Raw genomic sequence first — 52,236 nt, forward strand, 5'->3', positions numbered from 1 at the left:
CGCAGCGCCGCCTCCAGGCGTGGCGCGGGCAGTTCGTCGAGGCCGTCGATGACGGGCACCACCCGGTGCGCCGCCAGCAGGTCCTCGGCGGCCCGCGGCCCGAAGCGCTCAGCGTCGGCCAGTAGGGGGTAGTCGCGCCGCAGCCGACGGGCCAGCCATTCCGCCGGCGTCTCGCTCTCGGGCCGGAACCCGGTGGCGGACACCAGGACCGGCACCTGCGTCACCCGCTCGTCGTCGAGCAGCGCCAGAGTGAGCTGAAGCGCGCAGGCGCTCTTCCCGGCGCCCGCCTCGCCGAGGAGGACCAGGCGCCGGGTCGGCGAGCCCGCCCAAGCCGCCGCGACCGCCTCGGCACCCTCATACCTGACACCCTCCGCGATGCCCGTGACCTGTGCGGAGCCGACGTCCTGACGGGCCGTCCAGACGATGGGCAGCGGCCAGGGCTCGAACAGCCGGCGCAGGGTCGCCTCCCGGCTCCACTGCTCACCGACGAGATGAGCCAGCGCCTCGGCCGCGGCATCGAGCTGCGCGGCGCTCGCCGTGACCGGTGCCGCGGGCCGACGCCACGCCCAGGGCGCCCCGAGGGCCAGGACGGCCACGGCCAGCCCGAGCACCGCGACCACCCGCTCGCCCGCATCTCCACCGAGCGTCACCGAGGCCAGAACGCCGGCACCCGCGACGACGGCCACGCCCAGCCACGTCACCGCCCACCGCGCCCGGCGGCCGCCACGCATGCCGTCTCCCATGCAGCCACCCCTGGTGCACTGTAGGCAGCGGTGGCGGTGACGTAAAGGGGTCGAGAGAATACTGTCTGTTATGTTCCGCTATGGCGGGGAGCATGGACCGTTCGTGCTTATATCTGGCTGAGCGCGTGATGGCGTTAGTTAAAACTTCCAAAGGATGGCGTATTGCCGCTGATGCGATGCAGCTGTGAGCAGGGTCTGCGAAATCCGATTCAATGAGAACGAACTTCAGCCCTTGGCAACGTGCGTAGGAGCGCGGCCCCACGCGCTGCGACGTGATACGCCATGATGGATCGGTGATCATCGCCCCGGCTCCGTCGCCCAGCAACGGCGATATTTTCGAAGCCCCCTTCCCCGAATCAACATTTCCATTCCCGGCCCATTCGTCGGATGTCGGCCTGTTCTCTGAGTGGGCGTGGCCGCCTTTTCTGGTTGGTGTGATCACAGGGACACTCGTTGCCGCGCTGGCCGCCGTGATCATCATCAGGGTGCAACGTAATCGCCACCGATCCCGCGACGACTACAGTCGCGCACCACGGCCCGAAGCGGACGGCTGACCCTCCCTATCCATGGCGCGGAGGAACTCCACTGCCGTGCGTATCGGGACGCGGTCCACCGCCGCGCGTAGAGCCGGACTCGGGAACTCTTCGGTAGGACAGCGCGGTCCGTTCAGGACTGATCGTGTCGTCGCAGGGCGGTGGTGGCGAGGATGACGATGACGGCCAGGTCGAGGGTCATGCGTGCCAGGTCGAGGTTGAGCCAGAGCCCGACCTGGGGCAGCGGTACGGCGTCGCTGGTCGTGGTCCAGCCCAGGACGGTCGGAGCGAAGTACAGGTAGGTGGTCAGGCGCTGGAGGTAGTACACGGTGGCGCCGATCAGGAGCAGACGGCGTTGCCTGGAGCGACGCCAGGCCAAGGTGAGTGCGGCGGGGATGAGCAGCCATTCGAGGAGCGGGTTGATCATCATGTACAGGCCGGTGGCGCCGCCGGAGGCCGGGGAGCGCATCAGCGCCAGGTAGGCCTCGGGGGTGGGATACATCAGGTGCTGAACGAGTCCGGCGCCGAGGGTGAGCGTGGTGATGAACGCGGCGGCGAGTGCGACGGCGGCGGGCAGCACCGTGGATCGGTCGCGCAGTCGCAACAAGGGGCCCGCCAACAGCGCGGCCAAGGCGGTCCACACCAGTCCTCCGGCGGCTCCGGCCAGCGCGAAGACCGATGAGGAGGCGGCAAGGCCGCCCAATGCGCCCAGCGCCGCCGCCAGTGGCGCGATGACCAACAGCGGTCTGATTCGACGGGTGGCTGGACGGGAGTGGGCGCGGGTGTGGGTGGGAGTCGTCATGGTGGTCCTCCGTTAGGGCGTTCAGCCAGGACCGGGGAAGCCGGTCGGCAGTTCGGTCAGGAAGCGACGGATCGCCGCGAGGTCGGCCTGCCTGGTGCCGGTGCGTCTGATGCGGACGGTGCAGTAGCGGATCTGGCCGGTCAGGCGGATATGTCCGCCGGCGGCATGGGCCCGTTCCGGTTCCAGGTCCGGGGTCATCTGCTGCCCGGACATCAGGACGGGTGGCGGAGGCCCAGCGTTGTGGCGCCGCGACGGCCCCGCAGCTCGATCCGTTCGGCGTCAGTCCAGTGGCCATGTTTGGTGAGGGCCCTGTGGGAGTTGTCGAGACGCTCGACGTACGTGGTCTTCATCGCGATCCTCGCGGTCATCATTTATCTTGGCCTTCAAGATGAATTTAGTTTGATAGTCGAGAAGCTTGAATGTCAAGAGAGTCTCGGGATGAAGTCCGCCAAGCGATCGCTCGACCCGTTCCCCCGGCTCCACCGACCGCCGTAAGGTCCGGGTGCAACTCACTGACGTCGCCCGCGACAAGACCTGGGAGCCTCGCGACTGCGAGTAGCTTTCGTCGGGGGCCGGAGCATTGTCGCGTCATTCGGGCAGATCCGACAGTGTCGGTGATCCGCCGCCAGGCCATCCTCAGCCGCTACCGGCGGAGCGGTCGTTGCGGTGATCCCGAGTACGCCGCGTAGACGGGATCAGCCTGCATGATCAGACCTGAATGGGTCACACTGAAAGTATGAATGGCAGAGGGTACGGAGTGCTCCGTCCTTACGTCGTGCCCGCAACACTGGACGAGCTCACCGGGCCGGTGAAGGGTGTTCTCACCTTGCCCAGACATATCGACTGGGGGCCGGAGCGCCAGTACGACCTGGACCAGATCGCCGATGCACGCCTGCTGTACATGCGAGTCATCCGGGAAAGCAGTACGCCTGACGACCTGCGCCGCTTCCTCAACGCCTCGGTCCTGCGCAAGCTCTGGCCCGAATTGGTCCTGCCCCCACGCGTCCGCGCTTTGTGGCTCGACCGCTTCCCCGAACTCCATCGTCACGCTGCGTAATGGACGACTTCCACCACCGCCTTGCCCGCATCGCTCTGGCCGTGGCCGCCGATCATGGATTCGCCTTGGCGGGCGGCTACGCCGTACAGGCTTACGGCGTGCTCCAGCGGCCCAGCGAGGACATCGACCTGTTCACCTCCAGCGTTCGCGACGATTTTTCCGTGGGGGTGGCCAAGATCTGCACCTCCTACGTCGAACGTGGTGTGCGAGACCTGGAAGCGTTCGGCGGCTCGCCGCAGTGGCCATCCCTCATCCACGACACGGCGAGCCGGACGAAGACGTCCCCGTTCGGTCAGCAGGGCGTTACGGTGCGGTTGGCCCGGCCTGCTTCACCGCGGGCGTAGGTCACGACACTTCGACGAGTTGCCACTGCTGATCGAGCGCGCCCGTGTCGCTCCACTGGACGACCCGGGCGCCGTCCGCCGTCGAGGACTGCCACACCCCCAGGACCTTGCCCGCGTGGCGGTTCACGATCTTGTAGTAGGAGCCGACCGGCACGAGTTGCCACTGCTGGTCGCCGCCGTTGTTCTCGACCCACTGCACCGCGTTCGCCCCGTCCTCGGTGCTGGTGGCCCAGATCGACAGCACGCGGCCACTGTTGCGGTTGAACAGGGTCCGGTAGCCGCCGCCGACGTCGGTCACGTGCCAGTGCTGGTTGTGCCCGGCGTTGTCAGCCCATAGGACGGCCTGCGCCCCGTCTTGGAGATTGGCCTGGTAGACGTCGAGTGCCTTGCCGCTCAAGCGGTTGATGAGCTTGTAGTAGGGGCCGGCGGAGTGGCCGAGATCCACGTCCCCGTAGTAGACGCTGTTGCGGGTGCCGAGCCAGAAACCCTCGACCGACAGGATGAGCACGCGGGCGGATCCGCGGACGTACTGCAGCATCCGGCTGTAGCCGCGAGGCATGGTGGTGTGCACCGGCGTCCACGCGCCGGCGCCGTTGTTCGTGTTGATCCGGATGTCGCCCGAGCCGTAGGAGTTGTAGGCGAGCCGGCCGTTCGGCAGCGTCATGATGAACGGGCTGCCGCCGAGGTCGATCGTCGTTCCCCCGTTCGGGGCGTTCCACGACTCCGGATTCGACGAGATCTTGAAGTTGTTGGGCGTTCCTGACTGCCCGACCATCTCGAACACCATGATGTACTGCCCGTTCGCCATCCTCGTCACGACCGGCATGCCGGGGCGTAGCGTGCGGTCGGCCATCGCGACGTCCTCGACCACCCCGCCCCAGCCGACGCCGTTCGCCGACGCCTGGTGGACGATCTTCTGGTCGTGGGCGGCCTTGTCGCGCTCGTCGGAGTAGTACGCGATGAGCCTGTTGTTCGCGACGATGAGGTACGGCTCCCAGATCGGTGTGGGGTTCGCGCTGCCCCACTCGCCGCCGCCGACGGCGACCTCGCTGACCCAGGTCCAGTGGAAACCGTCGTCGTTGCTCTTGTAGAGCTGGATCGACGTCGCCGAGCGGTCCGGCGGCGAGACGATGCCGGCCAGCAGGATGGTGCCGGCCGGCATGCTGCCGATCGCCTGCGGCAGGACGTAGAGGAACGGGTTGGTCCAGTTGCTGCCCCAGTGCCTCGGTGACGTGTCCGCCACCGAGGCGATCTTCGTCCAGGATCGTCCGTCGTTCGTGCTGCTGAAGATCGGGAACGTCTGCCCCTGCGCCGGCTGGTTGTCGTCCTCGAAGCTGGCGAGAATACGCCCGCTGGTGGTCTGCGCCGACTTGGCGTACGTCGTGCAGTAGGCGCGGTTGCAGTCGCCTGACGGCGAGAACAGCACCGACGGCCCGAACGCGTTGGCGGGCGCCGGCAGCGTGAGTGCACCGACCGCGAGCACCAGCACGAGCAGTGCCGACCACGGTCTGCGTAACAACCTCATGTGATCTCTCCTCAACTAGATCGAGATAGCGGGACTCCTGTCGTGACGAGCACCCGCACGTCCCACGCGCCGAGGTCGAGCGCGGTGCCTGCGGGGACTGAGGTGCCGTCCACGACGTCGGACAGGTCGGCCGGGGCCTCGACGCGGGCGGGGTCCCAGCTCCAGTTGTGCGCCACGTGGACGCGGCGCCCGTCCGGGGACGCCCCGGTCGTCGCGGTGACGGACGCGGGCAGGCCCCGCCAGCCGCTGACCGCGGCGGGCGCCAGCCAGACGGCGAGCATTCAGATAGTCGTACAGCTCCGGATCGGTCGGCTCGGCGCCGAGCGTGAAGCGGGTGGCTCGCAGTTCGCCGTCCTCGACGAGCTCCAGCACGCCGACCCAGAACGGCCCGTCGAGATAGACGGACAGCGTCACCATGGTTGCCCTCCAGCGGGAATGCCGAACGACGGCCTGACGAGGCCGCTGCCGGCACACCGGACATCCCTGGAAGGGCGGATACGGGAAGCGTCGCCCGGGCTACCGAACCGGGCCGCGTTTTCGTGTGCGTCACCAGACTAGCGCCCAACGCCGACTAGGATCCTGTGCCATGACCCAGCTTCCACTGCGGGCTCTGCTCGCGAGCGCCCTGGGCCGCAGTGCCGCCACGCTGTCGAGGATGACCGGGCGCGGCGACGGCTCGGTGATCGGCGGTCGGGTCGGCCTGATGCTCGAGCCCGATCTGCTCCGGCAGCTCGCCCGTGACCGCAGGCTGGCCTTGGTCAGCGCCACGAACGGCAAGACCACCACGACCCGGCTGATCACCTCGGCGTTGCTGGAGCTCGGCGAGGTGGCCACCAACGCGTTCGGCGCCAACATGCCCGCGGGTCACGTCTCGGCGCTCTCCCTGCACAAGGACGCCCCCTACGGTGTGCTGGAGGTCGACGAGAAATACCTGCCCGAGGTGCTCGACACCACCGGCGCTGGCGTCGTCTGCCTGATGAACCTCAGCCGCGACCAGATGGACCGCGCCGCCGAGATCTGGCTGCTCGCGCAGAAATGGCGCAGGGCGCTGTCCGGCAAGCCGACGCACGTCATCGCCAACTGCGACGACCCGCTCGTCACCTGGGGCGCCTCGACGGCGGCCAAGGTGACCTGGGTCGCGGGTGGCCAGCGCTGGAAGGAAGACTCCTGGTGCTGCCCCGAGTGCGGGGGGCCGCTCGACCGCAAGGACGCCGACTGGGCGTGCCGGGAGTGCACGTTCCACCGGCCTGAGCCGCAGTGGGTCCTCGACGACGACGCGGTGATCGATCCGCGCGGGCAGCGGTGGGTGCTCGACATCCAGCTGCCCGGCCTGGCCAACCGGTCCAACGCCGCGATGGCGCTGGCGGTGGGTGAGGCGTTCGGGCTGTCGGTCGAGCGGGCGCTGCCCCGGCTGCGCGAGGTCACCTCGGTCGCGGGCCGCTACACCACGGTCGAGCGGGACGGCCGCTACGCGCGGCTGCTGCTGGCCAAGAACCCGGCGGGCTGGCTGGAGGCGTTCGACGTCTCCGATCCGCAGCAGCCGATCATCCTCTCGGTCAACGCGCAGGGGCCCGACGGGCGTGACACGTCCTGGCTGTGGGACGTCGACTATCGCATCCTGCGCGGCCGCCCGGTGTTCGTCACCGGCGAGCGGCGGCTGGACCTGGCGCTCCGGCTCGACGTGGCCGAGGTGCCGTTCGCGCTCTGTGCCACGTTCACCGAGGCGCTGGCCATGCAGCCGCCGGGCCGCGTCGACGTGATCGCCAACTACACCGCCTTCCAGCAGATCCGATCGGAGTTCGGTCGTGCCGTCTGACAGCGCCCTTCGCATTGTCTGGATCTATCCTGACCTGCTGAGCACGTACGGCGACCAGGGCAACGTGCTCGTCCTGGAGCAGCGGGCTCAGCGCAGGGGCATCGAGACCGAGACCGTCTACGTACGGTCGGCCGACCCGGTGCCGGAGACCGGCGACATCTACCTCATCGGCGGCGGCGAGGACCGCCCGCAGATCCTCGCGGCGGCGCGGCTGCGCAAGGACGGTGGGCTGCACCGCGCGATCGCGCGGGGCGCGGCGATGCTCGCGGTCTGCGCGGGCTACCAGATCATGGGCAGTACGTTCGGCGGCGAGGAGGGCCAGCCGGTCGACGGCATCGGCCTGCTCGACATCGCCAGCTCCCGCGGCCCCTCGCGGGCGGTCGGCGAGCTGGTGGCCGAGGTGGACGCCGAGCTGGGGCTGCCGACGCTGACCGGCTTCGAGAACCACATGGGCGTCACCCGTCTCGGCCCGGGCGTCAAGGCGCTCTCCCGGACGAGCGTGGGGGTCGGCAACGGAGACGGGTTCGAGGGGTGCTACGCGGGGCACGTCGTCGGGACCTACCTGCACGGGCCCGCGCTGGCCCGCAACCCGGCGCTCGCCGACCTGCTGCTCTCGTGGCGCGCGGGCGACCTGGCCCCGCTCGACGACACCCGCTATGAGCAGCTCCGCCGGGAGCGTCTCGCCGCCGTTCGGGCCAACTGATCTAGAGTTACGGCACAGCCCGGCCGGCCCCAGTCGCCGACCATGGCCGGGCGCCTCCAGGGATACGGCCGCTGATCCCGCACAGGGCCGGGCGCCGTTACGAGGTGTTCTCGGCCGCCCGCGTGGTCAGCGCGCCGGCCTTGGCGTGCAGGTAGCGCTGCTGCTGGAGACTGCTCGTTCGCCGCGCGGCCGCCTCGTACGCCGCACGGGCCGCCCGGTGGTCCCCGGACATCTCCTGCAGGTGCGCCCGGACCGCGTGCAGGCGGTGGTCCTCGGCTATCCGGGCGTCCTTCTCCAGTTCGTCGAGCAGGGCGAGACCCGCTGCCGGGCCTTCGACCATGGCGGCCGCGACGGTGTGGTTGAGCGTGACCACCGGGTTGTCGGAGAGCCGCATCAGGAGCTCGTACAGCGCCTTTATCTGCGGCCAGTCGGTCGCCGCCGCGGTGGGGGCCTCGTCGTGCAGGGCGGCGATCGCCGCCTGGAGCTGGTAGGGGCCGGTCGGGCCGCGGGGGAGGGCGTTGGTGATGAGGGCGATGCCTTCGGTGATGTAGGACGTGTGCCAGAGGGTTCGGTCTTGTTCGGCCATGGGGATCAGGGAGCCGTCCGGGCCCGTACGCGCCGGTCTGCGGGCGTCGGTCAGGAGCATGAGGGACAGCAGGCCCGCCACCTCGGCGTCGTCCGGCAGCAGGCGGTTGACCAGGCGGGTCAGGCGGATCGCCTCGGTGGTCAGCTCGGTGCGCTGGAGGGCCGGGCCGGAGGTGCTGGCGTAGCCCTCGTTGAAGATCAGGTAGAGGACGTGCAGCACCGCGGCGAGCCGTTCCGCGCGATCCTCGCCGGAGGGCATGCCGAAGGGGAGGCCGCTGTCCTTGATGCGGTGTTTGGCGCGGGTGATGCGCCGGGTCATGGTCGCCTCCGGGACCAGGAACGCCCTGGCGATCTCCGCGGTCGTCAGGCCGCCGACGGCCCGCAGGGTGAGCGCGATCTGCGACGCGGGCGACAGCGACGGGTGGCAGCACATGAACAGCAGGATGAGCGTGTCGTCGGACTCCGCCGCCGGCCGGTCCGCGGCGGGCGCCAGCCACTGGTCGGGCAGGGTCCAGCGTGAGACGGTGTCCTCGCGCTGCCGGCGGGCCTGCTCGCTGCGTAGCAGGTCGGTCAGCCGACGCGAGGCGACCGTGATCAGCCAGCCGCGCGGGTTGTCCGGAAGGCCCTCTTCGGGCCACTGCAGGGCGGCCGCGAGCAGCGCCTCCTGCGTCGCGTCCTCGGCCGTGGCGAAGTGCCCGTAACGCCGTACCAGCGCGCCGAGAACCTGCGGCGCCAGCCCGCGCAGCAGGTCCTCGACCTCGCCGCCGGTCACAGCTCCTCGAAGCTCCCGGCGATCGGCCGCACGTCCACGTGCCATTCGTGGGTCAGGGTCGCGTTCGCGGGGTGGGGAGTGCCGGCCAGTCGCGCGGCGATCTCGGTCGCCCGGTCGAAGCTCGCGCACTCGACGATCGTGTAACCGGCCAGGACCTCCTGCGTTTCGGAGTAGGGGCCGTCGGTCACGACCGGCACCCCGTCCTTCAGCTGGACCCTCCTGGCGTGCACGGGCGCGCTCAGGCCCTGCGCGTCCACGAACTCCCCGGACTCGACCAGGGCGTTGTTCCAGGACTCCATGAAGGCGTGCATCGCCGCGACGTCCTCCCCGGACCAGACCGGGTTGTCGGGCTTTCCGGCCAGGTTGTCGTAGTCGCGCTGGCTGCCGAACATCATGATCATGTACTTCACGATCTCTCCTCTCGGTCGGCACCACCGCGGTGCCTCACATCAGAGACGTCGGAACCAACGGACCGCTCCGGACAGCTAGTACACGAGAGCCTGGGCGCCCTCTGCCACGGCCTCCTCCACGAAGGTGGAGGCGCCGGCGATGCGGATGCCGGGGATGAGGTCGTCGGCCGTGATCTCCCGCCGGGCCGCACACTGGGTGCAGACCGTCACCCGGCCGCCCGCCAGCACGGCGTCCAGCAGGTCCGTGAGCGGAGCGGCATGGGCCAGGTTGAACTCCTTGGCCCTCCCCGGCAGCCCGAACCATGCGGACTCCCCGGTCAGCCAGAGAGAGACCGGAACACCGCTCGCGAGCGCGGCGGCCGCGACCGTGAACGCCTGGTTGCAGCGCTCAGGGGCGTCGGCCCCGGCGGTCACCTTGATCACCAGTGATCGTGCCATGTTCGTCACCCTAACGCCCCTACCCGCCGGCCGCCTTCGGGCGGGGCGGCCAGGTCCGTGGGCCAGTACAGTTTGATGCCATGGAAGATGCTGATGTCCAGGTGCCGGTGCATCCCGATCTGGAGCCGATCGCGTTCCTGATCGGCCGCTGGGAGGGCGCCGGTGTCGGGGGTTATCCGACGATCGAGAGCTTCAACTTCGGTCAGGAGATCGAGTTCGGCCACAACGGCAAGCCGTTCCTGTCGTACGTGAGCCGCACCTGGCTGCTCGACGACGACGGCAACCGGGTCAGACCCCTCGCCACCGAGTCCGGATACTGGCGGCCGCAGCCCGACCGGCAGATCGAGGTGCTGCTGGCGCATCCGACCGGCATCGTGGAGATCTACATCGGCGAGGTCGTCTTCCACAAGATCGAGCTGCGCACCGACGTGGTGGCGCGCACCGCCTCGGCCAAGGAATACACCGCGGGCACCCGCCTGTACGGGCTGGTCAAGGGCAACCTCATGTGGGCCTATGACATGGCCGCGGTCGGGCACCCGCTCACATCGCACATGTCGGCGGAGCTCAAGAAGGTAGCTTGATCCATATGAGCACCCCTTTCACCGCTGAGGCGGTCGAGGCGATCAAGCGGCACATGAACGACGACCACGCAGGCGACGCGCTGATCATCGTGCGCGGGCTGGGCGGGCGGCCCGACGCGACGACCGCGGTCACCAGCGGGGTCGACGGCGAGGCGATCGAGTTCACGATCGACGGCGGCGAGCGGGTCAGGGTGTCGTGGGGGGAGACGCTGACCGAGCGCCCGCAGGTGCGGATGGCGGTCGTCCGCCTCTACCGCGAAGCCTGCGACAAACTCGGCATCCCGGCCCGGGGCGAGCACTGACACAGGGCATGAAGAAGGGCCCCAGGCGGCGTTCCACTCGTGATTGAGCGGGCCGGATGGACCACGGACGGGACAGGAATCCCGCCCTCCGGCTGCCGGGGGCCCCGGTGGTTGTCTCGAATTCGCCCAACAGACGAGACATCAGTCCGCGTCGTTAGCGGACAACCACCTCGCTAGTCCAACTATGAATCACCATTGTTTGGACCACCTCCTTTCCGCGTACCCAAGAAGCTATGCGCTCGGTCGCGGAGGGGGCAAGCGATTAATACTCAGCCGTAGACTCGGAGGCATGACGGAGACGCAGTGGCACGAAGAACTCCGCGCCAAGGGCTACCGGGTGACCCCTCAGCGACAGCTCGTGCTCGAGGCGGTCAAGGCGCTCGAACACGCCACGCCCGAAGAGATCTCCGTCAAGGTGCGCGAGACGGCGCGCGGCGTCAACATCTCGACCGTCTACCGCACGCTGGAGCTGCTCGAAGAGCTCGGCATGGTCACCCACACCCACCTCAGCCACGGCGCCCCCACCTACCACCTGGCGGCCGACGCCGACCACCTGCATCTGGTCTGCCGGGGTTGCGGCGCGGTCAGCGAGATACGCCCGGAGATCGCCGACGGGCTGGTCAAGGGCCTGGACGAGGAGCTCGGCTTCGTGGCCGACGTACGCCACCTGACCGTCTTCGGCCGCTGCCGCGACTGCCGATAACCTGGAAGGCATGCGTAGCCCTCTGCTCGATCTCCCCGGTGCCGTCGCCGCCGACGGCCCCGACTCCGACGTAGCCGCCCACTACGGTGACCTGTTCGCCGAGCAGCGGGCGCTGGTCAAGGGCGAGGCGGTGGTCGACCGCAGCAACCGCGAGGTGATCCGCGTCTCCGGGGCGGATCGGCTGAAATGGCTCAACGACCTGACCTCGCAGAAACTCGACACGCTGGCTCCCGGCGAGTGGACACAGACGCTCGACCTCGACCTCCAGGGCCGCGTCCTGCACCACCTGACGCTGGTCGACGACGGCGAGACCGTGCTGGCGCACGTCGAGCCCGGCACCGCCGACAGCCTGGTGGCCTACCTCGACCGGATGCGGTTCATGCTCCGCGTCGAGGTGTCGCGCGCCGACGACCTGGCCGTGCTCTCGTCCGCGACCGAGGACTTCCTGGTGCCGCGCGCCGAGCTGCCCGACCACCTGGGCAGGCCGCTGGCCGGGCTCTGGGCGTACGAGGCGCTGCGCATCGAGCAGCACCGCCCTCGGCTCGGCTTCGACACCGACCACAAGACGATTCCGCACGAAGTGGGCTGGATCGGCACCGCCCTCCACCTCAGCAAGGGCTGCTACCGGGGCCAGGAGACGGTCGCCCGGGTCCACAATCTGGGGCATCCGCCGCGGCGGCTGGTCTTCCTGCACCTCGACGGCAGCGTTGACACGCTGCCGTCGCACGGTGCGCCGGTGATCTTCGAGAGCCAGGAGGTGGGGGTGGTCGGTTCCGCCGCCCGCCACCACGAGCTGGGCCCGATCGCGCTGGCCATGGTCAAGCGGACGGTGCCGGTGGACGCGCCCCTGCTCGCGGGTGGCGTCGCCGCCGCCCAGGAGGTCATCGTCCCACCCGACGCGGGCCGCAACGTCGCCATCGACCCGGCCATGCGCCGCCGCCTCCGATAACTCGATCCCCCGCGCGGTGCGGCCAGTTCGCCCCTCGCGGGGCGGCCCGTTTTTACCACCCCAACCATCCTGTACGGCAAGCATGGGGCACCCGCCACCCGCCGACCATGGCCGGGGGCCTCCAGGAATACGCCCGCTGATCCCGCACGTGGCCGGCCGCCGCTACGCGCGCGGGTAATGGGCCCAATACCCCTGCCAGGAGCCATACCGCCCGGCCAGGCCACGGAGCTCTCTGGCCGCCGGCGCGCAGGGCCTTCGACTGCGCAGATCATCTGCGCGCAGACTATATGTCGAGCACCAGCGTGATCGGTCCGTCGTTGACCAGGGACACCTTCATGTTCGCGCCGAACCTGCCCGTCTCCACCTGGGCCCCGAGTGCCCTCAGCTCCTCCACCACGGCGTCCACCAGCGGCTCGGCGACCGGTCCAGGGGCGGCGGCCTGCCAGGTGGGCCGCCGGCCCTTGCGGGCGTCGCCGTACAGGGTGAACTGGCTGATCACCAGGAGCGGCGCCGACACGTCGGAGCAGGACTTCTCGCCGTCCAGGATGCGCAGGCCCCAGAGCTTGGCGGCGAGCTTGCGCGCCTCGGCGCGCGTGTCGGTGTGCGTGACGCCGACCAGCACGAGCAGCCCCGGCTCGGCGATCGCGCCGACGGTCTCCCCGTCGACTGCCACGGACGCGGTGCTCACTCGCTGCACGACTGCTCGCATGGGAACCCATTCTGGCCCAGGACAAAAGCTTCGTAGACTGCGTGCCGAAAGGGGGCGAAATGTCGCTGGTTGTGGAGGTCGTTCGGTCCGGGTTCGTGGAGTCGACTCATCAGGTGCGCATGCTCACCATGGACGCGGCAGGCGAGCCGGTCGAGGCGCACGGCGCGGTGCACGTGCCGGCCTCGCCGCGGTCGGCGATGAAGCCGCTCCAGGCCGTCGGCATGCTCCGCGCCGGGCTCGCGCTCGATGGCGAACTCCTCGCGCTGGCCTGCGCGTCCCATTCCGGCGAGCCCTACCACGTGGACGGCGTACGGAAGATCCTGGCGGGGGCCGGGCTGGCCGAGTCGGCGCTGCTCTGCCCGGAGGACTACCCCGCCGACCGGGCGGCGACCGACTACGGCCGCGTCTACATGAACTGCTCGGGCAAGCACGCCGCCATGCTCGCCACCTGCGTGCTGAACGACTGGCCGCTCGCCACATACCTGGAGCCGGCGCACCCGCTGCAGCGGACGATCCGCCGCACGGTGGAGGAGCTGACGGGGGAGCGGGTCGCGGCCTCGGGTGTGGACGGGTGTGGCGCGCCGCTGTTCTTCGTCTCGATGGTGGGTGTGACGCGGGCCTTCCGCGCGCTGCCTCTGGGGGAGGCGGGCTCGTACGAGCGGCGGATCTTCGACGTCATGCGCGCGCATCCGGAGTGGACGTCCGGCACCATCCGGGCGGAGGCCGAGCTGATGCGGGCCCTGCCGGGGCTGATGGTCAAGGTGGGCGCGGAGGGGTTCGACGCGTTCGTGTTCGAGGACGGGCGGGCGGGTGCCGTCAAGGTCGAGGACGGCGCCCAGCGGGCCCGCATGCCCGTCACGGTGGCCGCCCTGCGCTCGCTCGGCCTGGACTCCCCGGAGCTGGACCCGATGGCCCGCCCGCCGCTGATGGGCGGCGGGCGCGCCGTGGGCGAACTACGCGTCCGCTGAGCGGCCTCTAGAGGGTGCGGAACTGGCGGCTGGCCGAGATCGCGCCCGAGGTCGTCGTGGTGAACGTCCGCATCGACCCGGCGAACTTGGACAGATCCCACTCTGCCGGGCCGTGATACCAGTACAGATTGTCGGAGTTGTGGCCATTGCCGGTGACCGAGGCGACGACCCGCGACCAGTGCTCCACGCCGTCGAAGATCACGGCGTACGGGAGATAGCGCGAGAACAGCTCCACCCGGTGCTGCTCGGGCACCTCCCCGAGGTCGCCGGAGAACAGGTACTCGCGGAAGCCCAGCGTGTGCGCCAGCGCGGCCGAGCCCTTGGCGGTCTTGGCGGGCATGTACTGCCCGCCGACCGCCAGGGCGCCGCCCGCGATGACCAGCGCCAGGCCCAGCAGGCCGTACGTGGTGAACCAGGCGAGCGCGACCGTGGCCAGCAGGCCCAGGCCGATGAGCGCCACGCCGATGATGGTCCAGCGCGTGCGCTCGGTGTCGGGACGGCGGGCGAACCACCCCTGCGTCACCACGTCGGTGTAGAGGGCGTCGCGGACCTTGCCCAGATGGCTGGCGAACGAGCCGGACAACTGGGACAGCAGCACCATGTCGCGCCCGTCGAAGATGGCGTCGTAGAGCGCCCGCTCGTACGGCAGCAACGTGTTGACCGGCGCGTTCGGCAGCCTGACCAGCGTCCAGTCGGGCGCGTCGTAGGCCTGCCGCGGCTGCTCGTCGATCCGCAGGTAGCCGCGGACCGCGAAGTCCACGATCGTCGCGGTGACGTCGACCACGTCGGCCTGTTCGTCGACGAGCGTGCCGATCTGGCCGGGCCGTACCCCGTCGGGCGGGGAGAAGTGCCCGTTCTGCACGGGGGCGACCGTGTTTCGCTCGTTTCCGGCGGCCCTGGAGTCGCGTCCGCGCGTCCAGTAGAGCAACCCGACGCCGCCGAGCAGGAGCACCAGCAGGGCGGCGAGCGCGCCGCCGGTGACGGTGTTCAGCGTGAAGGCGCCGGCCAGCGAGAAGCGCCGCTCCAGGATCGGCACGCCGCTGGTGGAGCCCTTGGTATAGCCGACGACCACGGTCAGCGCCTGGCCGGGGCCCACGTTCTGCTGCTCGAAGGCGGCCTCGGTGGCGCCGTGGTCCATGGAGGCGGACGTGCAGCCGATGGCCGAGGTCAGCTCGCCGGCGAAGCACGACAGGTTCTGTACCTGGCCGGGGCCGCTCACCTTGACCGTCGCCTTGGCGACCGGCGTGCTCCAGCCGTTCACCGCGAACCAGCGCAGCTCCTCGATGGCGCCCGCGGGCGTCACGGCCCCCTTGACGTCGTACTCGACGGTGCCCGGCGCCTTCATGGTCAGCACGTCGCCGGCGAGCGTGCCGCCCTTGACGTTGGAGATCTGGTACAGCCGGTCGTTGTCGTCGTCGAAGCGGGTCCTGGTGAGGAAGGTCCGCTTGAGCTCCCCCGAGCCGTTGCTGATCTTCTCCACCACATGTAGCGTGCCGTTCTTGGCGAGGCTCATGGTCACCTCGTCGGTGATCCCGGCCGCCGCCGTGGCGGGGACGGCGGTCAGCGATAGAGCGACGGCCCCCAGTATGGCCAGCGTGCGCCTGATACCCGTCATGGCGGCAAATCGTAGCGGTTCGTACACCTGGCAGGGGCAGGTGGGATCAATCGAGCGTGATGCCGTTGGCGGCCCGCTGGACGTTCTCCGGAGCCGCGCCCTGGCCCGGGTTCTCCAGGGCGAGCGCCTGGTTGAGCTCGACGAACGGCCGCATCCGCCGCTCGTAGCGGTCGAACGCCTGGTCTGTGTCCCTGGCCAGCTCCTGAGCCAGTACGTACGCGCCGACCATGGCCAGGCTGGTGCCCTGACCGGACAGCGGTGAGGCGCAGTAGCCCGCGTCGCCGACCAGTGTGACCCGGCCCTCGGACCAGCGGTCCATCCGGATCTGCGCCATGGCGTCGAAGTAGAAGTCGTCGGCTTCCCACATCGCCTTCAGCAGCCGGGGCGTCTCCCAGCGCAGCTCCGAGCAGCGCTCCTCGATGAGCCGCTTCTGCTGTTCGATGTCGCGGTAGTCGTAGGCGACGGGCTCGGAGCCGAAGCCGATGTTGACCCGCATTGAGGCGTTGCCCGGGACGGTGTAGAGACCGAACCCGGCCTCGCCCTCCCGGTGCCACACCTGCCAGCGGTCCAGGTCGAGGAAGTTGTCGGCGCTGTAGATGGCCACGTACATGCCGAGGTGGTTGATGAACCGCGACTCCTCGCCGAACACCAGCCCGCGCACGTTCGAGTGCAGCCCGTCGGCGCCGACCACATAGTCGAAACGCCGCCGTACGCCGCTCTCGAACGTCACCTGGACACCCTGGTCGTCCTGGTCGATCGTCGCGATCGAGTCGCCGTAGAGGTATTCGGCGCCTCCGGCCGAGGCGGCGATGACGAGCGCGGTCAGGTCGTCGCGCATGATCTCGATGTCGGGGCTGTCCAGCCGGCCGCCGCTGATCGTCTCCTCGGTGCTGCGCATCAGCTCGTTGCCGTCGCCGTCGACCATCGACATGCCGCGCATGTCGGTCTTCAGGGCTCGTGCCTGCTCCAGGATGCCCATGCGCTCGGCCACCTCCAGCGCGGCTCCCCGGATGTCGATCGCCTGGCCGCCCCGGCGGGGCTCGGGGGCGCGTTCGACGACGGTCACGTCGAAGCCGTGCTCGCGCAGCCAGTAGGCCAGGACGGGGCCGCCGATGCTGGCGCCGGAAATGAGGACGTTCATGGCAGGGTCTCCCTTGTCTGCTGTTGACGCTGTACGGAGTGAATGTACGGCGTACAGACAGGCTTCGCAACAGGGATTCTGCTAATCTCTGTACTAGTACAGGGTTGAGGGAGGTCGGTGGTGGTGGAAGCCGCGCCGCCGTACGTGCGGATCGTCGACGACATCAAGCGCCGCATAGCGGACGGCGAGTTGCGGGCCGGGGATCGGGTGCCCTCCACCCGGCAACTGGCCAGGGACTGGGACGTCGCGCTGGCCACCGCCGCCAAGGCGCTGGCCAGGCTCGGGCAGCAGGGCGTGGTCGTGGCCGAGCCGCGCGTCGGTACGGTCGTCGCCGGGCCCCCGGGCCGGTCACCACGACACCCGCACGGCGACCCCGACAACCCAAGCCGCGACGCGAGCCACAGCGCCGCGCACGGCCCCGCGCATGACTCCGTGCATGACCCAGCGCGAGACCCGGCGCGAGATGCGGTGCGTGAGTCCGGGCGTGATCGGGCGCGAGACTCCGGGCGGGATGCGGCGCGTGATTTGACGCGTGATCGGGTCGTGCGGATCGCCGTCGAGATGGCCGACGCCGAGGGGTTGCCCGCGCTGTCCATGCGCGGTGTCGCGGGCCGGCTCGGCGTGGCCACCATGTCGCTCTACCGCCACGTGGGCAGCAAGGACGACCTGGTCGAGCTGATGATCGAGCAGGTGTTCGGCGAGTTCCCGCTGCCCGACGAGCCGCCGCACGGCTGGCGGGCCCGGCTGGAGGTGGCGGCCCGCGTGCAGTGGGCGGCCTATCGGCGGCACCCGTGGATGGCCGGGATCACCTCGCTGACCCGGCCGCTGCCGTCACCGAGCCTGCTCAGGCACACCGAATGGGCGCTGGCGGCGATCGACGGCCACGGCCTCGACCCGGTGACCATGATGGACGTGCACATCCTGCTGTACAGCCACGTTCAGGGGATCGCCGCCAACTTCGAGCTGGAGGTCCAGGCGCGGGCCATGACCGGCCTCACCGACGACGAATGGATGCGGGACCAGGACGAGCAGCTGGCGGCCATCGTCACGTCGGGGCCCTATCCCACGTTCGTCGACGTCATCGCGCGGATGGGGGGCGACTTCGAGTTCGACTTCGACCGGCTCTTCGAGCTCGGTCTGCGAGCGCTGCTCGACGGCCTGGCCGGGATCATCGAGAGGCAGCCAGGCAGGGACTAGTCGGAGATCGCGATGCGGAGGCGGCGAAAGCCGCGTCCCTTGCTCTCGATCTTGGCCACCCTGATGTGCCCGATCTGCTTCGTCGAGGCGACGTGCGTGCCGCCGTCGGCCTGGGTGTCCAGCCCGACGATGTCGATGATCCGGACGTCGGCCACGTGCTCCGGCACCAGGTTCGTCGCCGTCCGGATGATGTCCGGGATCTCGAAGGCCTCCTCGCGCGGCAGGACCCGTACGTCGATGCGCCGGTCCGCGACGATCTCGGCGTTGCACGCGTCCTCGACCGTCTCCTTGAAGCCCGGCGGCACCTCCGGCAGGTTGAAGTCCATCCGCGCGCTCAGCACGTCCATGTTGCCGCCCGTCACCAGCGACCCGTAGTCGCGGAACACCACGCCGCACAGAACGTGGAGCCCCGAGTGGGTACGCATGAGGGCCGAGCGGCGTTCGTCGGCCACCGCCCCCTGAACGACCGTGCCGGCCGGCGGGATCGGGTCGCCCTCTGCCGGAATCAAGTGCAGATCATCGGCTTTGCGCACCCCGACGATCCGCGTTTCCACTCCCTGCCAGAGCAGAACTCCGTGATCTGCCGGCTGGCCGCCTCCGCCCGGATAGAATGCCGACTTGCTCAGAACGATCCCGTCGGGTGTGGAATCCAGGACGACGGCTTCGAAGTCGCGCAGATTCTGATCCGACAATTCGAGCCGATGTGTCCGCCCGTGGAGGTCATGAGTCATGTCGGCAGCTTAAAGCCCCGAGGTGGATATGCGCGGCCTGCTGGATCGAGCCCTGATCGCACCGGCTGTCGCGATACTGGGGATTTGTTGCGTGATATCGGGATGCGGTGGTGGAGCAGGTGAAGCGTGGCCAAGCCCGGCACGGCTCCGCTCCGAAACGCCCGCGCCGATGCATGGCTGGCTGTCGGGGCCGGAGAGCGGATCGGCCGCGCCCGTCGTGATGTTCGTCGGCGACAGCTTCACGGTCGGCTCCGGTCCGGTGCCCACCTGGCGGACCTACGCCGCCGAGTCGGCCCGGCTGCTGGGCTGGCAACCGGTCATCGCGGGCGCGGGAGGCACCGGCTATCTCAACAAGGGCCGTGTCGGCCGTACGTTCCAGCAGTCGTTCGAGGCCGAACTGGCCTGGCGCCCCGCCCCCGACCTGCTGGTCATCTCAGGCGGCCACAACGACTGCCGCTGGTCCGCGGAGAGCGTGCGGCGAGCGGCGGAGAGCCTCATCTCCGAGGTGCGGACCCATTGGCCGCGAACCCGCATCCTCATGATCGGCCCCATCTGGCTGCGCGACACCCCGCGCAGGGCTTTTCGGGTGCGTGACGCCTTGTCGAGCCTGGCCGGGCAGGAAACCATTCCCTTCCTGGACCCGCTCGACGAACCCCGGATCACCGGCACTCCACCGGGCCAACTGCTCCCCGACGGTATCCATCCCACCGCCGAAGGCCATGCCCACCTGGCCAGCTGGCTGACAGACGCCATCGGCCGGCTAGCGAAGGGGGAGGATCACCAAGGTCCGTAAGGGCCGTTGTTGCCGCCGCGCCCGCCCATGCCCTTGACGGCGGGCTTGACGTCGACGATGTAGACCGTCGCCGCGATGACGGCGATGATCGAGAAGAACCCCAGCCCGATCCCGATGAACTGTGTGCCACCCACAGCCATGAAGGCGTTGTAGTAGTCCCACGCGCCCGCGGCGGCGAACAGCGTGGCGAGGACCAGGATGATCAGCCAGAGATTCTTCTGCAGCTTGCCGGCCGACACGAACGCGTTGGTCGGCACCCGCGCGGCGTGCACCAGCGCATAGATCGACATGCCGAGGATGCCGACCGCGAGCAGCAGAAAGAGAAGATTCAGGCCGCCGTTGATGATTTCCATGTGAGTCCGCCCAACGCTCGCGATGAAACGGCCCCAGCCTAGTAGGGACCCCTGACAAACGGGCACCTGTCAACGCGGAAAGGCCCGCCTCGTGGAGGCGGGCCCGCGCTGACAGGTCAGGCCTTGGGCGTGGTGGCCTTGGTGGTGCGGGGCTTCTTGACGGTGACGGGGGTGGCGACGGGCGGCTCGGCGGCCTCCGACACCTCCTCCAGCTCCAGTGCGGCCTCGCCGCTCGCCTTGCTGACGACCTTGCGCCCACGGGTGGCGAAGTCCTCGTAGACCTCGGTGGCGAGGACGGTCAGCTGGTCGGCGTAGGTGCGCGCCTTCTCGGGGAACTCCTTGGCGAAGCCCTCGGCCTTGTCGGCGTAGGTGCGGGCCTTCTCCGGCAGGTCCTTGGCGATCTCGGCGCGGCGGGACTGCAGCTTCAGCAACTGCTCGGGCAGCTCGCGCAGCTTCTCCACGGCGTAGTCGCCCACGCCCGCGACGGCGTAGAAAGGCTTGGAGTCGGTGAGCTTCTTGACCTCGGTGGCCAGAGTCATGGGTTAACCTTCCTTGGTTTCCTGGTTGGCGGTGCCGTTGCCGGTGGACGCCGCGAAAGGCTCAAGCGCGGCGAGATATTCATCGGGCAGCGGCTCGTCGTCCGATTCGGAGTCGTGCCGGAGATGAGCGTTCTGGGAGGTCTGCTCGTCTTCGGCGCGCTTCTCTTTGCGAAACGACTCATAAATGTCGATCAGCACCTGGCGTTGCCGCCCGCTCAGGAGCGGGTCGGCGCGGATCGCCGTGATCACGTCACTCGGCGGCTCGCGATCCTCGATGAGGCCCGCCTGCACGTAGAGCGCCTGCGAAGAGATGTGCAGGCCTTTGGCGATCTGGTTGAGAATTTCCGCGCTCGGCTTCCGCAGACCGCGCTCGATCTGGCTGAGGTAGGGGTTGGACACCCCCGCGGCCGTCGCGAGCTGGCGCAGGGAGATCTTCGCCTGCTGCCGCTGCTCGCGGATGTATTCGCCGATCGAGCCGACCTTCGGTAGTGCCATACCGATATTCTGCCGCAGAGTGCTTGCAATTGCAAACGCGAAGGTAACACCTGCAAGCGCTAGAGCTGGATGGTCCACAGGAACGGCGTGGCTGTGACCAACGTCACGGAGAGCGCGATGATCCCGTAGCGCGCCGTGGCGGGCAGCGAAGGACCCGGCTTGATCAGGCGGTCCACCCTGGCCATGACGTTCTTGGCGTGCACGCCGAGCATGCCCTGCGGGGTCGGCATGGCACCCGCCGTACCGAACCTGAGCAGGGCGGTGGCCAGCCTGCGCGGCGAGCAGTAGCGGCGCGCGCGGTCGTCGGCGGCCATCTCGATGAGCAGCTCGACCTGCCCCTGCGCGTCGAAGGCCACCTTGGACCAGGGCAGTGCCCGGCGCAGCGCGGCGAACGGCAGCAGCACCAGGTCGTGGCGCTCCCGTACGTGCGCGGCCTCGTGCGCGAGCACGGCCGTGAGCTCGTCGTGGGACAGCAGCTTGAGCGCGCCCTCGCTGACCACCACCTGCGAACGCAGTCCTGGCACGCAGTAGGCCGCCGCGCTCGGATGGTCGAGCACCCGCACGCCGGGCACGCCCGGGTCGTCGCGGGCGATCAGGGCGAGCAGCACGCGGTGGCGCCGGCGGGCCCGCAGGGCCTGCACGCCCGCGGTGATCAGCACCACGACGAGCACGGCCAGCGCGGCCAGTCCGGCGATCATCGCCGCCACGTGCAGCGGATCCCAGCTCTGGCGCGGAGGCTCACCGCTCGCGAAGGCGATCAGGCTCTGCAGCACGCCCAGCTCGTACGGCTGGACGGCGTAGGCCAGCATGGCGCCCGTCGTGGCCAGCCCCCAGGCCACGCCCAGGGACTGCCAGAGGATGATGGCGATCCGAGGGGCCCGGGACGTCCAGCGGGCGGTCGTGAGACGCCAGGAGCCGAGCCCGCACGCCATGGCGAGCGCTGCCAGCGTCGCTGCCGTGATCACTCTTCCTCCAGCTCCGTGAGAGCTCTCCGCAGGATCTCCGCCTCCGAGCCCGACACGGCCTGGGCGAAGCGGGTGAGGGCGGCCGAGCGGTCGCCCGTCAGGTCCAGAGCTTCCAGCATAAGCTCGGCGATGTACGCGTCGCGGCTCGCCGCCGGTTCGTAGCGCCAGGCGCGGCCGTCGCGGGTCCGCTGGAGGAACCCCTTGCGGGTCAGACGGTCGAGGACGGTCATGACGGTGGTCGGGGCCAGGTCGCGGTCGGCTATGAGACGCCCGACTTCGCGGGCCGTCAGCGCGCTGCTCTCCGCCCAGATGATGTCCATGATGCTGCGTTCGAGCTCGCCAAGACCCTTCACACGCATCAGCGTAGTACTACAAAGCGTCGAGCAGCCATCCGGGATGCTGGTGAGATGCACGTCACGCTGGTCCAGGGGGACATCACCGCGCAGACAGTCGACGCGATCGTCAATGCCGCCAATTCGTCGCTGCTGGGCGGGGGCGGGGTCGACGGCGCGATCCACCGGCGGGGCGGCCCGGAGATCCTCGCCGAGTGCCGGGCGCTGCGGGCCTCCCACTACGGAAAGGGATTGCCGGCGGGACAGGCCGTGGCCACGACCGCCGGACGGCTCGACGCGACCTGGGTGATCCACACCGTCGGGCCGGTCTATTCGCCGACGGATGATCGATCCGACGTTCTGGCCTCGTGCTATCGCGAGTCGCTCCGGGTGGCCGACTCGCTGGGGGCTCGGTCGGTGGCCTTTCCGGCGATCTCGACCGGCATCTACGGGTGGCCGCTGGACGACGGCGCCCGCATCGCGCTGCGTACCGTGCGGGAGTTTTCCACAGCTGTGGACGAGGTGCGGTTCGTGCTGTTCGACGCGGTGGCTTACGCCGCCTTCTCGGGGGCTCTCTAGCGCGGCGCGACCGCCTCCCAGGGGAGGGTCAGTTCTCCGAGGCGCCACCTGGCCGTGCCGCCGAGCGGCGGAGTCCGATGGATGGGCCAGGTGGTCGCCAGGACGTCCACCGCGGCCAGCCAGCGCTGCCTGCGGCCGTGGGCGCCATAGGGGGCGGTTCTCGCCCATGCGCGGTCGAAGTCGCTCAGGAACGCATGGATGCGCTCGCCTGGGACGTTCCGGTGGATGAGCGTCTTCGGCAGGCGGTCGGCCAGGTCCGAAGGGCGGTCGAAGGCGTCGAACCTGGCCGACAGGGTGAGCGTGCGCGGGCCGGTCCGATCCACCCCGGCCCAGATCGCCCGGTGGCCGGTCTCCGAGCAGGTGCCCTCCACCAGCACGCCGCCGGGGGCCAGCTTGCCGCGCAGTGCCTCCCAGTAGCGCCAGGCGTCCGCCTCGCCGTACTGCCTGAGCACGTTGAAGGCCCGGATCAGCAGCGGGGGACGCGAGACCGGCAGCTCGAAGCCGCCCAGCGCGAAGCTCAGGCCCGGGCGCTCGTACGGCTTGGCCAGGGCGACCCGCGCGGGGTCGATCTCGATGCCCACCACCTCGACGTCGGAGCTGATCCGGCGCAGCCGGGTGAAGAGCTCCAGCGTGGTGGTGTGGGAGGCGCCGTAGCCGAGGTCCACGGCCAGCGGCCGGGCGGTGGCGCGCAGCACGCGGCCGTGCGCGGCGGCGATCCACCGGTCGGCGCGCCGCAGCCGGTTGTGCCCGGTCGTCCCTCGGGTGATGGAGCCGACCGGCCTAGCCACCGACGCGGTGCACCTTGTGCTGGGCGGCCTGGGCGCGCGGGCGCATGATCAAGCGGTCGATGTTGACGTGCGCGGGCCTGGTGACGCACCACACGATCGCGTCGGCCACGTCGTCGGAGGACAGCGGGTCCGGCACGCCCTGGTAGACGCGGGCGGCGGCGGCCTCGTCGCCGCGGAAGCGGGTGACCGCGAAGCCCTCGCTCTGGACCATGCCCGGCGCGATCTCCACGACGCGCACCGGCTGCCCGACCAGTTCGAGCCTGAGCGTCTCGGCCATCGAGCGCTGTGCCTGCTTGGCCGCCACGTAGCCGCCGCCGCCCTCGTACGCCACCAGCGCCGCGGTCGAGGTGAGCATCACCAGCACCCCGTCGCCCGACTCGACGAGCTTGGGCAGCAGGGCCTGCGTCATGCGCAGCGACCCGAGGACGTTCGTGTCGTACATCCGCTGCCAGTCGTCGAGCAGCCCCTCGGCCACCGTCTCCGCGCCGAGCGCGCCGCCGGCGTTGTTGACCAGCACGTCACAGCGGTCGAGCGAGGCCGCCAGCGCGTCCACCGACTCCTGAGAGGTCACGTCCAGGGACACGGGACGGATCCCGGGCACTTCGGCGGCCAGCTTGTCCAGCCGGTCCTGCCGCCTCGCGCCCGCCACCACGTCATAGCCTTCGGCGGCCAGCCGCCTGGCCGTCGCCTCGCCGATGCCGCTGCTCGCGCCTGTCACCACTGCCGTCTTTTTCATGGCACACATCTTGCCAGCCCTGCTCATGACACCCCGCTTGTCGGGAATGTCGGAATGTTCGGCATAGTTGTACTCCTTCTGGAGGTGGTGTCGGGTGAGGCGACAACGGGTCAACCGGGTCGCGACCATCAGCATGCACACGTCTCCCTTGGAACAGCCCGGCACGGGCGACGCCGGCGGGATGAACGTGTACATCGTCGAATCGGCCAAACGGCTGGCCGAGTCCGGCGTCGAGGTGGAGATCTTCACCCGGGCCACCGGCCGAGACCAGCCACCGGTGGCCGAACTCGCCCCCGGTGTCCTGGTGCGCCACCTGACCGCCGGCCCGTACGAGGAGCTGACCAGGGCCGACATGCCCGCTCAGCTCTGCGCGTTCCTGTCGGGCGTGCTGCGGACCGAGGCGATGTACGACCCGGGTCGCTATGACGTCATCCACTCGCACTACTGGCTGTCCGGACAGGTTGGCTGGCTGGCCAAGGAGCGCTGGGGCGTGCCGCTCGTGCACACCATGCACACCATGGCCAAGGTGAAGAACCGGCTGCTGGCCGCGGACGACCAGCCCGAGCCGCAGGCCCGCGTGGTGGGCGAGGAGCAGGTCGTGGAGATCGCCGACCGGCTCGTGGCCAACACCGGTGACGAGGCGAGCGAGCTCATCGAGCTGTACGGCGCACAGGAGGAACGCGTCGCGGTCGTGAACCCGGGTGTCAACCTCACCGTCTTCCAGCCCGCTTCACAGGGCGCCGCCCGGCGCCGGCTCGGACTGCCGCAGAACGCGCACGTGCTGCTGTTCGTGGGCCGGATCCAGCCGCTGAAGGCCCCCGACGTGCTGCTGCGCGCCGCCTCGCGGATGCTCATCGACGACCCCTCGCTGCGCGGCCGCCTGGTCGTGGCGTGCGTGGGCGGCCCGTCGGGCAACGGCCTGGCCAGGCCGTCCATCCTCGTCGAACTCGCCGCCGAGCTGGGCATCTCCGACGTCGTCCGGCTGGTGCCGCCGGCGCCGCAGCACGAACTGGCCGACTGGTACCGCGCGGCCGACGTGACCGTCGTGCCGTCGTACAGCGAGTCGTTCGGCCTCGTCGCCCTGGAGTCACAGGCCTGCGGCACCCCTGTCGCCGCGGCCGCCGTGGGCGGGCTGCGCACGGCCGTACGGGATGGCGTGTCGGGTGTGCTCGTGGACGGTCACGACTCGCACGAGTGGGCGCGCGCGCTGCGCCGCTTCGTCACCGCGCCGGCCTGGCGCGACGGCCTGTCGGCCGGCGCCCGCGCGCACGCGGCGGCGTTCGGCTGGCAGGCCACGTCGTCTCAGCTGATGGAGGTCTACGCGGGCGCCGTCGCCGACCTGAACAGGTTGCCGGTTGCCGTCATTTCGTAGGCTGTACGACATGCGCGATGTCGTAGAAACCGCGCTCAAGGCCGCGGACGTCTCCTTTGACGAGCCGCGACCAGGAGCGTTCCTGGTGAAGCTACCCGGGCAGCACAAGCTCGCCACGATGACGTGGTTGATCATCGGCGATCAGGCACTGCACGTCGAGGCGTTCTTCTGCCGCCAGCCCGACGAGAACCACACCGAGTTCTACAAGTGGCTGCTCGCCAAGAACGGCGGCATGTACGGCGTGCACTTCTCCATCGACACCGTCGGCGACGTCTATCTCGTCGGCCGGGTGCCGCTCACGGCGATCACCGAGGAGGAGATCGACCGGCTGCTCGGCTGCGTGCTGACCTACTCCGACGACTGGTTCGACCGGGCGCTGGAACTCGGCTTCGCCTCGTCGATCAGGCGCGAGTGGGAATGGCGCGCCAAACGCGGCGAGTCGCTGGCCAACCTCCAGGCGTTCGCCCGTTTCGCGGATCCGGCGCGGACCGGCGACTGACGCCCGCCATAGGATTACCGCATGGCGACTTTGGTGCTGCTACGGCACGGCGAGAGTGACTGGAACGCGAAAGGCCTGTTCACCGGGTGGGTGGACGTGAGCCTCTCGGCCAAGGGCGAGGACGAGGCCCGCCGGGGCGGCAAGCTCCTGGTGGAGGCCGGCGTACGGCCCGATGTGGTCCACACCAGCCTGCTGACCAGGGCCATCCAGACGGCCCAGCTCGCCCTGGGCGAGGCCGACCTGCTCTGGCTGCCGGTCAAGCGCTCGTGGCGGCTCAACGAGCGCCACTACGGCGCGCTCCAGGGCAAGGACAAGGCGCAGACGCGGCAGGAGTTCGGCGACGAGCAGTTCATGCTCTGGAGGCGCTCCTTCGACGTCCCGCCGCCCCCGATCGCCGACGGCGACGAGTACTCCCAGGCGGGCGACCCGCGCTACGCCCTGCTGCCGCCCGAGCTCATGCCGCGCACCGAGTGCCTCAAGGACGTCGTCGACCGCATGCTGCCCTACTGGTACGACGAGATCGTCCCGGATCTCGCGGCCGGGCGCACCGTGCTGGTGGCGGCGCACGGCAACTCGCTGCGCGCGCTGGTCAAGCATCTCGACGGCATCCCCGACGAGGAGATCGCCGGACTCAACATCCCCACGGGCATCCCGCTGCGCTACGAGCTGGACGCCGAGTTCCGGCCGCTCCGGCGCGGCGGCGAATACCTCGACCCCGAGGCGGCGAAGGCGGCGATCGAGGCGGTCGCCAACCAGGGCCGCTGACGCCTTGGGGTGGGGCGCTTACCGGCGCCCCACCACCGGGTGTCAGGCCGGGCGGGCGCCCGTCACCAGGTAGACGACGTCACCGGCCACGCGGACCGCGTGGTCGGCGTAACGCTCGTAGTAGCGGCCGATCAGCGTGATGTCGATGGCCGGCTCCACGCCGTGGGGCCAGTCCTTGGACAGGATGTTCCTGAACAACCGCCGGTGCAGTTTGTCCATGGCGTCGTCGTCGGATTCGAGCTCCATCGCCGACTCCACGTCCTGCGAGGCGATGCAGCTACCCGCCTTGGTGACCAGGGTCTCGGCGATCTGGCCCATCTGCAGGATCGTGGGCCGCACCTCCGGCGGGATCGCCGTCTCGGGATGGCGCAGCCGCGCGACCTTGGCCACGTGGACCGCCAGGTCGCCCATGCGCTCCAGGTCCGTGCCCATCCGCAGAGCCGTGATCACCATCCGCAGGTCCACGGCCACCGGCTGCTGCCTGGCCATCAGCTCGAAGATGGACGTCTCGATCTCCTCGAACGTCGCGTTCACCTCCGCATCCCTGGAGATCACGCTCTCCGCGAGCTGGAGGTCGGAGTCGAGCAGAGCGGTGGTGGCCCTGGAAATGGCCGAGCGGACCAGCCTGGTCATCTCGACCAGCTTGGCAGTCAGGGAATCGAGTTCTTCATGGTACGCGTCGCGCATGCCGTCACCGTACGTGGCTCTCGATGAACGAACTCCTACCGCCAGATGAACTTTCCTGGAAAGAGACGTTCATCCCCAGGTGAGAGGGGTGTCCCTCGGAGAAGGCCGCCTACCATCGGAGACATGAGTGAGATGGCCATGAGCTTGACGGCCCTGGCGGGGTTCGTCGTGGGAGCGCTGGCGGTCCTGTTCTACCGCAACCAGATCGAGGCCCAGAACAGGACCGCGACGGCCGGCGACCAGGAGCTCGGCGCCCTCCCGCAGGGCGTGGCCTCGGTGCTGGCCGTGCTGCCCTCGTCCGCGGTCGTGCTCGACGCGCATGACCGCGTGCTGCGGGCCAGCTCGGCCGCACGCGCGTTCGGGCTGGTCAAGGGCGACCGGCTGATGGCCGCCGAACTGCTCGCCCTGGCCAGGCAGGTACGACGGGACGGCGAGATCCGGGAGAGCGAGATCGACGTCGCCGGGCACAAGTTCGGCCAGGAGATCACGAACTTCGCGGTCCGCGTGGCCCCGCTCGGCTCGTACGGCCAGGTCCTGGTGCTCGCCGAGGACCAGACCGAGCGGCGCAGGGTGGAGGCCGTCCGCCGTGACTTCGTGGCGAACGTCAGCCACGAGCTCAAGACCCCCGTCGGCGCTCTGAGCCTGCTCGCCGAGACCATCCAGGACGCCGCCGACGATCCCGAAGCCGTCACCCGGTTCGCCGGGCGCATGCAGCACGAGGCCGCCAGGCTCAACTACCTGGTGCAGGACCTGATCACGCTGAGCCGGATCCAGGGCGCCGAGCCCATCCCCACCCCCGGCCAGGTATCGATCGACGAATCCATCAACGATGCCATCGACCACTGCAACACCAGGGCGATCGCCAAGGACATCACGCTCGTCACCGGCGGCACGGAGGGCCTGCGCATCTGGGGGGACGACGAACTGCTCGTCACCGCCCTGCGCAACCTCATCGACAACGCCGTCGCCTACAGTCCCGAACACACCCGGGTCGTCGTCAGTGTCAGACCGGCGGGCGACTCCGTCGAGATCAGCGTCAGCGACCAGGGCATCGGCATTCCAGAGGAATCGCTGGAACGCATCTTCGAACGCTTCTTCCGCGTCGACGCGGCCAGGTCCCGGGCGACCGGCGGCACCGGTCTCGGCCTCGCGATCGTCAAGCACGTCGCCGCGGCGCACGCCGGCGAGGTCTCCGTCTGGAGCAAGGAAGGCTCCGGCTCCACATTCACGCTGCGGCTGCCCGCTTTCGGCGGCACCGCGGTGGTCGTTCCACCCCCGAACACCCTGGAGGCCGCAAAATGACCCGAGTTCTCGTGGTTGAGGACGAGGAGTCGTTCTCCGACGCCTTGTCGTACATGCTCCGTAAGGAAGGCTTTGAGGTCTCCGTCGCGGCGACCGGGCCAGAGGCGCTCGACACATTCGACCGGAGCGGTGCCGATCTGGTGCTGCTCGACCTGATGCTGCCCGGCCTGCCGGGCACCGAGGTGTGCCGCTCGCTGCGGCAGCGTTCCAAGGTGCCGGTCATCATGCTGACCGCCAAGGACAGCGAGATCGACAAGGTCGTGGGCCTGGAGCTGGGCGCCGACGACTACGTCACCAAGCCGTTCTCCTCGCGCGAGCTGGTCGCCCGTATCCGCGCCGTGCTGCGCCGCCAGGGCGACGTCGTGGACGAGCTGGAGTCGGCGGTGCTGGCCGTGGGGCCCGTGCGCATGGACGTCGACAGGCATGTGGTGGCCGTACGCGGCGAGCAGGTGCAGTTGCCGCTGAAGGAGTTCGAGCTCCTGGAGGTGCTGCTGCGCAACGCCGGGCGGGTGCTCACCCGGGGCCAGCTCATCGACCGTGTGTGGGGCGCCGACTACGTGGGTGACACCAAGACGCTCGACGTGCACGTCAAGCGTCTGCGCGCCAAGATCGAGTCGGACCCGTCGAACCCGCGCTGCATCCTGACCGTGCGCGGGCTGGGCTACAAGTTCGACGCGGTGGAGAGCTGACGGCTCTGTTAAGACGCTGACAGGGAGCCCCGGTACGTACCGGGGCTCCCGTTTTGTCAGTGGGCCGCTTCGGTGGCTTCGGCGGATGCCGAGGGCGAAGGCGTCGGCGCGGGGGTCGCGTTGGGCGCCGGCGGGTAGTCCTTGAACTCGCGGCTGCGCGTGACCACAGGGACGTTCATGGACACGAGCCCGGCGTTGGCGAACTGGAGGTCCAGATGGATGCTCTCGCCGCCTCTGAGGGCCCTGGAGATGCCTTCCAGCATGATCTGGGGGCTCGGCTTGCCGGTGTTGACGAGCTGGTTGCTCGGCAACTGGATCGGCGCCGTCACCTTCGCGCTGGCCATGGTGCCGGCGCTGACCGCCGTGAGCGTGTCGGGGGCGCCGTTGGTGTTGAGGATGTTCAGGTAGACCGGGGCGGAGCCGCGCCAGGCGAGCTGCGCGCCGGAGTCGGGGCCGAGGATGAACGCCTGGGGGATCTGGATGCCGTGCATGCCGTAGTTCTTCGCCTGATCGAAGAGAACGCCTGCCTCATTGGGTGCATACGGCTTGTTGGTGTTGGCGTCGAATCCAGCCGAACAACCGGCCAGCACAGGGGCGACCAGGAAGACGGCGGCGGCGACAATCCAGCGGCGGCGGGTCACGAGCGGGTTCTCCTAGGGTCTTGCACATGCGTGTAGGGCAGCGCCCACCATATCCACCCGAATCCATGGTCATATCCGCACCCCTGCAGGTCATTAGCTATGCCCGCATATGCGATTCATAGAGTTGACCGCTTGTCAACCCCCAATATGCCGCTTTGACCTGCAGTTATGATGATTTCACTGTTCCGGGAGCCTGCGGATGCGTGGTACTCTGGAGTACAGCGGAAGGGGTACTTGTCACATGACTTTCCAGGTCGGCGACACTGTCGTCTACCCCCACCATGGGGCTGCTCGGATCGAAGCAATCACGAAGCGATCCATCAAGGGTGAGGAAAAGACCTACCTGGTGCTCAAGGTCGACAAGGGCGACCTTACCGTCCAGGTGCCAGCTGAAAACGCGGAACTAGTCGGCGTGCGCGATGTTGTCGGCCAGGAAGGCCTTGAGCGGGTTTTCGATGTTCTTCGGATGCCGCACACCGAGGAGCCGACCAACTGGTCCCGGCGCTATAAGGCCAATCTCGAGAAGCTCGCGTCCGGCGATGTCAACAAGGTCGCCGAGGTGGTCCGGGATCTTTGGCGGAGGGACCGCGAGCGCGGCCTGTCCGCAGGTGAGAAGCGCATGCTCGCCAAGGCCCGTCAGATCTTGGTGAGTGAGCTGGCCCTCGCCGAGAAGACCAATGAGGACAAGGCGGAAGCCTTGCTCGACGAGGTTCTCAACTCCTGAACACGAAACTTCCACGGGTGGGCGTCGGGGTCGACGTCCACCCGTTCGTTTCAGGGCGAGACCTGCATCTCGCCGGCCTGTACTGGCCGGGCGAGATCGGACTCGCGGGTCACTCCGACGGCGATGCCGCCGCGCACGCGGCCTGCGATGCCCTGCTGTCCGCCGCCGGGCTCGGCGATCTCGGTGGCCTGTTCGGCACCGACGATCCACGCTGGGCGGGCGCCTCGGGTGTCACCTTGCTGGAGGAGGCCGCGCGCCAGGTGCGTTCGGCGGGCTTCGAGATCGGCAACGTGGCCCTTCAGGTCATCGGTAACCGGCCCAAGCTGGCTCCTCGCCGTACAGAGGCCGAGAAGGCGCTCAGCGCCGCTCTGGGGGCGCCTGTGAGCGTCAGTGCGACCACCACCGACGGGCTCGGGCTGACCGGGCGCGGCGAAGGGGTGGCGGCCATCGCGACCGCGCTCGTGCTTCTCTAGCGCTTGTTCTAGCGCTTGGTCAACCTGCAGCCGCACTCCCGCGTCTTCTTGCGGGATGCGTTGAGGGTATCCCGGCGGGTGCTGCCTCCGGCCCGCCGAGTCAACGGGGCGGCGGTCCGTTACTGGCGCGGTACGGATCGCCGCTTCTCATGGATAGCTTCCTGGTATGTCGGGTAAGTCCTCCTAAGACATGTGGAACGTCTTCGGGGGGAGCAACACATGATCGGCGCGATTGTGTCCGCGGTCGTCATCGGCGCCATTGTCGGAGCGCTGGCCCGGCTGGTAGTGCCCGGTAAGCAGAACATGTCCATAGGCCTGACGTTGATCGTCGGCATCGTGGCCGCTCTGCTCGGCACGCTCATCGCCCAGGGATTCGGCTGGGCCGACACCAGGGGCATCGACTGGATCGAACACATACTCCAGCTCGTCCTGGCCGTCATCGGAGTCCTGATCGTCACCAAGATGACCACCGGGAGAACCGGCCGAACCGGAGGAACCCCGATCTGACCTGCCGTTTCGCATCAACCACGAATATTCGTCGATGGCCGGGTACTGATCTCCCTCGAGAGTGAACGGCTCACTCTCACTGGGAGGTTTGGTCATGACAATCCAGTCCATCCTTGGCGCCATCGTGATCGGCGCCGTGATCGGCGCCCTCGGTCGTCTGCTGCTTCCCGGCAGGCAGGCCATCGGGTGGATCCTCACCATCGTCGTCGGTATCGTCGCCGCCCTGGTGGGCACGCTCATCGCCCAGGTCCTCGGCGTCGCCACCACCAATGGCATCGACTGGATCGAACTGGTCATGCAGGTCGTTCTCGCCATTGTCGGTGTCGGGCTCGTTGCTGGGCTGCGACGGGGCAGTGGTACGAACGTTTAGACGATGGCTAGACGGTTCCGCGACTGTGCCGAATCCCCTTCGGCGCGGGACGGTACGCGAAGACCCGCTCGGTGCTTACACCGGGCGGGTCTTCTGCGTCCTCGGCTCATTCCTCCGGGGGGAGGGGGGTGCTGCGGAGCCTGCCAGAGGGGGCGTCGTCTTCTATGACCGGGTGCGGGGCGGTGTCCTCCAGGTCCCGGTCCTCCAGATCTTCGCGCGAGCGGGATCGGGCGGTGGCGGACTCGGCGGGGTCGGCGGCTTCCGGGCCGTGGTCGGGGTCGGGGTTGGCCGGTGCGGCCGGCTCGGGGGTTTGGCTGGTGCGGGCAGGGGTGTCTGGGATGTCGCTGAAGACGCGGACCGGTTGGGTGTCGGTGTCTCGGTCGGAGACGATGGGGGTGCGGGGGTGGACCAGGACGTCGGTCGGCTTGATCCGATCACCCCAGCGCACGGGGCGCTTCAACTCGGGCTCCGGCTCTGCTTCTGGCTGGGACTGCGGCTGTGGTTGTGGCTTTGGGGTGCGGGATGCGGCTTCTGGCCGTGGTTCCCGGGCTGTGTGGGGCCGTGATTGTCCGCCTGTCTCGGGCCCTGCGTCGTGGTGGTCTGCCTCGTGGTGGTCTGTCTCCGGGGCTGGCTCGGGCGCTGGGCTGGGGCGGGGCTCCGGCTCCGGCCGGGGTTCTTCGAAGGTCGGTTCCTGAGCGCGCTTGCGGAGGCCACGGCGGAGTTTCGGCGCCCGCGTGGGAGCGTCGGCGGCTTGCGACCCCGTGCGCCCGCCCGGCTCCGTGCGTTCACCTGGCTCGGTGAGCGCGCTCGGCTCAGTCCGTCCGCTCGGCTCAGTCCGTGCGCCCGGCTCAGTGCGTGCGCTCGGCTCGGTGCGTGCGCCTGGCTCGTTATGGCTGCCCGGCCCCGGCTCTTGCCACGGCGCGGTAGCCCGCGAGGCCGTACCCATTCGCTGGGCATCGTCCTCACTACGAGTCTGGGGACGGGGATCCGTCTCCGTCAGCAGGTCGGACTGCGGGCGTGGCCGTGGTGGCGTCGGCGATGTCAGCGCCTCACGCTCGCGACGGTCTTCGAACTCCGGCTCCAGGGCGTCAGGCACCCCGGGGCGGACTCCCGGCCCCGCGTCGCGCTCTGACCGGTGGGCTCGTTCCGTCTGGCGGGTCGGTTCCGGGCTGCGTGCCGGCAGTTGTGCTGGTACGGTGTCCGGCTCCTGGCCCGGGGTGGCGGGCCAGCGGGTCACCTGGGCGGAGATGGGCGGGGTTTCTGGAGCGGCCGTGGGGCCGACGACCGGTGTGGTCTCCAGCACGGGGTGAAGCGGTTTGGTGAGCGGCGGCGGCGTGTCAGCGGGGCGGCCCCGGTGGAAGGGCACGATGTCCTGCTCCGCCGTACCGTCGTCATCGTCGTCTATGGACGTCCTGCGGCCCTGAACGTGCTTGATGAGCAGCAACCACAGCCAGAGGGCGATCGCCAGCATGACCCACGGGGCGACCGCCACTCCCACCGCGAGAGGTTGTACGTCGAACTGGACCTGGAGCGCCGGCGCGACGTTCGACGCGGCGGCGGCCACGATGAGCAGGACCAGCACGATCGCCGTCTGGGCGCGTACCAGCAGGTGGGCCGAGCGCAGCAGGAGGACGCCGATCAGCGCGACGACCAGGAGCGCGTCGAAGCCGGCCGGGTAGAGGAAGGCGAGGTCGGGTCGGGACTCGCCGCGGATGGCCAGTGCCCGCAGGTCGTCGAAGGAGAGCACGCAGGCGACCGCCGCGAGGCCGGCCACCGCGAGACCGGCGAGGGCGATGCCCAGGCGTCGGAGCGTAGAAGGGGGAGTCACGTCCATGGCGGTTCGAGCCTACAGAAGAATGGGGGTCAGGACCGATCAAGGGAGATACATGGCCGAGCTCTCAGAGGGCGTGCGCGAGCTGTTCGACGGGCCCAACTACGCGACGGTGACCAGCCTCAATCCCGACGGCGGGCCGCAGTCGACGGTCGTATGGGTGCGTACGGACGGAGACGACGTGCTTTTCTCCACCGCCAAGGGCCGGCGCAAGCCACGCAACTTCGAGCGCGACCCCCGGGCCAGCCTGCTCATCATCGACCCGGCGAACCCCTACCGCTACGCCGAGGTCCGTGGTCACGTGACCATGGAGGACGACCCCGCGGGCGACCTCATCCAGGAGCTCTCGCTCAAGTACACCGGTAAGCCCTGGGAGGACAAGCCAGGAGTTGAGCGACTAATTGTCCGGATAAGGCCAGAGAAGGTCACCATGCGTGAGTGATTAAAGGGCCTGCGATGGTGGCGTAGGCGTTAGCCTTTCTTTCGTGAGCCTGCACATCTACGACACCAGCGCACGCGCCACCCGCCAATTCGTTCCGGTCGAAGCCGGCCGGGCGTCGATCTACCTGTGTGGGGCGACCGTGCAGGCTCCCCCGCATGTCGGGCACATCCGCTCGGGGGTCAACTTCGACGTGTTGCGCCGCTGGCTGCTGCGTTGCGGATATGAGGTGACGTTCTGCCGCAACGTCACCGACATCGATGACAAGATTATCCGGGTGGCCGCCGAAGAGGGCGTCCCCTGGTTCACGGTCGCCGAGCGCAACCAGCGCGCCTTCACCTGGGCGTACGACACTCTCGGCTGCCTGCCCCCGACCGTCGAGCCCCGCGCGACCGGTCACGTGCCCGAGATGATCGTCCTGATGCAGCGGCTCATCGACCGCGGCCACGCCTACGCGTCGGGCGGCGACGTCTACTTCGACGTCGTCTCCTACGAGGACCGCTACGGCACGCTCTCCAACCAGAAGCTGGCCAACATGCGACCGGCGGCCGACACCGACGACGAGTCGTGCAAGCGCGACCCGCGCGACTTCGCCCTCTGGAAGGGCGCCAAGCCCGGCGAGCCCACCTGGCCGACCCCCTGGGGCCCCGGCCGCCCCGGCTGGCACCTGGAGTGCTCGGCCATGGCGACCAAATACCTCGAGGCGACGTTCGACATCCATGGCGGCGGCCTCGACCTGATCTTCCCGCACCACGAAAACGAGCTCGCCCAGTCCCAGGCGGCCGGCGACGGCTTCGCCCGCTACTGGATGCACAACGGCCTGGTCAAGATCGGCGCCGAGAAGATGAGCAAGTCGCTCGGCAACTCGCTGCTGATCCCGGAGATGGTGCAGAAGGTGCGCCCGGTGGAGCTGCGTTACTACCTCGCGGCACCGCACTACCGTTCGCCGATCGACTACTCGGAGGAGGCGCTGCGGGAGGCCGCGGCCGCCTACCAGCGCATCGAGGGCTTCGTGACCCGAGCCGCCGAAGTGATCCACGACGTCGACGCCGACGCTCCGCTGCCACAGGCGTTCACCGACGCGCTCGACGACGACCTGGGCACCCCGCAGGCGCTCGCGGTCGTGCACGAGGTGGTGCGCGAGGGCAACGTGGCACTGTCCAAGGGCGACAAGGAAGCGGTGGCCCGACTGCTGGCCGAAACCCAGAACATGCTCGACGTGCTGGGTCTCGATCCGCGTTCACCGCAGTGGCGCTCCGCGAAGTCCGACCTCAAGCCGGTGGTCGACGCGCTGGTGGCCGTGGCGCTGGAGCAGCGTAAGGCGGCTCGGGCGCGTAAGGACTATGCGGCGGCCGACGAGATCAGGGACCAGTTGGCGGCGGCCGGGGTCACGGTGGAGGACACCCCGCACGGGGCTCGTTGGGAGCTGTCCCGCTAGCCCTCTCCGTAGCCCTCGACAGGATCGGCGGGTGGATGGGCGGCCGGGCGAGCACTCACTCGATCGAAGTGCGGTTCGATGTGGTCGTCAAGCGATACCGATCGACGGACCATGGCCAGCCCGAGCGGGAATGGCGCGCCCTGGAGTTGCTCAACCAGTACGCGCCCGGGCTGGCGCCCGCCCCGGTGACCGCCGACTTGGCTGCTGATCCGCCGACGGTAGTGATGTCTCGACTCGGTGGCTCCGCCGTGCACGGACCGATCCGGGGGCACTTGGCCGACGCCATGGCCGAGGCCGTTACGAGAGTCCAGCAGGCGGTCCCTCTGCGTGTGCTGGAGCGGCTCCCCGCGCGTGCCGGCCATCCGGTAGAGCTCCTCCAGCAGGTGCGGGCGTGGTCCGCGACCGCGCCTTCTGACGGAGATCCCGCTGTCGCGGTCGCGGTCTCGGCCGCGCTTCGCGAGGCGGCGAACTGGGTGGAACAACCGAGGTTGGCGGACCTGCTGGCACGGCCGGGCACTCCGGTGTTCGGCACCGGTGACGGCAACCTGGCCAACTACCTGTGGGACGGGGCTGACGTCCGCGTTATCGATTTCGAGTACTCCGGCCGCAGCGACCGCGCATTCGAAGTGGCCGAGGTCATCGAACACATTTCGGTCTGGCGCAACGACCTCTCCGGTATGACCGCCGTGTTGGAGCGCTTGGAGATGACCGCTGACGAGGCTGGCAGGCTCACCGAGTGCCGCCGCCTTCTCGCGCTGTTTTGGCTGCTACGGACTCGCGGGGAGACCCAGGCCGATCAGGCGAACCGGATGCTGGCCTTGCTATAGAACGCCTCCGGTGCGATGCCACCGTTAGCTGGCTCACACCCTGTTCTGAGCCGGACTCCGGGCCGCCGCCGACCATTCCACCTTCGGCGGCACCGACAATACTGATCATCAACCTTCGCCCGGCACCCTTCGCCCGGCACCCTTCGCCCGGCACCCTTCGCCCGGCACCCTTCGCGCGGCGACTTTCGCGCGGCGACTTTCGCGCGGCGAGCTTCGCCCGGCAACCTTCGCCCGGCGGGACTGTACGGTCGACTGGGCACGGCCTCGGTGGCACAGGACGGAAACTCGCCGTCCCGCTTGGAAGCTCGCCGTCTCGTTCTCACCGACGTGGCGCTACCTCAAAGCGCCGAGCCATTCACTGACAGGGCGATGTCGATGTTGCCCCGTGTGGCGTTGGAGTACGGGCACACCTGATGCGTGGTGTGCACCAGACCGGCGGCCTGCTCCGGGTCCTCGATCGAGGGCAGCGTGACGTCCAACTCGACTCCGAGCTTGAAGGTGCCGTCGGCGTTCGGGATCAGCATGACCTTGGCGTCCACAGCCGCGTCCCCAGCCTTCAGCCCCTGTCGTTGCCCGACCATCGTCAGGACGGCCGAGAAGCAGGCGGCATACCCGACCGCGAACAGTTGCTCCGGATTGGTCCCGTCACCATCTCCACCCAGCTCCTTCGGCTGGCGCAGGTTCACGTCCAGCATCCCGTCGCTGGAACGCCCATGCCCGTGTGCCCGGCCGCCGGTCACCAGAGCCTGCGCGGTATAGAGCGGTTTCGTCATTTGAGAGCCCTCCTCGTTGATTTCTCGAAAGTGAATTATAGACTTCAAAAACAGGAAGTCAATGGTCTAGGATCCGGCTGTGATCACTTCACAGGAGGAACCATGGCGACACTGAAGGTCGGTTTTCTGCTGCCGACACGTGACTGGATCGTTCTGGGCGATCGGGAGCCGTTCGCGCTGATCGAGCAGGCACAAGTGGCCGAGGATCTCGGCTTCGACTCCGTTTGGGCTGGTGACAGCCCCGTGACTCGTCCCCGTGCGGATCCGCTGATGCTCCTGTCCGCAGTGGCCGCCGTGACGGAACGGGTGACGCTCGGTACGGCTGTGCTCCTACCTGCCTTACGCCATCCGATCCTGCTGGCCCACCAGCTCGCCACGCTGGACCGGATCTCCGACGGGCGCCTCATCGCCGGGATGGGCGCCGGCTTCCCGCATCCGAACACCGAGGCTCAGTTCGACGCGCTCGGCATCGAGTTCAAGCGCCGTGTCAGCCGTACCGAAGAGTCGATCGACGTGATGCGGCAATTGTGGACGGGTGCGACGGTGTCGTACCAGGGGGCGCATTTCGCCTTCCAAGACGTGACGCTGGAACCCAAGCCCGCACAGGTAGGAGGGCCGCCGATCTGGCTGGCGGGAAGCGGCGCGGCTGCCCTGCGGCGCGTGGGACGACTGGCCGACGGGTGGCTGCCTTATCCGCCGACAAGCCAGACGTACGCCGATGAATGGGGCGTGGTCCAGGAGGCAGCACGTCTGCGGGGTCCTGCGTCCGGCGAGGCGGCACGCCTGCGCGATCCTGCGTCCGGCGAGGCGGCACGCCTGCGCGGTCCTGCGTCTGGCGAGGCGGCGACTCCCGGTGCTCACGCGACTGCCGATCTGCCGCTTCCGAGTGGCCCTGTTGCGGGTGACGCGGCGACTTCTGGTGTTCATGCGGTTGTCGCCGGGTCACTTCCGCACAGCCCTGTGTCGAGCGAGGCGGGGCCCTTGGTCGAGCCTGGTTTGGGTGAGGGGGTGGGCGTGGTTACGCCTGCGTTGTATGCGACGGTCTGTCTCGATGAGGATCCTGAGCGGGCGCGAGGCCGGCTGCGGACCAGTATTGAGCGGTACTACAACGCGCCGCTCGAGTTCATCGAGTCCATTCAGGCCACGTTCGCGGGATCTGCGGATGATGCGGTCGATTGGTTGAACTCGTATGTGTTGGCTGGGGTGCGGCATGTGGTGATCCGGTTCGCGGTCGATGACTATCGCGGGGCCTTGGAGGAGTTCGCCGAGCGGGTGCTGCCGCGGCTTCGGGTGGAGGTCTGTTCATGACCACTTTTGTGCTGGTCGCCGGTGCTTGGCATGGTCCCTGGGCTTGGGATCGCGTCGTTCCGTTGCTTGGACGCGCTGGAGCGCGAACCATCGTTCCTGACCTCGCGTACGGTCGGGACGTGGGGTTGCACGACCATGTGGCACAGGTCGTCGCCGCACTCGACGCTGCGTGCACTGGCACTGGCACCAACTCCGGTACGGGCACGGGCTCAGGTACGGGCACGGGCTCAGGTACGGGCACGGGCGCCGACTCCGGTACGGGCACTGGTACCGGTACCGACTCCGGCACAGGCACAGGCACAGGCACAGGCACCGACTCCGGTACGGGCACCGGTTCTGAGGCGCGTCGCGGCGCTGGTGTCCTTGAGGCTCATCACGACGCTGACATCCATGAGGCACATCGCGACGTCGGGGCTCGCTTCGACGCTGACATCCGCGAGACCCGGCACGTGGTTGATGCGCATGATGGCGGCGGTGTCGTGCTGGTTGGGCACAGTTATGCGGGGTTGGTGGTGCGGCAGGCAGCCGACCTCCGTCCCGAACTCGTTGACCATGTGATCATGGTGGAGGGCTGGGCCGGGGCGGACGGGGACAGCATGTTCAGTCTGGCTCCTGAAGGGTTCGTGAAGTTCGTTCAGGATTCAGCGGAGTTCACCGGTCAGGGGGCCTCGGCTCGTACCTCTGCCAGGAGTTCGCCTGATGGCTGGCAGGTGCCCGCTCCCGCGCCGGCGCTCTTCGGCATCACCGATCCGGACGACGCCCAGTGGCTCCAGGAGCGGTTGCGTCCGCAGCCACTGCGTACCTTCACCGAAGGCACGCGCCTGACCGGGGCCGTCGATCGGATCCCTGGGACGGCGGTTTACTGCAGGCCGCAGACTTTTGCCTTCGACAGGTTCGCCGAGGCGGTCGGGTATCGAACCGTTGCTCTGGACGCGCCGCATGATGTGATGCTCACTGATCCGGGTGCAGGTGCTGTTGCTGACATACTTCTGAGTGCGAGGTTCAGAAACAGGAAGCTCGAAGCTTAGAATGTTGAAGTGGATCAGCGAACGTACAACCAGTTCTGTGCCACTGCCCGGACCCTGGACATCGTCGGCGAGCGGTGGACGCTGCTGCTCGTGCGCGAGCTGCTGACCGGGCCGAAGCGGTTCGGGGATCTGCAGCACAGCCTTCGCGGGCTGGGCACCGGGCTGCTGGCGGCTCGGATGAAGCATCTTGAGCGCGAGGGGCTGGTGCGCAAGATCGTGTTGCCTGCGCCGGCGCGTACACCTGCGTATGCCCTGACCGAAGCCGGTGAAGAGCTGGCGCCTGCGGTGCTGGCTCTGGCGCGGTGGGGCATGAAGTGGGCGATGGGGGAGCGTCGCGAAGGGGAGGCGTTCCAACCAGGGTGGGCGGTGCTGGCGTTGCGGGTCGCTTTTGATCCGGAGGCGGCGGTGGGGATGCGTACGGTGTACGAGTTCCGGGTCTCCGATGAGGTTTTTCACGCTCGGATCGACGACGGGACGATCGAGACGGTACACGGACCCGCTCAGCGGCCGGATGCGGTTATTGAGATGGATGACGATGTTCTGGTGGAGATGGGGGAGGGGAAGACGACGCTGGGTGATGCGCTCAAGAGCGGGGCTGCTCGGGCATTTGGTGATCTTCCGGCCTTGGGGAGGTTGCACGGGCTGTTCCGGATCCCTCAGCCGGAGGCTCGGACGGGTGGGCAGGGGGCTTCGTAACTGGGGATTCAGGCATTAGCCGGGTCGTGATTCGGGGGCCTGTGCTGTGCTGCTTGACTGCTCCGCGTACTTCGTTAATCCGTGTATTTCAGGCGACGGGCACCCGTACGAACTCTTCGCCCCCGTGGTGACATAGTGGGGCCTCGGCGCCGTACGGTCCGGCATCGGGCTATATGCGTGCGTTTCGGGGTCCGGGCGATCCACCCGTCACGGTAGGAAGCGCCGTACCCCGTGACTTGTTGGGCGCGCGATCGGAGAGCGACGGATGCCGAGGGGACTTATCGCGCTGGCACTCGGCGGTTTCGGCATCGGTCTGACCGAGTTCTTGATCGCCGGGCTGCTGCCGCAGGTGGCGTCGAGTTTCGCGGTGTCCGAGGCGGCAGCGGGCTGGCTGATCTCCGGGTACGCGTTGAGTGTCGCGATCGGCGCGATCGCGCTGACCGCGGCGACGGCGCGGCTGCCCCGCAAGGGGATCCTGGTGGGTTTGGTGGCGTTGTTCGTCATTGGCAACCTGTTGTCCGCTATCGCGCCGAGCTATCCGGTGATGCTGTTTGGGCGGATCGTCGCGGCGTTGTGCCACGGTTCGTTCTTCGGTATCGGCTCGCTGGTCGCTCGCAGTCTGGTCGCGCCGGAGAAGAAGGCTCGCGCGGTGGCGGTCATGTTCGCCGGGCTGACGGTTGCGAACGTGCTGGGCGTGCCGTTCGGCGCGCTGGTCGGTGAACGCTGGGGCTGGAGAGCGGCCTTCTGGGCAGTCACCGGGATCGGCGTGCTCGCGCTGGCGGGAATCGCCGCTTTCGTCCCCGGCTGGGCGGGAGAGACGCGGCCGCCGACAGTGACGGGCGGCTCCGATCCGATACCGCCCAGCGGCTTGCGGGCGCAGTTTCGGGCGTTCCGGTCTTGGCAGGTCTGGCTGACTCTGACGGCCACCGCGCTCAGCTATGGCGGGATGTTCGGTGCGTTCAGCTACATCGCCTACACGTTCACCGAGGTCGGCGGCTTCTCCTCGGCGGATGTCGCCTGGTTGCTGATGGTGTACGGGGTCGGTCTGGTCGTCGGGAACCTGATCGGCGGCCGAGCGGCCGACCGTGACCGTGACCGCGCCCTGGTTCTCGCGCTGCTCGGACTCACGATCACTCTGGGCATGTTCGGTCTGCTGGTCGGCAGTGCCACCGCGTCGGTGGTACTGGTGTTTCTGATGGGGCTGTTCGGGTTCGCCAGTGTGCCGGGCATGATCATTCGCGTCACCGACTTCGCCCACGGGGCGGCACTGGCCGCCAGCGCCAACGTGTCCGCGTCCAACATCGGCAACGCTCTTGGCGCCTGGCTCGGGGGCCTGGCCATCACCGCGGGTCTCGGCTATGCCGCGCCGCTCTACGTCGGCGCCGGCATCGCCCTGACCTCCGTCATCGTCATGGTCGTTGCCGCATACCAAGCCAGGTCACCCGCACAGCAGACTGAGCACTCCATGTGACCGTCGGTGTCGTTGGGGCAGCCATCGATCTGTACGGTCTTGAGCTTGCGCTTCACGGGTCGTCGTCTCCCCGCACCCGCCCTCTTGGTGGCGGTCAACCCGCTGCTCTGTGCGTACCTCATAGCTACAGCGCACCAGGGTTCATAGCGCAGAGCAAGGTCAGGTGCCGGTCCTACAACTCTGGGCATGCAGGCCGTACCCGTACGGGAGCGTGTGCTTGGGGTTGTGATCTTGAGTGAGGCGTGAGGTGGGTGGTGGCCCGAGTACCCTTAATGCCATGGCAGCTGGGGGTAGGGCATCGGGCAGGCCCGCGAAGAAGAAGGGCCCGTCCAAGGGCACCGGTGGGCAGGGGCGCCGCGGGCTCGAAGGCAAGGGTTCCACCCCGCCTGCTGAGATGCGTCACTGGTACAAGGACAAGGCGCGCACCGAGCGGGTCGCCCGTGAAGAGCGAGGCGGGCAGCGGCCCGGCCCGGCTCGGCAGCGGCGTTCCGACGACGCGCCCGAACACATCGGCGGACGCAACCCAGTGCTCGAGGCGCTGGTCGCCGGGGTGCCGGCCAACGCGCTGTACGTCGCGCAGCGCATCGAGAGCGATGACCGCGTACGCGACGCGATCAAGGTCGCGACGGAGCGGGGCATCGCGCTGCTCGAGTCGACCCGCGAAAAGCTCGACCGGCTCACTGAGGGCGCCGTTCACCAGGGGATCGTGCTCCAGATCCCCGCTTACGACTACGCGCACCCGTCTGAGCTGATCGAATTGGCGCAGGACGCGGCAGAAGTGCCGTTGGTCATAGCGCTCGACGGGGTCACCGATCCGCGCAACCTAGGCGCTATCGCGCGTTCAGCGACTGCTTTCGGGGCGCACGGGATGCTGATTCCGTCGCGGCGTTCGGCTGGCGTGACGGGCGGGGCGTGGAAGACGTCCGCGGGTACGCTGGCCAACCTGCGCGTGGCGCGTGCGGCCAACCTCACGGCCGCGTTGCGGGAGTATCGCGAGGCTGGACTGTTCGTGATCGGGCTCGACGGCGAGGGCAGTGCGGACATCGGTGATGTCGACCTGCTGGGCGAGCCGTTGGTGATCGTGGTGGGGTCCGAGGGCAAGGGACTGTCGCGGCTGGTGCGGGAGCACTGCGACGTTGTGGCCCGGATTCCTATGCGGGCGGCTGCGGAGTCATTGAACGCGGGGGTGGCGGCCGGCGTGGCGTTGTACGAGGTCGCTCGTCATCGACGCCGTTGACGGTCTACACTGATAGGCCGCGCCGACGTAGCTCAATCGGCAGAGCATCTGTCTTGTAAACAGAAGGTCAGGGGTTCGATTCCCCTCGTCGGCTCTGCAACCGAAAGGCCCCTGAACAGGCATTACGCCGTCAGGGGCCTTGTGGTTTCTGGACTTCAACCGGTGTCTTCGGCGTCTTTGGGAGCCACCTTGGGAGCCACCGGGGTCTGTTTCCCCAGGAGAGCGCTAGAAATGGCTTCAGTCGCGGCGCGGCGGTCGCCCTCCAGCAGGTGTCCGTAGATGTCCTTGGTGATCGCGATGCTGGCGTGGCCGAGGACTTCGGACACGACGTGAAGCGGAGTGCCCTGGGCGAGCATGAGCGACGCGCCGGAGTGCCGAAGCTCGTGCGGGTGCCAGTGGCCGAGACCCGCTTTCTTGGCCAGCCTGGAGAACAGGTGCGAGAAAGTGTCGGGGTCGGACGGGTTGCCGAAAGCTGTTGGGAAGATCAGGCCGTGCTCCGCCCAGTCCTCGCCGGCCTTGAGGCGCTCCTTGTTGTGGGCGACCTTGTGGCGCTTGATCGCCTCGACCAGCTCGGGAGTCAGGCAGAGGACGCGGCGTGACCGCCTGGTCTTGAGTTCGCTGATCACGATGCGGGTCTTGGCGGTGGCGTTCGGGTCGCGGTTCTTGAGGCGCTTGACGGAGTGGGTGACCCGGAGAGTACGAGCGTCCGGATCGAAGGCGTTCCACATGAGCCCGAGTGCCTCGCCACGGCGCAGGCCGAAGACGAGGGCCAGGAGGACGAGCACGCCCATGCGGTGATCGGCGACAGCGTCGAGGAGCCTTTTGCCTTCCTCCACTGTGAGCGTCCGGCCTTCCTCGACGGGTACGCGCGGGGGCATCGACAGTGCTGCGACGTTCCGCATGACCAAGCCCTCTCGTTCCGCCTGGCCCAGGGCCTTTCGGAGCACGGCCCGCATGTTGCGGACGCTGTTCGCCTTGTATCCCGCCTTGCGCTTGGCCTGCCACAGAGCATCGACCTGGGCCACGGTGAGCTTGGTCAGCTTGTGACGGGCGAGTCCTGGCTTGAGGTGCAGTCGTACCGTGTCCTCGTAGTCGTCCAAGGTTCCGTCGGAGATGTGGCCGGGCAGGTGGAGCAGCCAGCGATCGAGGAACGTGCCGACCGTAAGCCGGTCATCTGGGACCGGAGCACCCTTGGCCAGGGTCTCCTTGAGCTTGCGAACCTTCTCAGCGACTTCGGCGCGGGTCTTGCCGGAGACCTTCTTGCGGATGCGCGTCCCGTCCGGGCCGTAGCCGAGGGAGACCGCACCGCGCCAGCGGTCACCGTCCTTGTAGATCGAGTCCTCGTTCTGGCCACGCTTCCTGGTGCTCATGCGGCTTCCATTTCAAGCTGGGTGACGAACTCGGTTAGTGCGGTTGCCGGAACGCGACGCAGGGTGCCGATGCGAACGGAACGAAGCGCGCCGGAGCGGATCAGTTCGTAAGCCTTGGTGCGACCGATTCCGAGGTAGTCGGCCGCCTCTTCCGGCCGTAGCAGGAGAGGAGTGATGGTCGCGGTCATGCGGCTCTCCTCATGTCCTCGGTTGCCGAAAGGTCTTGTCCGGCTGCTCTGGCTTCCAGTTCGCGGAGGTGGGCGCGCCAGCGTTGGCGTTCGTGGACGGATCTGAGGAGGCGGGCGGCGAGTGGTGGCACGTTGGCGTCTCCGGCCGGAACGGGTCGCCAGACGTAGCGGTGCGGGTCGGTGGGTTCGTCGGGTTGGCCGAGGGCTTGCAGGACCCAGGTGCGGCGGTCCTGCTTGTGTTCGGTGAGGGTCTTGTTGCTCCACTTGCGGGAGACCAGGACGCGGCGTCCGGCGTAGCCGAGGTGTTCGGGCTTGTGGGCCTTGCCACGGCAGCGGCCGGGGATCATGCCGGGCTTGGCGTCCTTGGGCTGAACGCCGTAGCGCAGCCAGTTCGGGCAGGTGGGCGAGCACGGTTCGTAGCGCAGGGCGTCGAGCATGCGGGCCGCGTGCTCTCGCTGGGCCTGGCCGCCGAGGGTGTCGCCGATGGACTTGGTGAGGTACTTGGACAGGTACCGGATGCACTGGTCAGCATCCGGTGTCCCGGCGAGGATGCCTTGGACATCGACTTGTTCGCCGAAGCGGAGGACGTGGAGCGGTTCGGCGTCCTCGTCGAGCGTGTCGAGGGCCTCGTCCCAGGTGGGCAGGACCTCGCCGGTTGCCGGGTTGAGGTAGCCGGTGCCGTCCTGCCAGACGGGCAGGTGGTCACCGTCGAAGACCACTTCGTCGGCATTAGGCCACCAGACCTGGTGATAGGTCGCGGCGGCTATCTGCTTGATCTCGGCACGAGGCAGGGTGCCACGGACGGCCATATGCAGGTGCGGGGCGAGGCGTTTCTGTGGTTCGACGGCGGCGAAGTACTGCACGTCGTAGCCCGCGACGCGGCGCAGGTTCTGTACGAAGCGATCGACGAGCTTGGAGAAGTGCAGCGCGTCCCGAGCGGCGCGCCGGTAGTCGTAGGTGTCCGGATCGATGGGAGCGCCGTCGCGGACCTTGCCGTAGCTGGGCAGGGTGAGTGTCACGAACAGGGACGGCCGGTAGGTCCTGCCGTCCGCGCCCTGGAAGGTGCGTCCGAGGGTGGTGTTGGTCATCGTGCGCTTGGGCAGGTCTGGTGCGTCCTGCCGCCGCTTGGTCGAGCGGGAGCGCTTGGCGGTTGTCCGGCCAAGGACGTTGCCGCGCATCCCGGCCGCGTTGATCTCCTCGTCGAGGCCGGTGATGATCGCGTCGAGTTCGGTGGTGTCGTCGCCGGCCTTTTCGGCGGCGTCGTGTTGGGCTTGGATGTCGGCGCGGAACTCGACGAGCCAGCGCTGTTCCTCGTTGGCCTCGTCGGGTGTGATGGCGGGTTCGGTGTCGAGGTGCCAGCCTTCGCGGCACTGGGCCATGCGGAGTTGCCGGTTGCGCTTGGCGCATGGCGGGCACTTGCTGTCGAGGGTGGAGCCGCACGGCACGTCGATGATCCCTGACGTGCCGGTGAGGATGTCGAGCCGCTCGAGCGGGATGGGCCGGATGCAGACGCCGTGGAGCTTGGCGACCTCTTCGAGCACCTCCCGAGCCATGGGCATGGCCTGCCGTGCGGCCCGGGGGAGTGCGCGGTCGTGCGCATGGGTCATGCGGTCCTCCCTTCGTCGGGGTCGGTGACGGTGAGTGCGGTCTGGCCGCACTCGCGGCATTCGACCTGGGCGCGGATCAGGTCGAGCCACAGAGCGTTCAGGGTGAGGCAGGTGGCGCAGCGAAGGCCGTTGAGGAAGTGGGCGAGTGTCATGCGGCCTGCCCGTAGTAGGCGACCATGGCGCGGATGTCGGCGTCGGAGACGTAGGCGGCGCGGACGCGGATGGGTTCGGGTGAGGTTTCCAGGCGCATGTAGGCGACGCCTGCGCCCAGTTCTGGGATGGGTGAGATGTGGTCGGCGAGGGCGCCTCGATCGCGTGCGCCGTCGCCGAGGACCATGTCCACCTGTTCGGACTCGTCGAGCCTCAGGGCGATCTTGTCGGGGAACAGGTTGCGGATGTTCATGACCTCTTTGCGCGGGTCCTGGAGGGCCGCCATGACACCGACGCCGACGGAGCGGCCTTGGGTGGCGAGGGTGGCCAGGGCGGCGGAGATGCGTTGCCTGAGCTGCTTGTCGGGCTGGTAGGCGGTCAGGAACGCCACCTCGTCGACGAGCACCAGGACGAACGGGTCCTCGACGGTCGGAACGTGGGAGCGCTGGAGTCCGGCGAAGCGGGTAGCGCGCTTTTGCATGACGCTGACGGCGTCGTCGAGCAGGTCGGCGCAGTCGGAGGGATGGGCGGCGTAGCGGCCTTGGAACAGCTCCCGCCCGTAGGACAGCTCCATCAGCTTGGGATCCAACGCCCAGATCTCCACCAGGCCCGCCCGCATCGCGGGGAGCAAGCCGCGGATGGTGTCCCACAGGAACGAGCCCTTGCCCGCTCCGGTCGCGCCTGCGATCAGGATGTGGGTTCCGTGGACCTTGAGCCGTAGCGGCTTGCCGTCCTCCTGCTTGCCGATCTCGACCGGCCCGACCGTTGGTTCTTCTGGGATGGGAAGTGCGGGCATAGGAGAGGCCAGTGGGTCGCGGCGCGGGAAGGTGAGCAGCAGCCGGCCACCCTTGACGAGCGCGACCCGGCAGGAGGTGGTGCCGAAGCCCTGGGCGAGGTTGTCGATGCGGTCGGACCAGTCCTTGACCGCCTGGCCGTCGAGCATCCGGACGGTGACCCGGTCGGCCCAGCCGTCGCAGGTGACGCGCATCAGGCGCGGCATGTAGACGCGACCGTTGACGCGCTTGGCCAGGCCGGAGACGTCCATGACGGCTTGCCAGTGACGCCGGTACACCGACATCAGCCGCCACCAGGCCAGCAGCCGCCAGCCGACGAGACGGGCGAAGGAGCCGCGATCAACGAACGCCCAGGAGACCATGGCCAGGACGACGACCCCGAGCGTGGAGGCCGCGAGGGGCCAGCCGTGCCAGGCCCAGACGACACCAAGGGCGATACGGCGACCGGATGCCGCCAGGTGGTACGGACGAGGGCGGCGAGGAAGCGCCAGCCGTAGATGAGCAGGGTGACGAGGGCAGGAGTCTTGATCACGGCCGGGCGGAAGACGACGGCCGTGTCGGGCGTGGTGGAGACGAGGTTGCGCGCCTCGTCACCAGGCAGCCGCTTGAACATAAGCTTGGAACCTCTCGTGAGTGAGATCAGGGAGAAGATCGGGGGCCGCCGGAAGTTGGCGCTTCTGGCGGCCCCGCCTGGCTGTGTCAGGCCGCCGTGTCGGTGGCGGTCTTGGCCGACTGGTCGGTGTGCAGGCGCTCGCAGTCGGCCAGGTAGCGAGCGGCGGCATCGAAGATCTCGCGGGCGGTGGCCAGGTCGGCGGCGGTGACCGCTCCGGCTCCGGTGGTGGAGATGTGCACGTCGGCCTCGTGGGAGCGGAACTCCAGGTACGGCCGCGGGTTGCTGAGTATCCCCGCGCTGACCCGCAGGCCCGGCGTGTGAAACGAGATGCTCAGGTGCGGTGCGGAGTCCGGCCGCATCGACAGCGTGACGTAGGTGTAGGGCCTGCGGTCACTCATGCCGCTACCCCGCGACCGTCGGGCAGACCGTAGAAGCTGCGCTCCAGCGAGCGGGCGAAGCGGGATGCTTCGCGGGCGAGCTGACGGGCGAACTCCAGGTCATCGGCCGTGACCGGCCCGCCGGTGGTGACGAGTACGGAGGTGGCTCCGAAGTCGAGCGCCAGGACGGGTTCACGGCGGGCGTACGGGTGGTTCAAGGTGCGGGCGGCGTGGCCGGTTGTCAGCCGGATCACGCTGCTTCGAGGGGTACGGCGACGGGTCATCAGGCGGCGTCCTTTCCGGCCTTGTTGGGAGCGGTCTGGCGGGGAGCGTGCATGTCGCGGACCTTGATGGAGTAGGCGAGACGGTTGTTGCCGTTGACGTACGGCGTGACCGTGACGGCGTCGAATTCGACGGGCGTGAACGGGAGCCCCGGCATCGGGGACGGCGGCACCGGCTGTACCGGCGCGAGGATCTTGACCGCCACCGTCTTCTGGGCGGGCTTGAGGGTCGGGTCACCATCCATGACCGCGACCTGCCAGACCAGTTCACCGGTCTGCTTGTCGCGGGCCTGCACGAACCGGCCGTTGGAGGAGGCGTCGAAGTCCTTGACGGGCTCGACCTCGCCGACGATGTAGCAGCCGTGCGGGAAGACCATGGCGAAGGTGACGGGGATGGGGCCTTGCAGAGCCATAACTGTTTTCCTCTCTTGACTGACAGGCACTTAACCTATCAAGTGATGCTCTGAGATTAGGCAGCTTAAACTTGCTAGGTCAAGTGCCTAAGAGAGATTCTCGGAGCGAAATCGTGAATCCCCCGTGCTTCAATCGCCACGAAAGGGGCGAAATAGTCTCAACTGTGGAGGCGGCAGATTCGAAGCCAGGCGACGTCAGCGGCATGATCCTCGGCCTCTTGGCGGTCATCTGGTTTGTCGGAGTTCCGCTGTGCCTCTGGCAGGCATTCGCGGCCGCTCTGGGATATCCCGCTGCCGATCGTGAGCGCATCAACGCGTGGATGACTGGAGCAGCGGTGATCGCGACGGCCGCGCCCATCCTGGCCGCCGGAATCTGCGTCTTCACCGACAGAGTTGTACGGGCCTGGATCTTCGGCCTCGTCGCGGTGGCGTGCGTCGTTCTCGTCCTGGGAGATGTGTACGGAAATACGCGTCCGGCGGACCCATACGGCCCAGTCCGACCACTGCCGTCCGGCTACTGCGCGGAGCACAGCGGCGGAGGCAGCGAATGCCCTGGTGGATGAGCGCAGCTCAGCCGATCGGGTAAGCGTCCTCCAGCTCGTGCCTGTCGGCAGGGAGCAGGACCTCGACGACGGCCAAGGGCCGGCCGGAGGCGTCGTGGACGGCGCCGAAGACGGCCAGAAGGGGTTGGTTCTTCGGCATGGCCAGTTGCTTGGCCTCGTCGGGCGAGGGCATGCGGGCGGTGATCTGTTCCACGATGTGATCGAAGCGGACGCCCTTGCGCGTCTGGAGATGCTCGCGGAAGCCTTGTCGCAATGGCTCGCCGCTGGTGAGGTCCGTTCCTTCGGAGAGTTCCAACGGCAGCCAGAGCGACACCGTCTCGGTTGGTTCTCCATCGCGTGCGATCAACCGCCGACGAACGAATACTTTGCTCTTGGGCGGTATGTCGAGCAGGACCCCGACCCGATTCGGTACGGTCACCGCGCCCACCTCGACGATCTCGCCCGTGGAATCGGTCTCTGGCTTGGTGAGGTACGCCTGTCCGGGGCGTTTCTGTTCGTGGGAGGCCATCGCCGGACGGCCGCGTACGAAGCGACCCTTGCCCTGCTGGGACTCGATCCAGCCCTGCTCGCGCAGCACGCGAAGGGCGGCGACGATGGTGGGACGGGAGACGCTGAACTCTTGGATGAGCTGGTTCTCGCTGGGGAGCAGCGATCCCGGTGGGTAGGTTCCCGCCTCGATTCGCCGTTGAAGGGTCTGCACAAGCTGCGCATACTTCGGCGGCACGGACTCTAGCGACATCATGACCGTCCAACACCCGACAGGTTGTTTTACCAAGTTTGAGCGTATCCTGGCCGGACTCGTCTGTCCACGCCAGTTCGGATAACGCGAGCCGCACCGGAGGATGGCCCGGCAGACAGCCAACGGAGGGACCGGGGGCGACCCTCGCCGCTGCCTGCCGGGAGATGAGACGCGACGAGGCGATGGAAAGCGCACCCGACCCCCTCCAGATCGAGGACCGTCACCGCCCCGCCGCGCCCGTCATCACTTGGCGATGTACTTCGCCAAGACGTTCGCCGCACCCTCCACGTCGTCGACCGGGTGCCGCTGCTCGGCGCTCTGCCAGGAGTAGTACGCACCGCCGTACCCGACGAACACCCACACCGGCATTCCCGACGTAGGCCGATGCACCATGAGCGCGCTGTTGTTGTCCCGGAGTTCGGCGTTGACACCGAGAAGCACAAGCTGATCACGCAGCCGGATGAGCGCATAGCTCTCATCGCTCTGTGCCAGACCGGCCATGGCCGCAGCCATGATCGAGTTCATTTCCCGCTCCCTTCGACCCGGCCTCCGCCGAGGCAGTCGAGACACTCCCGCTCCTCAATTCGTTCCAGCTCCTCCCCAGGAGTGCCGATCAGAAGGGCGCGGCGTGAGCTGCTCAGCTTGTAACCGCGTCCTCGACACGCAGGGCAGGGTCTTGCCTCGCTGTTCTCGTTTGGCCGGGTCACCGTCGCCATCTCCTCGCGAGTCGTCGGTACTCCCTGTGGCGGAAGTCCGCTTGACGTACCGTTGTTGCTTGATGGCAAGTCCACCGGCAAAGCAGAATGAGGGGACCCGCTAAGAGGCCCCCCTCTTAACTCCCTTTTCGATCCGGCGTCGGAAAGAAGGCCAGGTATGCCCGAGGCAACACCCAACGTGCGACTTCGGAACTGGCGACAAAAGGCCGATTTGACTCGCGCCGAAATGGCCAAAATGGTCAATCTCACAAAGATCGGGATCAAGCACAATCTCACCTGCGATGAAGAGCGGATACGTCGCTGGGAGGCCGGTGAGGTCTCTTGGCCGCACGAGCCGTACCGGCTGGCACTGACCGATCTCACCCATCTGGACCCGGAAGACCTGGGGTTCGTGCCCAACAAGCGCGCCCGCCCGCTCAGCAATTCCCCCATATTGGTTGATACCCTCGTAAATGCACCACGCGCTGTGAATCTCGTCGAACAAGGAGAGGGCGAGAACGACGTGCGACGCCGCGAATTCGTTGGGTTGACGGGAGCCGCGCTGTTCAGTGCGGTGATCGGGCAGCCGGGAACCGCCCAGGGCAGAGACCTCGATATCGAGAATCTCGCCGCCGCGCTCGTCGACTACTCCGCCCCCGCCGACAGCCCCATCAACCTTGAATCACTTACCCGTGCGGTTGCTACTGCAAAGCGGAACTATCAGGCGTGCCGATACGCCCAAGTGACCGCGATGCTCCCCGCCCTGCTCCGCAAACTCCGCGCTGCCTGCATGCTGCTGCATGGTGACGACCGGCTACGAGCTCACACCTTGTGCGCCGAGGCGTACCACGTGACCTCCTCCATCCTGCTCAAGCAGGAGGACAAGGGCCTTGCATGGCTCGCGGCAGACCGCAGCGTCCAAGCCGCACACGCCAGCCAGAGCCCACTCATGATCGGTTCTAGCTCGCGCATCATCACACGCGCCCTGATGGACGGCGGGCATCATCGCGCCGCCACCGACGCCGCACGCAGCGCTGCCGAACGCATGCACGCCGATCTCACAGCCCTTTCTCCCGACGACCTGTCGATCTACGGGTCTCTGCTGCTGTGCGGAGCCATCGCCGCCGCGAACACCGGCAACCGGCACAACACCTCGGAGCTACTC

At 68.4% G+C, this 52,236-nt stretch carries 66 protein-coding genes, 1 tRNA gene and 3 pseudogenes (2 of these 70 only partly in view); 32 read left to right on the top strand and 38 right to left on the bottom strand.

All coding sequences use genetic code 11. From position 1 onward, the window contains the following. On the bottom strand, window positions 1-743 hold the 5' end (the start) of the coding sequence (locus KLK06_RS46545; protein ID WP_214642166.1) for a hypothetical protein. Its footprint begins 1,606 nt before the window's first position; the window shows 743 of its 2,349 coding nt (coding positions 1-743); it begins with the start codon at window positions 741-743; the stop codon falls past the left edge of the window. Between the two features lie 293 nt (window positions 744-1,036). On the opposite strand from KLK06_RS46545, the gene KLK06_RS46550 reads away from it, so the two are divergent. Beyond that, window positions 1,037-1,297, top strand: coding sequence for a hypothetical protein (locus tag KLK06_RS46550; RefSeq protein WP_214642167.1), 261 nt, complete (start codon window positions 1,037-1,039; stop codon window positions 1,295-1,297). A 112-nt stretch (window positions 1,298-1,409) separates the two neighbouring features. Here the strand turns inward: KLK06_RS46550 and KLK06_RS46555 are convergent, their stop codons facing one another. The 4 genes from KLK06_RS46555 to KLK06_RS63320 form a co-directional block, all read right to left on the bottom strand. Then, window positions 1,410-2,078, bottom strand: coding sequence for a hypothetical protein (locus tag KLK06_RS46555; protein WP_214642168.1), 669 nt, complete (start codon window positions 2,076-2,078; stop codon window positions 1,410-1,412). A gap of 21 nt (window positions 2,079-2,099) precedes the next feature. After that, a complete protein-coding gene (locus KLK06_RS46560) occupies window positions 2,100-2,291 on the bottom strand; it encodes a hypothetical protein (protein ID WP_214642169.1) in 192 nt (63 codons plus the stop codon). Continuing rightward, on the bottom strand, window positions 2,291-2,428 hold the full coding sequence (locus KLK06_RS46565; protein WP_214642170.1) for a hypothetical protein: 138 nt from the start codon (window positions 2,426-2,428) through the stop codon (window positions 2,291-2,293). Before KLK06_RS46565 ends, KLK06_RS46560 begins: the two co-directional genes overlap by 1 nt. Before the next feature lie 418 nt (window positions 2,429-2,846). Continuing rightward, a complete protein-coding gene (locus tag KLK06_RS63320; RefSeq protein WP_214642244.1) occupies window positions 2,847-3,050 on the bottom strand; it encodes a hypothetical protein in 204 nt (67 codons plus the stop codon). 84 nt (window positions 3,051-3,134) lie between these two features. Between KLK06_RS63320 and KLK06_RS60710 the strand changes: the two are divergent. Beyond that, window positions 3,135-3,299: pseudogene (locus KLK06_RS60710) on the top strand (nucleotidyl transferase AbiEii/AbiGii toxin family protein); the annotation flags it as partial. 33 nt (window positions 3,300-3,332) lie between these two features. On the opposite strand, the pseudogene KLK06_RS46575 reads toward KLK06_RS60710, so the two are convergent. The 4 genes and pseudogenes from KLK06_RS46575 to KLK06_RS63325 all read right to left on the bottom strand — a co-directional run. Next, window positions 3,333-3,434: pseudogene (locus tag KLK06_RS46575) on the bottom strand (IS481 family transposase); the annotation flags it as partial. A gap of 46 nt (window positions 3,435-3,480) precedes the next feature. Beyond that, window positions 3,481-5,004, bottom strand: a complete 1,524-nt coding sequence (locus KLK06_RS46580; RefSeq protein WP_214642171.1) for an RICIN domain-containing protein — start codon at window positions 5,002-5,004, stop codon at window positions 3,481-3,483. A gap of 11 nt (window positions 5,005-5,015) precedes the next feature. Further along, complete coding sequence (locus KLK06_RS46585; protein WP_250907080.1) at window positions 5,016-5,285, bottom strand: hypothetical protein; 270 nt, start codon at window positions 5,283-5,285, stop codon at window positions 5,016-5,018. A 55-nt stretch (window positions 5,286-5,340) separates the two neighbouring features. Then, window positions 5,341-5,421, bottom strand: a pseudogene (locus KLK06_RS63325) (hypothetical protein); the annotation flags it as partial. Window positions 5,422-5,590: 169 nt separating this feature from the next. Between KLK06_RS63325 and KLK06_RS46590 the strand changes: the two are divergent. Next, window positions 5,591-6,820: a Mur ligase family protein gene (locus tag KLK06_RS46590; RefSeq protein WP_214642173.1), complete on the top strand. Its 1,230-nt coding sequence runs from the start codon at window positions 5,591-5,593 to the stop codon at window positions 6,818-6,820. Further along, on the top strand, window positions 6,810-7,523 hold the full coding sequence (locus KLK06_RS46595; RefSeq protein ID WP_214642174.1) for a type 1 glutamine amidotransferase: 714 nt from the start codon (window positions 6,810-6,812) through the stop codon (window positions 7,521-7,523). The genes KLK06_RS46590 and KLK06_RS46595 overlap by 11 nt, the downstream gene beginning before the upstream one ends. A gap of 97 nt (window positions 7,524-7,620) precedes the next feature. On the opposite strand, the gene KLK06_RS46600 is transcribed toward KLK06_RS46595, so the two are convergent. The 3 genes from KLK06_RS46600 to KLK06_RS46610 form a co-directional block, all read right to left on the bottom strand. Then, on the bottom strand, window positions 7,621-8,925 hold the full coding sequence (locus KLK06_RS46600; RefSeq protein ID WP_214642175.1) for a sigma-70 family RNA polymerase sigma factor: 1,305 nt from the start codon (window positions 8,923-8,925) through the stop codon (window positions 7,621-7,623). After that, window positions 8,877-9,281, bottom strand: coding sequence for a YciI family protein (locus KLK06_RS46605; RefSeq protein ID WP_250907114.1), 405 nt, complete (start codon window positions 9,279-9,281; stop codon window positions 8,877-8,879). Before KLK06_RS46605 ends, KLK06_RS46600 begins: the two co-directional genes overlap by 49 nt. An 84-nt stretch (window positions 9,282-9,365) precedes the next feature. After that, a complete protein-coding gene (locus KLK06_RS46610) occupies window positions 9,366-9,728 on the bottom strand; it encodes a DsrE family protein (protein WP_214642177.1) in 363 nt (120 codons plus the stop codon). Window positions 9,729-9,808: 80 nt separating this feature from the next. Between KLK06_RS46610 and KLK06_RS46615 the strand changes: the two genes are divergently transcribed. From KLK06_RS46615 to KLK06_RS46630, 4 genes are all read left to right on the top strand, one after another. After that, window positions 9,809-10,309 (top strand): FABP family protein, encoded by a 501-nt coding sequence (locus KLK06_RS46615; protein ID WP_214642178.1) that lies wholly within the window; start codon window positions 9,809-9,811, stop codon window positions 10,307-10,309. A 5-nt stretch (window positions 10,310-10,314) separates the two neighbouring features. Next, window positions 10,315-10,611, top strand: coding sequence for a DUF2470 domain-containing protein (locus KLK06_RS46620; protein WP_214642179.1), 297 nt, complete (start codon window positions 10,315-10,317; stop codon window positions 10,609-10,611). 289 nt (window positions 10,612-10,900) lie between these two features. Then, the gene (locus KLK06_RS46625; protein ID WP_214642180.1) at window positions 10,901-11,314 is read left to right on the top strand and encodes a Fur family transcriptional regulator; all 414 of its coding nucleotides are present in this window, start codon (window positions 10,901-10,903) and stop codon (window positions 11,312-11,314) included. A 10-nt stretch (window positions 11,315-11,324) separates the two neighbouring features. Then, complete coding sequence (locus tag KLK06_RS46630) at window positions 11,325-12,263, top strand: folate-binding protein YgfZ (RefSeq protein ID WP_214642181.1); 939 nt, start codon at window positions 11,325-11,327, stop codon at window positions 12,261-12,263. A 283-nt stretch (window positions 12,264-12,546) separates the two neighbouring features. On the opposite strand, the gene dtd is transcribed toward KLK06_RS46630, so the two are convergent. Continuing rightward, on the bottom strand, window positions 12,547-12,972 hold the full coding sequence (gene dtd / locus KLK06_RS46635; protein ID WP_214642182.1) for a D-aminoacyl-tRNA deacylase: 426 nt from the start codon (window positions 12,970-12,972) through the stop codon (window positions 12,547-12,549). A 59-nt stretch (window positions 12,973-13,031) separates the two neighbouring features. On the opposite strand from dtd, the gene KLK06_RS46640 reads away from it, so the two are divergent. Next, a complete protein-coding gene (locus KLK06_RS46640) occupies window positions 13,032-13,940 on the top strand; it encodes an asparaginase (RefSeq protein WP_214642183.1) in 909 nt (302 codons plus the stop codon). A 7-nt stretch (window positions 13,941-13,947) separates the two neighbouring features. On the opposite strand, the gene KLK06_RS46645 is transcribed toward KLK06_RS46640, so the two are convergent. Continuing rightward, window positions 13,948-15,555, bottom strand: coding sequence for a DUF2207 domain-containing protein (locus KLK06_RS46645; RefSeq protein ID WP_214642184.1), 1,608 nt, complete (start codon window positions 15,553-15,555; stop codon window positions 13,948-13,950). Window positions 15,556-15,601: 46 nt separating this feature from the next. Then, window positions 15,602-16,696 (bottom strand): FAD-dependent monooxygenase, encoded by a 1,095-nt coding sequence (locus KLK06_RS46650; RefSeq protein WP_214642185.1) that lies wholly within the window; start codon window positions 16,694-16,696, stop codon window positions 15,602-15,604. Window positions 16,697-16,816: 120 nt separating this feature from the next. On the opposite strand from KLK06_RS46650, the gene KLK06_RS62695 reads away from it, so the two are divergent. Then, window positions 16,817-17,893: a TetR/AcrR family transcriptional regulator C-terminal domain-containing protein gene (locus KLK06_RS62695; RefSeq protein WP_214642186.1), complete on the top strand. Its 1,077-nt coding sequence runs from the start codon at window positions 16,817-16,819 to the stop codon at window positions 17,891-17,893. Here KLK06_RS62695 and KLK06_RS46660 read toward each other — a convergent pair. Then, window positions 17,890-18,624, bottom strand: coding sequence for an alanyl-tRNA editing protein (locus KLK06_RS46660; protein WP_214642187.1), 735 nt, complete (start codon window positions 18,622-18,624; stop codon window positions 17,890-17,892). The genes KLK06_RS62695 and KLK06_RS46660 overlap by 4 nt on opposite strands. Window positions 18,625-18,793: 169 nt before the next feature. Here KLK06_RS46660 and KLK06_RS46665 point away from each other — a divergent pair, with 169 nt between their 5' ends. Further along, on the top strand, window positions 18,794-19,417 hold the full coding sequence (locus KLK06_RS46665; protein ID WP_214642188.1) for an SGNH/GDSL hydrolase family protein: 624 nt from the start codon (window positions 18,794-18,796) through the stop codon (window positions 19,415-19,417). On the opposite strand, the gene KLK06_RS46670 is transcribed toward KLK06_RS46665, so the two are convergent. The 5 genes from KLK06_RS46670 to KLK06_RS46690 form a co-directional block, all read right to left on the bottom strand. Beyond that, on the bottom strand, window positions 19,402-19,770 hold the full coding sequence (locus KLK06_RS46670; RefSeq protein ID WP_214642189.1) for a DUF2516 family protein: 369 nt from the start codon (window positions 19,768-19,770) through the stop codon (window positions 19,402-19,404). The genes KLK06_RS46665 and KLK06_RS46670 overlap by 16 nt on opposite strands. Window positions 19,771-19,886: 116 nt before the next feature. Continuing rightward, window positions 19,887-20,309 carry a hypothetical protein gene (locus KLK06_RS46675; RefSeq protein WP_214642190.1) on the bottom strand — a complete coding sequence of 141 codons (423 nt, stop codon included), beginning with the start codon at window positions 20,307-20,309 and terminating at the stop codon, window positions 19,887-19,889. A gap of 3 nt (window positions 20,310-20,312) precedes the next feature. Further along, on the bottom strand, window positions 20,313-20,804 hold the full coding sequence (locus KLK06_RS46680) for a helix-turn-helix domain-containing protein (protein WP_214642191.1): 492 nt from the start codon (window positions 20,802-20,804) through the stop codon (window positions 20,313-20,315). Window positions 20,805-20,863: 59 nt separating this feature from the next. Then, window positions 20,864-21,769 carry a M56 family metallopeptidase gene (locus tag KLK06_RS46685; RefSeq protein WP_214642192.1) on the bottom strand — a complete coding sequence of 302 codons (906 nt, stop codon included), beginning with the start codon at window positions 21,767-21,769 and terminating at the stop codon, window positions 20,864-20,866. Then, window positions 21,766-22,122, bottom strand: coding sequence for a BlaI/MecI/CopY family transcriptional regulator (locus tag KLK06_RS46690; RefSeq protein WP_214642193.1), 357 nt, complete (start codon window positions 22,120-22,122; stop codon window positions 21,766-21,768). The genes KLK06_RS46685 and KLK06_RS46690 overlap by 4 nt, the downstream gene beginning before the upstream one ends. A 54-nt stretch (window positions 22,123-22,176) precedes the next feature. Between KLK06_RS46690 and KLK06_RS46695 the strand changes: the two genes are divergently transcribed. Beyond that, complete coding sequence (locus KLK06_RS46695) at window positions 22,177-22,680, top strand: O-acetyl-ADP-ribose deacetylase (protein WP_214642194.1); 504 nt, start codon at window positions 22,177-22,179, stop codon at window positions 22,678-22,680. Here the strand turns inward: KLK06_RS46695 and KLK06_RS46700 are convergent. Next, on the bottom strand, window positions 22,677-23,468 hold the full coding sequence (locus KLK06_RS46700; RefSeq protein WP_214642195.1) for a class I SAM-dependent methyltransferase: 792 nt from the start codon (window positions 23,466-23,468) through the stop codon (window positions 22,677-22,679). The two genes, KLK06_RS46695 and KLK06_RS46700, sit on opposite strands and share 4 nt — an antisense overlap. Beyond that, window positions 23,461-24,204 (bottom strand): SDR family NAD(P)-dependent oxidoreductase, encoded by a 744-nt coding sequence (locus KLK06_RS46705; RefSeq protein WP_214642196.1) that lies wholly within the window; start codon window positions 24,202-24,204, stop codon window positions 23,461-23,463. The genes KLK06_RS46700 and KLK06_RS46705 overlap by 8 nt, the downstream gene beginning before the upstream one ends. Before the next feature lie 94 nt (window positions 24,205-24,298). Here KLK06_RS46705 and mshA point away from each other — a divergent pair, with 94 nt between their 5' ends. From mshA to KLK06_RS46720, 3 genes are read left to right on the top strand one after another with little or no spacing between them, the layout of a single operon-like run. Then, a complete protein-coding gene (gene mshA / locus KLK06_RS46710; RefSeq protein ID WP_308168753.1) occupies window positions 24,299-25,576 on the top strand; it encodes a D-inositol-3-phosphate glycosyltransferase in 1,278 nt (425 codons plus the stop codon). 10 nt (window positions 25,577-25,586) lie between these two features. Then, complete coding sequence (locus KLK06_RS46715; RefSeq protein WP_214642197.1) at window positions 25,587-26,075, top strand: YbjN domain-containing protein; 489 nt, start codon at window positions 25,587-25,589, stop codon at window positions 26,073-26,075. 21 nt (window positions 26,076-26,096) lie between these two features. Further along, a complete protein-coding gene (locus KLK06_RS46720) occupies window positions 26,097-26,840 on the top strand; it encodes a phosphoglyceromutase (RefSeq protein WP_214642198.1) in 744 nt (247 codons plus the stop codon). Between the two features lie 42 nt (window positions 26,841-26,882). Here KLK06_RS46720 and phoU read toward each other — a convergent pair whose 3' ends face one another. Continuing rightward, window positions 26,883-27,527, bottom strand: coding sequence for a phosphate signaling complex protein PhoU (gene phoU, locus KLK06_RS46725; protein ID WP_214642199.1), 645 nt, complete (start codon window positions 27,525-27,527; stop codon window positions 26,883-26,885). A gap of 123 nt (window positions 27,528-27,650) precedes the next feature. On the opposite strand from phoU, the gene KLK06_RS46730 reads away from it, so the two are divergent. Continuing rightward, the gene (locus KLK06_RS46730; protein WP_214642200.1) at window positions 27,651-28,829 is read left to right on the top strand and encodes a cell wall metabolism sensor histidine kinase WalK; all 1,179 of its coding nucleotides are present in this window, start codon (window positions 27,651-27,653) and stop codon (window positions 28,827-28,829) included. Further along, window positions 28,826-29,518: a response regulator transcription factor gene (locus tag KLK06_RS46735; RefSeq protein WP_214642201.1), complete on the top strand. Its 693-nt coding sequence runs from the start codon at window positions 28,826-28,828 to the stop codon at window positions 29,516-29,518. The genes KLK06_RS46730 and KLK06_RS46735 overlap by 4 nt, the downstream gene beginning before the upstream one ends. A 56-nt stretch (window positions 29,519-29,574) precedes the next feature. Here KLK06_RS46735 and KLK06_RS46740 read toward each other — a convergent pair whose 3' ends face one another. After that, complete coding sequence (locus tag KLK06_RS46740) at window positions 29,575-30,159, bottom strand: copper chaperone PCu(A)C (RefSeq protein WP_308168754.1); 585 nt, start codon at window positions 30,157-30,159, stop codon at window positions 29,575-29,577. Between the two features lie 241 nt (window positions 30,160-30,400). Here KLK06_RS46740 and KLK06_RS46745 point away from each other — a divergent pair, with 241 nt between their 5' ends. The 4 genes from KLK06_RS46745 to KLK06_RS46760 all read left to right on the top strand — a co-directional run bounded on the left by KLK06_RS46745 (window position 30,401) and on the right by KLK06_RS46760 (window position 32,233). Further along, on the top strand, window positions 30,401-30,883 hold the full coding sequence (locus KLK06_RS46745) for a CarD family transcriptional regulator (RefSeq protein WP_043624891.1): 483 nt from the start codon (window positions 30,401-30,403) through the stop codon (window positions 30,881-30,883). 17 nt (window positions 30,884-30,900) lie between these two features. After that, window positions 30,901-31,356, top strand: coding sequence for a 2-C-methyl-D-erythritol 2,4-cyclodiphosphate synthase (ispF, locus tag KLK06_RS46750; protein WP_214642202.1), 456 nt, complete (start codon window positions 30,901-30,903; stop codon window positions 31,354-31,356). 219 nt (window positions 31,357-31,575) lie between these two features. Further along, entirely contained in the window at window positions 31,576-31,863 is a 288-nt protein-coding gene (locus tag KLK06_RS46755; RefSeq protein ID WP_214642203.1) for a GlsB/YeaQ/YmgE family stress response membrane protein, read from the top strand. Between the two features lie 94 nt (window positions 31,864-31,957). Then, window positions 31,958-32,233 carry a GlsB/YeaQ/YmgE family stress response membrane protein gene (locus KLK06_RS46760; RefSeq protein ID WP_214642204.1) on the top strand — a complete coding sequence of 92 codons (276 nt, stop codon included), beginning with the start codon at window positions 31,958-31,960 and terminating at the stop codon, window positions 32,231-32,233. Between the two features lie 106 nt (window positions 32,234-32,339). Here the strand turns inward: KLK06_RS46760 and KLK06_RS46765 are convergent, their stop codons facing one another. Further along, window positions 32,340-34,061, bottom strand: a complete 1,722-nt coding sequence (locus tag KLK06_RS46765) for a DUF2637 domain-containing protein (RefSeq protein WP_214642205.1) — start codon at window positions 34,059-34,061, stop codon at window positions 32,340-32,342. A gap of 58 nt (window positions 34,062-34,119) precedes the next feature. Here KLK06_RS46765 and KLK06_RS46770 point away from each other — a divergent pair, with 58 nt between their 5' ends. From KLK06_RS46770 to KLK06_RS46780, 3 genes are read left to right on the top strand one after another with little or no spacing between them, the layout of a single operon-like run. Continuing rightward, window positions 34,120-34,506: a PPOX class F420-dependent oxidoreductase gene (locus KLK06_RS46770; RefSeq protein WP_214642206.1), complete on the top strand. Its 387-nt coding sequence runs from the start codon at window positions 34,120-34,122 to the stop codon at window positions 34,504-34,506. Window positions 34,507-34,549: 43 nt separating this feature from the next. Further along, window positions 34,550-35,941, top strand: a complete 1,392-nt coding sequence (gene cysS / locus KLK06_RS46775) for a cysteine--tRNA ligase (protein WP_214642207.1) — start codon at window positions 34,550-34,552, stop codon at window positions 35,939-35,941. Window positions 35,942-35,976: 35 nt separating this feature from the next. Next, window positions 35,977-36,768 carry a phosphotransferase family protein gene (locus KLK06_RS46780; protein ID WP_214642208.1) on the top strand — a complete coding sequence of 264 codons (792 nt, stop codon included), beginning with the start codon at window positions 35,977-35,979 and terminating at the stop codon, window positions 36,766-36,768. 338 nt (window positions 36,769-37,106) lie between these two features. Here KLK06_RS46780 and KLK06_RS46785 read toward each other — a convergent pair whose 3' ends face one another. After that, the gene (locus KLK06_RS46785) at window positions 37,107-37,541 is read right to left on the bottom strand and encodes an organic hydroperoxide resistance protein (RefSeq protein ID WP_214642209.1); all 435 of its coding nucleotides are present in this window, start codon (window positions 37,539-37,541) and stop codon (window positions 37,107-37,109) included. A 102-nt stretch (window positions 37,542-37,643) separates the two neighbouring features. Here KLK06_RS46785 and KLK06_RS60715 point away from each other — a divergent pair, with 102 nt between their 5' ends. After that, on the top strand, window positions 37,644-38,849 hold the full coding sequence (locus KLK06_RS60715) for an LLM class flavin-dependent oxidoreductase (RefSeq protein ID WP_250907083.1): 1,206 nt from the start codon (window positions 37,644-37,646) through the stop codon (window positions 38,847-38,849). Window positions 38,850-39,076: 227 nt separating this feature from the next. Here the strand turns inward: KLK06_RS60715 and KLK06_RS63330 are convergent, their stop codons facing one another. After that, complete coding sequence (locus KLK06_RS63330) at window positions 39,077-39,403, bottom strand: hypothetical protein (RefSeq protein ID WP_214642210.1); 327 nt, start codon at window positions 39,401-39,403, stop codon at window positions 39,077-39,079. Between KLK06_RS63330 and KLK06_RS63335 the strand changes: the two genes are divergently transcribed. The 5 genes from KLK06_RS63335 (at window position 39,299) to KLK06_RS46820 (ending at window position 43,375) form a co-directional block, all read left to right on the top strand. Continuing rightward, window positions 39,299-39,877, top strand: coding sequence for an alpha/beta fold hydrolase (locus tag KLK06_RS63335; protein ID WP_374197195.1), 579 nt, complete (start codon window positions 39,299-39,301; stop codon window positions 39,875-39,877). The genes KLK06_RS63330 and KLK06_RS63335 overlap by 105 nt on opposite strands. Before the next feature lie 9 nt (window positions 39,878-39,886). Then, complete coding sequence (locus KLK06_RS46805) at window positions 39,887-40,573, top strand: winged helix-turn-helix transcriptional regulator (RefSeq protein ID WP_214642212.1); 687 nt, start codon at window positions 39,887-39,889, stop codon at window positions 40,571-40,573. 265 nt (window positions 40,574-40,838) lie between these two features. After that, window positions 40,839-42,044 (top strand): MFS transporter, encoded by a 1,206-nt coding sequence (locus KLK06_RS46810; protein ID WP_214642213.1) that lies wholly within the window; start codon window positions 40,839-40,841, stop codon window positions 42,042-42,044. 277 nt (window positions 42,045-42,321) lie between these two features. Continuing rightward, window positions 42,322-43,281: a 23S rRNA (guanosine(2251)-2'-O)-methyltransferase RlmB gene (gene rlmB / locus KLK06_RS46815; RefSeq protein ID WP_214642214.1), complete on the top strand. Its 960-nt coding sequence runs from the start codon at window positions 42,322-42,324 to the stop codon at window positions 43,279-43,281. A gap of 21 nt (window positions 43,282-43,302) precedes the next feature. Next, window positions 43,303-43,375 (top strand) — tRNA-Thr (locus KLK06_RS46820). 61 nt (window positions 43,376-43,436) lie between these two features. On the opposite strand, the gene KLK06_RS46825 is transcribed toward KLK06_RS46820, so the two are convergent. From KLK06_RS46825 to KLK06_RS46860, 8 genes are all read right to left on the bottom strand, one after another. Continuing rightward, window positions 43,437-44,651 carry a tyrosine-type recombinase/integrase gene (locus KLK06_RS46825; protein ID WP_214642215.1) on the bottom strand — a complete coding sequence of 405 codons (1,215 nt, stop codon included), beginning with the start codon at window positions 44,649-44,651 and terminating at the stop codon, window positions 43,437-43,439. After that, window positions 44,648-44,839, bottom strand: coding sequence for an excisionase family DNA-binding protein (locus KLK06_RS46830; protein WP_250907086.1), 192 nt, complete (start codon window positions 44,837-44,839; stop codon window positions 44,648-44,650). The genes KLK06_RS46825 and KLK06_RS46830 overlap by 4 nt, the downstream gene beginning before the upstream one ends. Further along, window positions 44,836-46,446, bottom strand: coding sequence for a helitron helicase-like domain-containing protein (locus tag KLK06_RS46835; protein WP_214642216.1), 1,611 nt, complete (start codon window positions 46,444-46,446; stop codon window positions 44,836-44,838). Before KLK06_RS46835 ends, KLK06_RS46830 begins: the two co-directional genes overlap by 4 nt. Then, window positions 46,443-46,598, bottom strand: coding sequence for a hypothetical protein (locus tag KLK06_RS46840; RefSeq protein WP_214642217.1), 156 nt, complete (start codon window positions 46,596-46,598; stop codon window positions 46,443-46,445). Before KLK06_RS46840 ends, KLK06_RS46835 begins: the two co-directional genes overlap by 4 nt. Further along, a complete protein-coding gene (locus KLK06_RS46845; RefSeq protein ID WP_250907087.1) occupies window positions 46,595-47,752 on the bottom strand; it encodes an FtsK/SpoIIIE domain-containing protein in 1,158 nt (385 codons plus the stop codon). The genes KLK06_RS46840 and KLK06_RS46845 overlap by 4 nt, the downstream gene beginning before the upstream one ends. 337 nt (window positions 47,753-48,089) lie before the next feature. Beyond that, window positions 48,090-48,401 carry a hypothetical protein gene (locus tag KLK06_RS46850; RefSeq protein ID WP_214642218.1) on the bottom strand — a complete coding sequence of 104 codons (312 nt, stop codon included), beginning with the start codon at window positions 48,399-48,401 and terminating at the stop codon, window positions 48,090-48,092. After that, entirely contained in the window at window positions 48,398-48,664 is a 267-nt protein-coding gene (locus KLK06_RS46855; RefSeq protein ID WP_214642219.1) for a hypothetical protein, read from the bottom strand. Before KLK06_RS46855 ends, KLK06_RS46850 begins: the two co-directional genes overlap by 4 nt. Next, window positions 48,664-49,074, bottom strand: coding sequence for a plasmid replication, integration and excision activator (locus tag KLK06_RS46860; RefSeq protein WP_214642220.1), 411 nt, complete (start codon window positions 49,072-49,074; stop codon window positions 48,664-48,666). The genes KLK06_RS46855 and KLK06_RS46860 overlap by 1 nt, the downstream gene beginning before the upstream one ends. 164 nt (window positions 49,075-49,238) lie before the next feature. Here KLK06_RS46860 and KLK06_RS46865 point away from each other — a divergent pair, with 164 nt between their 5' ends. Beyond that, the gene (locus KLK06_RS46865; protein ID WP_214642221.1) at window positions 49,239-49,637 is read left to right on the top strand and encodes a hypothetical protein; all 399 of its coding nucleotides are present in this window, start codon (window positions 49,239-49,241) and stop codon (window positions 49,635-49,637) included. Window positions 49,638-49,644: 7 nt separating this feature from the next. On the opposite strand, the gene KLK06_RS46870 is transcribed toward KLK06_RS46865, so the two are convergent. Beyond that, window positions 49,645-50,337: a GntR family transcriptional regulator gene (locus KLK06_RS46870; RefSeq protein WP_214642222.1), complete on the bottom strand. Its 693-nt coding sequence runs from the start codon at window positions 50,335-50,337 to the stop codon at window positions 49,645-49,647. Between the two features lie 282 nt (window positions 50,338-50,619). Next, a complete protein-coding gene (locus KLK06_RS46875; protein WP_214642223.1) occupies window positions 50,620-50,901 on the bottom strand; it encodes a hypothetical protein in 282 nt (93 codons plus the stop codon). Window positions 50,902-51,249: 348 nt separating this feature from the next. Between KLK06_RS46875 and KLK06_RS46880 the strand changes: the two genes are divergently transcribed. After that, on the top strand, window positions 51,250-52,236 hold the 5' portion of the coding sequence (locus tag KLK06_RS46880) for an XRE family transcriptional regulator (RefSeq protein WP_250907088.1). 399 nt of this gene lie beyond the right edge of the window; only the first 987 of its 1,386 coding nucleotides appear in the window; its start codon is at window positions 51,250-51,252; its stop codon lies beyond the right edge, outside the window.

The organism is Nonomuraea sp. NEAU-A123, from assembly GCF_018603905.1.
GTDB lineage: Bacteria > Actinomycetota > Actinomycetes > Streptosporangiales > Streptosporangiaceae > Nonomuraea.

Bases quoted from the DNA above. Each gene is read 5' to 3' on its own strand.
- KLK06_RS46615 (WP_214642178.1), top strand. From the start codon at position 9,809: ATGGAAGATGCTGATGTCCAGGTGCCGGTGCATCCCGATCTGGAGCCG.
- KLK06_RS46715 (WP_214642197.1), top strand. From the start codon at position 25,587: ATGCGCGATGTCGTAGAAACCGCGCTCAAGGCCGCGGACGTCTCCTTT.
- KLK06_RS46855 (WP_214642219.1), bottom strand. From the start codon at position 48,664: ATGACCCGTCGCCGTACCCCTCGAAGCAGCGTGATCCGGCTGACAACC.
- KLK06_RS60715 (WP_250907083.1), top strand. From the start codon at position 37,644: ATGGCGACACTGAAGGTCGGTTTTCTGCTGCCGACACGTGACTGGATC.
- KLK06_RS46605 (WP_250907114.1), bottom strand. From the start codon at position 9,281: ATGATCATGATGTTCGGCAGCCAGCGCGACTACGACAACCTGGCCGGA.
- KLK06_RS46610 (WP_214642177.1), bottom strand. From the start codon at position 9,728: ATGGCACGATCACTGGTGATCAAGGTGACCGCCGGGGCCGACGCCCCT.
- KLK06_RS46695 (WP_214642194.1), top strand. From the start codon at position 22,177: ATGCACGTCACGCTGGTCCAGGGGGACATCACCGCGCAGACAGTCGAC.
- KLK06_RS46720 (WP_214642198.1), top strand. From the start codon at position 26,097: ATGGCGACTTTGGTGCTGCTACGGCACGGCGAGAGTGACTGGAACGCG.
- KLK06_RS46785 (WP_214642209.1), bottom strand. From the start codon at position 37,541: ATGACGAAACCGCTCTATACCGCGCAGGCTCTGGTGACCGGCGGCCGG.
- KLK06_RS46845 (WP_250907087.1), bottom strand. From the start codon at position 47,752: ATGGTCTCCTGGGCGTTCGTTGATCGCGGCTCCTTCGCCCGTCTCGTC.
- KLK06_RS46660 (WP_214642187.1), bottom strand. From the start codon at position 18,624: ATGACTCATGACCTCCACGGGCGGACACATCGGCTCGAATTGTCGGAT.
- KLK06_RS46875 (WP_214642223.1), bottom strand. From the start codon at position 50,901: ATGAACTCGATCATGGCTGCGGCCATGGCCGGTCTGGCACAGAGCGAT.
- KLK06_RS46640 (WP_214642183.1), top strand. From the start codon at position 13,032: ATGTCGCTGGTTGTGGAGGTCGTTCGGTCCGGGTTCGTGGAGTCGACT.
- KLK06_RS46730 (WP_214642200.1), top strand. From the start codon at position 27,651: ATGAGTGAGATGGCCATGAGCTTGACGGCCCTGGCGGGGTTCGTCGTG.
- KLK06_RS46760 (WP_214642204.1), top strand. From the start codon at position 31,958: ATGACAATCCAGTCCATCCTTGGCGCCATCGTGATCGGCGCCGTGATC.
- KLK06_RS46680 (WP_214642191.1), bottom strand. From the start codon at position 20,804: ATGGCACTACCGAAGGTCGGCTCGATCGGCGAATACATCCGCGAGCAG.
- phoU (WP_214642199.1), bottom strand. From the start codon at position 27,527: ATGCGCGACGCGTACCATGAAGAACTCGATTCCCTGACTGCCAAGCTG.
- KLK06_RS46705 (WP_214642196.1), bottom strand. From the start codon at position 24,204: ATGAAAAAGACGGCAGTGGTGACAGGCGCGAGCAGCGGCATCGGCGAG.
- KLK06_RS46625 (WP_214642180.1), top strand. From the start codon at position 10,901: ATGACGGAGACGCAGTGGCACGAAGAACTCCGCGCCAAGGGCTACCGG.
- KLK06_RS46650 (WP_214642185.1), bottom strand. From the start codon at position 16,696: ATGAACGTCCTCATTTCCGGCGCCAGCATCGGCGGCCCCGTCCTGGCC.
- KLK06_RS46770 (WP_214642206.1), top strand. From the start codon at position 34,120: ATGGCCGAGCTCTCAGAGGGCGTGCGCGAGCTGTTCGACGGGCCCAAC.
- KLK06_RS46840 (WP_214642217.1), bottom strand. From the start codon at position 46,598: ATGACACTCGCCCACTTCCTCAACGGCCTTCGCTGCGCCACCTGCCTC.
- KLK06_RS46665 (WP_214642188.1), top strand. From the start codon at position 18,794: ATGCATGGCTGGCTGTCGGGGCCGGAGAGCGGATCGGCCGCGCCCGTC.
- KLK06_RS46580 (WP_214642171.1), bottom strand. From the start codon at position 5,004: ATGAGGTTGTTACGCAGACCGTGGTCGGCACTGCTCGTGCTGGTGCTC.
- KLK06_RS46675 (WP_214642190.1), bottom strand. From the start codon at position 20,309: ATGACTCTGGCCACCGAGGTCAAGAAGCTCACCGACTCCAAGCCTTTC.
- KLK06_RS46850 (WP_214642218.1), bottom strand. From the start codon at position 48,401: ATGAGTGACCGCAGGCCCTACACCTACGTCACGCTGTCGATGCGGCCG.
- KLK06_RS46560 (WP_214642169.1), bottom strand. From the start codon at position 2,291: ATGTCCGGGCAGCAGATGACCCCGGACCTGGAACCGGAACGGGCCCAT.
- KLK06_RS46810 (WP_214642213.1), top strand. From the start codon at position 40,839: ATGCCGAGGGGACTTATCGCGCTGGCACTCGGCGGTTTCGGCATCGGT.
- KLK06_RS46670 (WP_214642189.1), bottom strand. From the start codon at position 19,770: ATGGAAATCATCAACGGCGGCCTGAATCTTCTCTTTCTGCTGCTCGCG.
- KLK06_RS46590 (WP_214642173.1), top strand. From the start codon at position 5,591: ATGACCCAGCTTCCACTGCGGGCTCTGCTCGCGAGCGCCCTGGGCCGC.
- KLK06_RS46780 (WP_214642208.1), top strand. From the start codon at position 35,977: ATGGGCGGCCGGGCGAGCACTCACTCGATCGAAGTGCGGTTCGATGTG.
- KLK06_RS46555 (WP_214642168.1), bottom strand. From the start codon at position 2,078: ATGACGACTCCCACCCACACCCGCGCCCACTCCCGTCCAGCCACCCGT.
- KLK06_RS46745 (WP_043624891.1), top strand. From the start codon at position 30,401: ATGACTTTCCAGGTCGGCGACACTGTCGTCTACCCCCACCATGGGGCT.
- KLK06_RS46825 (WP_214642215.1), bottom strand. From the start codon at position 44,651: ATGAGCACCAGGAAGCGTGGCCAGAACGAGGACTCGATCTACAAGGAC.
- KLK06_RS63330 (WP_214642210.1), bottom strand. From the start codon at position 39,403: ATGGTCAACGAGTTCGGGACGGAGGTCGGCTGCCTGCCGCACCACCAA.
- KLK06_RS46755 (WP_214642203.1), top strand. From the start codon at position 31,576: ATGATCGGCGCGATTGTGTCCGCGGTCGTCATCGGCGCCATTGTCGGA.
- rlmB (WP_214642214.1), top strand. From the start codon at position 42,322: ATGGCAGCTGGGGGTAGGGCATCGGGCAGGCCCGCGAAGAAGAAGGGC.
- KLK06_RS46830 (WP_250907086.1), bottom strand. From the start codon at position 44,839: ATGACCGCGACCATCACTCCTCTCCTGCTACGGCCGGAAGAGGCGGCC.
- KLK06_RS46645 (WP_214642184.1), bottom strand. From the start codon at position 15,555: ATGACGGGTATCAGGCGCACGCTGGCCATACTGGGGGCCGTCGCTCTA.
- KLK06_RS46835 (WP_214642216.1), bottom strand. From the start codon at position 46,446: ATGACCCATGCGCACGACCGCGCACTCCCCCGGGCCGCACGGCAGGCC.
- KLK06_RS46600 (WP_214642175.1), bottom strand. From the start codon at position 8,925: ATGGCACGTGGACGTGCGGCCGATCGCCGGGAGCTTCGAGGAGCTGTG.
- dtd (WP_214642182.1), bottom strand. From the start codon at position 12,972: ATGCGAGCAGTCGTGCAGCGAGTGAGCACCGCGTCCGTGGCAGTCGAC.
- KLK06_RS46735 (WP_214642201.1), top strand. From the start codon at position 28,826: ATGACCCGAGTTCTCGTGGTTGAGGACGAGGAGTCGTTCTCCGACGCC.
- KLK06_RS46620 (WP_214642179.1), top strand. From the start codon at position 10,315: ATGAGCACCCCTTTCACCGCTGAGGCGGTCGAGGCGATCAAGCGGCAC.
- KLK06_RS46630 (WP_214642181.1), top strand. From the start codon at position 11,325: ATGCGTAGCCCTCTGCTCGATCTCCCCGGTGCCGTCGCCGCCGACGGC.
- KLK06_RS46565 (WP_214642170.1), bottom strand. From the start codon at position 2,428: ATGAAGACCACGTACGTCGAGCGTCTCGACAACTCCCACAGGGCCCTC.
- KLK06_RS46585 (WP_250907080.1), bottom strand. From the start codon at position 5,285: ATGCTCGCCGTCTGGCTGGCGCCCGCCGCGGTCAGCGGCTGGCGGGGC.
- KLK06_RS46860 (WP_214642220.1), bottom strand. From the start codon at position 49,074: ATGGCTCTGCAAGGCCCCATCCCCGTCACCTTCGCCATGGTCTTCCCG.